This window comes from Tepidibacillus fermentans, assembly GCF_004342885.1.
GTDB lineage: Bacteria > Bacillota > Bacilli > Tepidibacillales > Tepidibacillaceae > Tepidibacillus > Tepidibacillus fermentans.
The window spans coordinates 1-57,671 of the sequence record NZ_SMAB01000003.1; the positions used below are offsets into that span (position 1 = coordinate 1).

General features: G+C 36.0%; 59 protein-coding genes, 1 other RNA gene and 3 pseudogenes (1 of these 63 running past the window's edge). 13 read left to right on the forward strand and 50 right to left on the reverse strand.

Annotation, left to right across the window (positions count from 1 at the left end):
• Window positions 1–125: 125 nt before the first annotated feature.
• Window positions 126–491, reverse strand: coding sequence for a DUF4190 domain-containing protein (locus tag EDD72_RS02640; protein ID WP_132767088.1), 366 nt, complete (start codon window positions 489–491; stop codon window positions 126–128).
• 160 nt (window positions 492–651) lie between these two features.
• Between EDD72_RS02640 and EDD72_RS02645 the strand changes: the two genes are divergently transcribed.
• Window positions 652–1,245 carry a 5' nucleotidase, NT5C type gene (locus EDD72_RS02645; protein WP_132767089.1) on the forward strand — a complete coding sequence of 198 codons (594 nt, stop codon included), beginning with the start codon at window positions 652–654 and terminating at the stop codon, window positions 1,243–1,245.
• A 6-nt stretch (window positions 1,246–1,251) separates the two neighbouring features.
• On the opposite strand, the gene sspK is transcribed toward EDD72_RS02645, so the two are convergent.
• Entirely contained in the window at window positions 1,252–1,380 is a 129-nt protein-coding gene (sspK, locus tag EDD72_RS02650) for a small acid-soluble spore protein K (RefSeq protein WP_132767090.1), read from the reverse strand.
• Window positions 1,381–1,625: 245 nt separating this feature from the next.
• On the opposite strand from sspK, the gene mnmH reads away from it, so the two are divergent.
• Both mnmH and EDD72_RS02660 read left to right on the forward strand, forming a co-directional pair.
• Window positions 1,626–2,678, forward strand: a complete 1,053-nt coding sequence (mnmH, locus tag EDD72_RS02655) for a tRNA 2-selenouridine(34) synthase MnmH (RefSeq protein WP_243643757.1) — start codon at window positions 1,626–1,628, stop codon at window positions 2,676–2,678.
• 128 nt (window positions 2,679–2,806) lie between these two features.
• Entirely contained in the window at window positions 2,807–4,648 is a 1,842-nt protein-coding gene (locus EDD72_RS02660; protein ID WP_132767091.1) for a S8 family peptidase, read from the forward strand.
• A 222-nt stretch (window positions 4,649–4,870) separates the two neighbouring features.
• On the opposite strand, the pseudogene EDD72_RS13145 reads toward EDD72_RS02660, so the two are convergent.
• From EDD72_RS13145 to EDD72_RS02700, 9 genes and pseudogenes are all read right to left on the reverse strand, one after another.
• Window positions 4,871–5,077, reverse strand: a pseudogene (locus tag EDD72_RS13145) (thioredoxin family protein); the annotation flags it as partial.
• A gap of 12 nt (window positions 5,078–5,089) precedes the next feature.
• Window positions 5,090–5,524, reverse strand: coding sequence for a thioredoxin domain-containing protein (locus tag EDD72_RS13150; RefSeq protein ID WP_207893627.1), 435 nt, complete (start codon window positions 5,522–5,524; stop codon window positions 5,090–5,092).
• 111 nt (window positions 5,525–5,635) lie between these two features.
• Window positions 5,636–6,013: a NifB/NifX family molybdenum-iron cluster-binding protein gene (locus EDD72_RS02670; RefSeq protein ID WP_165894946.1), complete on the reverse strand. Its 378-nt coding sequence runs from the start codon at window positions 6,011–6,013 to the stop codon at window positions 5,636–5,638.
• A gap of 160 nt (window positions 6,014–6,173) precedes the next feature.
• Window positions 6,174–6,488 carry a ferredoxin family protein gene (locus EDD72_RS02675; RefSeq protein ID WP_132767094.1) on the reverse strand — a complete coding sequence of 105 codons (315 nt, stop codon included), beginning with the start codon at window positions 6,486–6,488 and terminating at the stop codon, window positions 6,174–6,176.
• Window positions 6,470–7,765 (reverse strand): FAD-dependent oxidoreductase, encoded by a 1,296-nt coding sequence (locus EDD72_RS02680; RefSeq protein WP_132767095.1) that lies wholly within the window; start codon window positions 7,763–7,765, stop codon window positions 6,470–6,472. Before EDD72_RS02680 ends, EDD72_RS02675 begins: the two co-directional genes overlap by 19 nt.
• The gene (locus EDD72_RS02685; protein WP_132767096.1) at window positions 7,758–9,080 is read right to left on the reverse strand and encodes an electron transfer flavoprotein subunit alpha; all 1,323 of its coding nucleotides are present in this window, start codon (window positions 9,078–9,080) and stop codon (window positions 7,758–7,760) included. The genes EDD72_RS02680 and EDD72_RS02685 overlap by 8 nt, the downstream gene beginning before the upstream one ends.
• A 3-nt stretch (window positions 9,081–9,083) precedes the next feature.
• Window positions 9,084–9,902, reverse strand: coding sequence for an electron transfer flavoprotein subunit beta/FixA family protein (locus EDD72_RS02690; RefSeq protein ID WP_132767097.1), 819 nt, complete (start codon window positions 9,900–9,902; stop codon window positions 9,084–9,086).
• A gap of 142 nt (window positions 9,903–10,044) precedes the next feature.
• Window positions 10,045–10,506, reverse strand: a complete 462-nt coding sequence (locus tag EDD72_RS02695; RefSeq protein WP_132767098.1) for a hypothetical protein — start codon at window positions 10,504–10,506, stop codon at window positions 10,045–10,047.
• Between the two features lie 90 nt (window positions 10,507–10,596).
• Window positions 10,597–11,430: a LysM peptidoglycan-binding domain-containing protein gene (locus tag EDD72_RS02700; RefSeq protein WP_132767099.1), complete on the reverse strand. Its 834-nt coding sequence runs from the start codon at window positions 11,428–11,430 to the stop codon at window positions 10,597–10,599.
• Window positions 11,431–11,569: 139 nt separating this feature from the next.
• Here EDD72_RS02700 and EDD72_RS02705 point away from each other — a divergent pair, with 139 nt between their 5' ends.
• The 5 genes and pseudogenes from EDD72_RS02705 to EDD72_RS02725 all read left to right on the forward strand — a co-directional run bounded on the left by EDD72_RS02705 (window position 11,570) and on the right by EDD72_RS02725 (window position 14,801).
• Window positions 11,570–11,806 (forward strand): DUF3905 domain-containing protein, encoded by a 237-nt coding sequence (locus EDD72_RS02705; RefSeq protein ID WP_132767100.1) that lies wholly within the window; start codon window positions 11,570–11,572, stop codon window positions 11,804–11,806.
• A 166-nt stretch (window positions 11,807–11,972) separates the two neighbouring features.
• Window positions 11,973–12,221 carry a spore coat protein CotJB gene (locus tag EDD72_RS02710; RefSeq protein ID WP_207893628.1) on the forward strand — a complete coding sequence of 83 codons (249 nt, stop codon included), beginning with the start codon at window positions 11,973–11,975 and terminating at the stop codon, window positions 12,219–12,221.
• A 19-nt stretch (window positions 12,222–12,240) separates the two neighbouring features.
• A pseudogene (locus EDD72_RS02715) lies at window positions 12,241–12,807 on the forward strand (manganese catalase family protein); the annotation flags it as partial.
• 102 nt (window positions 12,808–12,909) lie between these two features.
• The gene (locus EDD72_RS13060; protein ID WP_132767102.1) at window positions 12,910–13,071 is read left to right on the forward strand and encodes a spore coat associated protein CotJA; all 162 of its coding nucleotides are present in this window, start codon (window positions 12,910–12,912) and stop codon (window positions 13,069–13,071) included.
• Window positions 13,072–13,235: 164 nt separating this feature from the next.
• Window positions 13,236–14,801, forward strand: coding sequence for an acetyl-CoA hydrolase/transferase C-terminal domain-containing protein (locus EDD72_RS02725; protein ID WP_132767103.1), 1,566 nt, complete (start codon window positions 13,236–13,238; stop codon window positions 14,799–14,801).
• A 96-nt stretch (window positions 14,802–14,897) separates the two neighbouring features.
• On the opposite strand, the gene EDD72_RS02730 is transcribed toward EDD72_RS02725, so the two are convergent.
• On the reverse strand, window positions 14,898–16,136 hold the full coding sequence (locus tag EDD72_RS02730) for an MDR family MFS transporter (protein WP_132767104.1): 1,239 nt from the start codon (window positions 16,134–16,136) through the stop codon (window positions 14,898–14,900).
• 242 nt (window positions 16,137–16,378) lie between these two features.
• Between EDD72_RS02730 and EDD72_RS02735 the strand changes: the two genes are divergently transcribed.
• Window positions 16,379–16,570: a hypothetical protein gene (locus EDD72_RS02735; protein WP_132767105.1), complete on the forward strand. Its 192-nt coding sequence runs from the start codon at window positions 16,379–16,381 to the stop codon at window positions 16,568–16,570.
• Between the two features lie 23 nt (window positions 16,571–16,593).
• On the opposite strand, the gene cydB is transcribed toward EDD72_RS02735, so the two are convergent.
• Window positions 16,594–17,616 carry a cytochrome d ubiquinol oxidase subunit II gene (gene cydB / locus EDD72_RS02740; RefSeq protein ID WP_132767106.1) on the reverse strand — a complete coding sequence of 341 codons (1,023 nt, stop codon included), beginning with the start codon at window positions 17,614–17,616 and terminating at the stop codon, window positions 16,594–16,596.
• Between the two features lie 18 nt (window positions 17,617–17,634).
• Entirely contained in the window at window positions 17,635–18,993 is a 1,359-nt protein-coding gene (locus EDD72_RS02745; RefSeq protein WP_132767107.1) for a cytochrome ubiquinol oxidase subunit I, read from the reverse strand.
• Window positions 18,994–19,405: 412 nt separating this feature from the next.
• Between EDD72_RS02745 and EDD72_RS02750 the strand changes: the two genes are divergently transcribed.
• Both EDD72_RS02750 and EDD72_RS02755 read left to right on the forward strand, forming a co-directional pair.
• Window positions 19,406–20,068, forward strand: coding sequence for a TMEM165/GDT1 family protein (locus EDD72_RS02750; RefSeq protein ID WP_132767108.1), 663 nt, complete (start codon window positions 19,406–19,408; stop codon window positions 20,066–20,068).
• Window positions 20,058–20,544 (forward strand): annotated as a pseudogene (locus EDD72_RS02755) (EamA family transporter). The gene EDD72_RS02750 and the pseudogene EDD72_RS02755 overlap by 11 nt, the downstream one beginning before the upstream one ends.
• A gap of 63 nt (window positions 20,545–20,607) precedes the next feature.
• On the opposite strand, the gene asnB reads toward EDD72_RS02755, so the two are convergent.
• The 33 genes from asnB to EDD72_RS02920 all read right to left on the reverse strand — a co-directional run bounded on the left by asnB (window position 20,608) and on the right by EDD72_RS02920 (window position 53,086).
• A complete protein-coding gene (gene asnB, locus EDD72_RS02760) occupies window positions 20,608–22,452 on the reverse strand; it encodes an asparagine synthase (glutamine-hydrolyzing) (protein WP_132767275.1) in 1,845 nt (614 codons plus the stop codon).
• A gap of 109 nt (window positions 22,453–22,561) precedes the next feature.
• Window positions 22,562–23,311 carry an exonuclease domain-containing protein gene (locus tag EDD72_RS02765; RefSeq protein WP_132767109.1) on the reverse strand — a complete coding sequence of 250 codons (750 nt, stop codon included), beginning with the start codon at window positions 23,309–23,311 and terminating at the stop codon, window positions 22,562–22,564.
• Window positions 23,301–24,344, reverse strand: coding sequence for a DUF294 nucleotidyltransferase-like domain-containing protein (locus tag EDD72_RS02770; protein WP_132767110.1), 1,044 nt, complete (start codon window positions 24,342–24,344; stop codon window positions 23,301–23,303). Before EDD72_RS02770 ends, EDD72_RS02765 begins: the two co-directional genes overlap by 11 nt.
• A 23-nt stretch (window positions 24,345–24,367) precedes the next feature.
• Complete coding sequence (locus tag EDD72_RS02775) at window positions 24,368–25,669, reverse strand: ammonium transporter (protein ID WP_424565519.1); 1,302 nt, start codon at window positions 25,667–25,669, stop codon at window positions 24,368–24,370.
• 334 nt (window positions 25,670–26,003) lie between these two features.
• Window positions 26,004–27,302, reverse strand: coding sequence for a M18 family aminopeptidase (locus tag EDD72_RS02780; protein ID WP_132767112.1), 1,299 nt, complete (start codon window positions 27,300–27,302; stop codon window positions 26,004–26,006).
• The gene (locus tag EDD72_RS02785) at window positions 27,299–28,030 is read right to left on the reverse strand and encodes an MBL fold metallo-hydrolase (RefSeq protein WP_132767113.1); all 732 of its coding nucleotides are present in this window, start codon (window positions 28,028–28,030) and stop codon (window positions 27,299–27,301) included. Before EDD72_RS02785 ends, EDD72_RS02780 begins: the two co-directional genes overlap by 4 nt.
• Window positions 28,031–28,254: 224 nt before the next feature.
• On the reverse strand, window positions 28,255–28,731 hold the full coding sequence (locus EDD72_RS02790; protein WP_132767114.1) for a divergent PAP2 family protein: 477 nt from the start codon (window positions 28,729–28,731) through the stop codon (window positions 28,255–28,257).
• A 22-nt stretch (window positions 28,732–28,753) separates the two neighbouring features.
• Window positions 28,754–30,214: a nicotinate phosphoribosyltransferase gene (locus EDD72_RS02795; RefSeq protein ID WP_132767115.1), complete on the reverse strand. Its 1,461-nt coding sequence runs from the start codon at window positions 30,212–30,214 to the stop codon at window positions 28,754–28,756.
• 137 nt (window positions 30,215–30,351) lie between these two features.
• An RNA gene (gene rnpB, locus EDD72_RS02800) (RNase P RNA component class A) lies at window positions 30,352–30,744 on the reverse strand.
• 73 nt (window positions 30,745–30,817) lie between these two features.
• Complete coding sequence (locus EDD72_RS02805) at window positions 30,818–31,933, reverse strand: Nif3-like dinuclear metal center hexameric protein (protein WP_132767116.1); 1,116 nt, start codon at window positions 31,931–31,933, stop codon at window positions 30,818–30,820.
• Window positions 31,900–32,652, reverse strand: coding sequence for a tRNA (adenine(22)-N(1))-methyltransferase (locus EDD72_RS02810; protein ID WP_132767117.1), 753 nt, complete (start codon window positions 32,650–32,652; stop codon window positions 31,900–31,902). The genes EDD72_RS02805 and EDD72_RS02810 overlap by 34 nt, the downstream gene beginning before the upstream one ends.
• A 126-nt stretch (window positions 32,653–32,778) precedes the next feature.
• Window positions 32,779–33,906, reverse strand: coding sequence for an RNA polymerase sigma factor RpoD (rpoD, locus tag EDD72_RS02815; RefSeq protein WP_132767118.1), 1,128 nt, complete (start codon window positions 33,904–33,906; stop codon window positions 32,779–32,781).
• A 32-nt stretch (window positions 33,907–33,938) separates the two neighbouring features.
• Window positions 33,939–35,759 (reverse strand): DNA primase, encoded by a 1,821-nt coding sequence (gene dnaG / locus EDD72_RS02820; RefSeq protein WP_132767119.1) that lies wholly within the window; start codon window positions 35,757–35,759, stop codon window positions 33,939–33,941.
• Between the two features lie 336 nt (window positions 35,760–36,095).
• Window positions 36,096–36,920 carry a pyruvate, water dikinase regulatory protein gene (locus EDD72_RS02825; RefSeq protein ID WP_132767120.1) on the reverse strand — a complete coding sequence of 275 codons (825 nt, stop codon included), beginning with the start codon at window positions 36,918–36,920 and terminating at the stop codon, window positions 36,096–36,098.
• Window positions 36,921–36,931: 11 nt separating this feature from the next.
• Window positions 36,932–37,573, reverse strand: a complete 642-nt coding sequence (gene ccpN / locus EDD72_RS02830; RefSeq protein WP_132767277.1) for a transcriptional regulator CcpN — start codon at window positions 37,571–37,573, stop codon at window positions 36,932–36,934.
• Between the two features lie 145 nt (window positions 37,574–37,718).
• On the reverse strand, window positions 37,719–39,788 hold the full coding sequence (gene glyS, locus EDD72_RS02835) for a glycine--tRNA ligase subunit beta (protein WP_132767121.1): 2,070 nt from the start codon (window positions 39,786–39,788) through the stop codon (window positions 37,719–37,721).
• Entirely contained in the window at window positions 39,781–40,671 is an 891-nt protein-coding gene (glyQ, locus tag EDD72_RS02840) for a glycine--tRNA ligase subunit alpha (protein ID WP_207893629.1), read from the reverse strand. The genes glyS and glyQ overlap by 8 nt, the downstream gene beginning before the upstream one ends.
• Before the next feature lie 293 nt (window positions 40,672–40,964).
• Complete coding sequence (locus EDD72_RS02845) at window positions 40,965–41,165, reverse strand: DUF4342 domain-containing protein (protein WP_132767122.1); 201 nt, start codon at window positions 41,163–41,165, stop codon at window positions 40,965–40,967.
• Between the two features lie 14 nt (window positions 41,166–41,179).
• The gene (gene recO / locus EDD72_RS02850) at window positions 41,180–41,911 is read right to left on the reverse strand and encodes a DNA repair protein RecO (RefSeq protein WP_243643765.1); all 732 of its coding nucleotides are present in this window, start codon (window positions 41,909–41,911) and stop codon (window positions 41,180–41,182) included.
• A gap of 84 nt (window positions 41,912–41,995) precedes the next feature.
• Window positions 41,996–42,130: a YqzL family protein gene (locus EDD72_RS02855; protein ID WP_132767124.1), complete on the reverse strand. Its 135-nt coding sequence runs from the start codon at window positions 42,128–42,130 to the stop codon at window positions 41,996–41,998.
• Window positions 42,131–42,391: 261 nt separating this feature from the next.
• On the reverse strand, window positions 42,392–43,309 hold the full coding sequence (era, locus tag EDD72_RS02860) for a GTPase Era (protein WP_132767125.1): 918 nt from the start codon (window positions 43,307–43,309) through the stop codon (window positions 42,392–42,394).
• The gene (locus tag EDD72_RS02865) at window positions 43,290–43,700 is read right to left on the reverse strand and encodes a cytidine deaminase (RefSeq protein ID WP_132767126.1); all 411 of its coding nucleotides are present in this window, start codon (window positions 43,698–43,700) and stop codon (window positions 43,290–43,292) included. The genes era and EDD72_RS02865 overlap by 20 nt, the downstream gene beginning before the upstream one ends.
• Window positions 43,701–43,727: 27 nt before the next feature.
• The gene (locus EDD72_RS02870; RefSeq protein ID WP_243643759.1) at window positions 43,728–44,411 is read right to left on the reverse strand and encodes a diacylglycerol kinase family protein; all 684 of its coding nucleotides are present in this window, start codon (window positions 44,409–44,411) and stop codon (window positions 43,728–43,730) included.
• Between the two features lie 8 nt (window positions 44,412–44,419).
• Complete coding sequence (ybeY, locus tag EDD72_RS02875) at window positions 44,420–44,899, reverse strand: rRNA maturation RNase YbeY (protein WP_132767128.1); 480 nt, start codon at window positions 44,897–44,899, stop codon at window positions 44,420–44,422.
• On the reverse strand, window positions 44,896–47,058 hold the full coding sequence (locus tag EDD72_RS02880; RefSeq protein ID WP_165894947.1) for an HD family phosphohydrolase: 2,163 nt from the start codon (window positions 47,056–47,058) through the stop codon (window positions 44,896–44,898). Before EDD72_RS02880 ends, ybeY begins: the two co-directional genes overlap by 4 nt.
• A 23-nt stretch (window positions 47,059–47,081) precedes the next feature.
• Complete coding sequence (locus EDD72_RS02885; RefSeq protein WP_132767130.1) at window positions 47,082–48,035, reverse strand: PhoH family protein; 954 nt, start codon at window positions 48,033–48,035, stop codon at window positions 47,082–47,084.
• A gap of 6 nt (window positions 48,036–48,041) precedes the next feature.
• The gene (gene yqfD, locus EDD72_RS02890; RefSeq protein WP_132767131.1) at window positions 48,042–49,229 is read right to left on the reverse strand and encodes a sporulation protein YqfD; all 1,188 of its coding nucleotides are present in this window, start codon (window positions 49,227–49,229) and stop codon (window positions 48,042–48,044) included.
• Window positions 49,230–49,241: 12 nt separating this feature from the next.
• Window positions 49,242–49,520, reverse strand: coding sequence for a sporulation protein YqfC (yqfC, locus tag EDD72_RS02895; protein ID WP_132767132.1), 279 nt, complete (start codon window positions 49,518–49,520; stop codon window positions 49,242–49,244).
• Between the two features lie 214 nt (window positions 49,521–49,734).
• Window positions 49,735–50,181 carry a GatB/YqeY domain-containing protein gene (locus tag EDD72_RS02900; RefSeq protein WP_132767133.1) on the reverse strand — a complete coding sequence of 149 codons (447 nt, stop codon included), beginning with the start codon at window positions 50,179–50,181 and terminating at the stop codon, window positions 49,735–49,737.
• Window positions 50,182–50,197: 16 nt separating this feature from the next.
• Complete coding sequence (gene rpsU / locus EDD72_RS02905) at window positions 50,198–50,371, reverse strand: 30S ribosomal protein S21 (protein WP_132767134.1); 174 nt, start codon at window positions 50,369–50,371, stop codon at window positions 50,198–50,200.
• Window positions 50,372–50,514: 143 nt separating this feature from the next.
• A complete protein-coding gene (locus EDD72_RS02910) occupies window positions 50,515–50,850 on the reverse strand; it encodes a histidine triad nucleotide-binding protein (RefSeq protein WP_132767135.1) in 336 nt (111 codons plus the stop codon).
• A 98-nt stretch (window positions 50,851–50,948) separates the two neighbouring features.
• The gene (locus EDD72_RS02915) at window positions 50,949–51,794 is read right to left on the reverse strand and encodes an HD-GYP domain-containing protein (RefSeq protein WP_165894948.1); all 846 of its coding nucleotides are present in this window, start codon (window positions 51,792–51,794) and stop codon (window positions 50,949–50,951) included.
• A 653-nt stretch (window positions 51,795–52,447) separates the two neighbouring features.
• Window positions 52,448–53,086: a hypothetical protein gene (locus EDD72_RS02920; RefSeq protein ID WP_132767137.1), complete on the reverse strand. Its 639-nt coding sequence runs from the start codon at window positions 53,084–53,086 to the stop codon at window positions 52,448–52,450.
• A gap of 173 nt (window positions 53,087–53,259) precedes the next feature.
• Here EDD72_RS02920 and EDD72_RS02925 point away from each other — a divergent pair, with 173 nt between their 5' ends.
• Both EDD72_RS02925 and EDD72_RS02930 read left to right on the forward strand, forming a co-directional pair.
• On the forward strand, window positions 53,260–54,495 hold the full coding sequence (locus EDD72_RS02925) for an MFS transporter (RefSeq protein ID WP_132767138.1): 1,236 nt from the start codon (window positions 53,260–53,262) through the stop codon (window positions 54,493–54,495).
• 58 nt (window positions 54,496–54,553) lie between these two features.
• Entirely contained in the window at window positions 54,554–55,501 is a 948-nt protein-coding gene (locus tag EDD72_RS02930) for a Na/Pi cotransporter family protein (protein ID WP_132767139.1), read from the forward strand.
• A gap of 72 nt (window positions 55,502–55,573) precedes the next feature.
• Here the strand turns inward: EDD72_RS02930 and deoC are convergent, their stop codons facing one another.
• The 3 genes from deoC to mtaB form a co-directional block, all read right to left on the reverse strand.
• Window positions 55,574–56,248 (reverse strand): deoxyribose-phosphate aldolase, encoded by a 675-nt coding sequence (gene deoC, locus EDD72_RS02935; protein WP_132767140.1) that lies wholly within the window; start codon window positions 56,246–56,248, stop codon window positions 55,574–55,576.
• Window positions 56,249–56,261: 13 nt separating this feature from the next.
• Entirely contained in the window at window positions 56,262–56,690 is a 429-nt protein-coding gene (locus tag EDD72_RS02940) for an NUDIX hydrolase (protein WP_132767141.1), read from the reverse strand.
• 248 nt (window positions 56,691–56,938) lie between these two features.
• Window positions 56,939–57,671, reverse strand: the 3' portion of a protein-coding gene (mtaB, locus tag EDD72_RS02945) for a tRNA (N(6)-L-threonylcarbamoyladenosine(37)-C(2))-methylthiotransferase MtaB (RefSeq protein ID WP_132767142.1). The gene runs 602 nt beyond the window's last position; 733 of the gene's 1,335 nt are visible here — the last part of the coding sequence; its start codon lies beyond the right edge, outside the window; the stop codon is at window positions 56,939–56,941.

Below are 57,671 nucleotides of genomic sequence, written 5' to 3' on the forward strand. Positions count from 1 at the left end.
CCTAAATAAGATAAGAATCTTAGAAAATGATGAGCAAAAAAAGACAAATCCCAACTCAAATGAAGCATTTGAGTTGGGGTTTGTCGACAGTCTGAAGGCACCTCATCGAGGTGCCTTAATAAAGTTTAGTACACTATGGCCGTCATGATGAGAGTGCCTATTAATCCAACTCCTCCAAGCCCCATCGCCCACATACCAACTGTTTGATCCCCGTTCCGATATCCAAGATATCCTAAAACAATTCCAATCGGGGCTAACAGATAAGGTAAAATAAACAAGGATAGGATAGATAGGATAACCCCTACTAAGGCAATACCAGATCTGTTTGTTACTCCATCACGTTCATTGATCTTTTCAATCTGATTTCGGTCATCTCTTTTGGCAGTTGGTATTACCTTCTGATTAAAAGTTGGAGTTAATTCTGCAGCTAATTCCTCGTCAGTTAATGGCCTATAGTTCTTTAGAACTGTAATTTTCTTTTTATCAGACATGGAACTCCTCCATTCGATAGTTGATCAAATACAGTTCTATCTTTAGTATTCATTTATCTTGGGTAAATATTAGAATTAATTATTGACATTTTTTTTCATACTAGGTACTATCATTACATTTATATGGTGCTTTTTTAATTTCTACCTATGAGGTGTCTTTATGGAGAGAGAATTTACCCTTGGGATCGATATAGATGGAACAGTTACAGATCCATTTACTTTCATCCCCCATTTAAATCAGTATTTTAAGCAAAATTTTAAAATGGAAGATATAACGACCTACGATATTTTAAAGATTTATCATATCACAGAGGAAGAATACGAAAAATGGCATTCAAAATATGGTGCAAGTGTATATCAAAACGCACCATTAGCAAAAGATGCAAAAGAAGTTCTTCTTGACTTACAAAAGAATTATCGTTTGATCTATATTACAGCACGTTCAGAAGAGTATCGTGAACCAACGATGAAATGGTTCGAGAGCAATCAAATCCCTTTTGATCGTGTAGTTATGACAGGAAATGCATTTAAATGCGACCAAGCCATTAAATACCAAGTTGACCTTTTTCTCGAAGATCATTATGATGCGGCTCGAACAATGGGGCAAAAACTTCAAATTCCGATCCTTTTGTTTGATACACCATATAATCAAGGACAATTACCCAATAATGTAATTCGTATTCATTCTTGGAAAGAAGCAAAAAGAATCATTGATCAATATGCCCAAAATAAAAGGTTACGGAAGAACCCGTAACCTTTTTTAACGATTATCTTTTAATTTCCCTTTAGGATCCGTATTAATAGTGCCGTTTGGACGTAATGCAGTCGTTTTTGCTCTTGGATTTTCTAACTTTCTGGGTCCAGGAAAGTCGTGCGCTTTATTTCTCATTAAGATCCTCCTTCACCTCTAAATCCTTTTTTCAAGGTATGAGATAATGGGTCTCTTATGTGTTAGCTTGATCTATGCCTATGACCAAATTGCAACTGGCATATTATCTCCTCATGATTAGCATCTTCTTTTTACGATGAAATTATGATGAATCTTTTTCGCAAAAAAGGGTTCTTTTGGTTTTTATTGATGAATCATGATATAATATAGAGTACTGTTTGAACGAATTTTCGAGGTGACGATTCGTGTTTACTGATGTTAAATATAAAGAGATTGAAAATGATCCTAAATATCTTCTTATTGATGTTCGATCAGAAGGAGAATTTGTGGAAGCATCTATACCAGGGGCCATTAATATTCCATTATTTAACAATGAAGAAAGAGCAAAGGTTGGAACAGTATATAAACAAAAAGGCCCAAACTACGCTAGGGAATTGGGATTAGAAATTGTATCACCAAAAATCCCCTCTCTCATGAAACAAGTCAGAGAATCTTTAAAGGAAAGGCAATATCCGTTATTTTTTTGTTGGCGTGGTGGAATGAGAAGTAAATCCATGGCAACTTTTTATGGTTTAGTTTATGAGGGTAGCTACCGCTTAGAAGGTGGATATCGTTCATATCGTGAGTATATTCTTGGAAGAATTCCATTTATGACAATTGATGTTCCTACATTTGTTTTACATGGAATGACAGGAGTAGGAAAAACGCAACTTTTATATCGATTAAAAGAGAGAGGTTTTACCATTTTAGATTTAGAAGGGCTTGCCGGACATCGTGGTTCCGCTTTTGGTGCGATTGGAATCAATCCCGTGAATCAAAAAATGTTCGACTCTAAATTATATGAAGCTTTAAAAGAAATCCAAAAAGCGGATGCTGTTATCCTTGAGGCTGAAAGTAAACGAATTGGGAAAATTATCATACCTGATCATATCATGGATGCAAAAGAAAAAGGGCAACATATTCTTGTTCATGCATCGATTGATACAAGAATAAGCAGGATTTTAGAAGATTATCAACCTGAACAATATAAAGAATCATTCGTGGCAGCGATTGACCGAATTGAACGAAAATTGCCTACTGATGTTCGACCCCTTATTCGTCAATCACTTGAGATGAATGATTTTTATACGGTCGCAAAATTGCTTTTACAACACTATTATGACCCACGATACCAATACGCAACTGATCAGTATAATGGACCATTTTTTGAAGTCTATAGTGATGATTTAAATAATGCTGTAGACTCAATCAGCCAATTTATTCTAGAACGAATTAACCAACTTCAAACGATCTCATAAAGCCTTAAAAACATTTTAGAAGCATAGCAGCTTGGCTATGCTTTTTCTATTTTTCACCATTATAAAAGTAAGTTGCCTTTCAGAAACTAATATACGAATAGAAAGCATAACGAAAGGCAGTGATCTTCATGCGCTTAATATTAAGAATTACAGCGATTACTTACCTTCTTTTTATCTTAACCATTCACTATACAACTCCAAATCAAAGAATCATAAAACAGCAAAATCAAAAGGTATCTGATCGTGTTGAGAAAAAGGCAGAAAATCAATATATCGCTCAAGATACACACTTAACAAGGCAGATCATGTTTCAGCAATTGGTTACCGATTTGAAAATGCAGTTAAAAACTAATCAAAATCAGGCAATTGAAAACATTCAAAAACAATATCCTAATGTTCACTTTCTACACACTTATAAAGAGCAGATGCTTTCTTTTCAGTCTTTCATGGATCGAAACTTGATAAAGGTGAAGCAATCACCAATTTATTTTCAAAATGGAAAACCTTTTACGAATTTAGATATCCCCATCCGTCAAGGTGCTAGAATCAGCCATTATGTCTTTAAGATTGATGAAGAACTTCCTTCTCATATTCATGTGAAACAACAATCGAGGATGTATACTGTAACCCATCTTCAAAATCATAAATGGGAAACGATACCGACACAGTATCAACCAAGAAAAAAATTAAGTTTAGATATCGAACAAAATCTCCCCGATCTTAAACCAAATGCCGAAACCAAAGGAATCAGTCATTATATTCAAAATGAAGTCCTGATTAAATTTAAAAAAATACCGAATCAGAAAGAACTACAGCTCTTCTTAAATCAATACCAATTGCAACTAAAGAAAAAGCAGGATCACACAATGATTGTCTATTGTCCAACAAGAAGTACGAAAAAATTAATCACCATCCTCGAAAAAGATTCAAGAATAGAATATGTGGAACCGCATTTTATTTATCTGACGAATGAATTAGATAAAAAACCTTCACAAAATCGTCAATCTTTTATTCCAAATGATCGATTATATTTGGATTATCAATGGAACTTACCAAACATCGATACAGAACAAGGTTGGAATTTTACCAAAGGTAACAAGGACATCATCGTTGCTGTTGTTGATACAGGGGTTGATCTTAATCATCCTGAATTTCAAGGCAAATTAGTGAAAGGCTATAATGTAATAAATCCCAACCGTTTACCAATGGATGACGATGGTCATGGTACACATGTGGCAGGAATTATTTCAGCCAATACCAATAATGGACAAGGAATTGCTGGAATTACTTGGTATAATAAAATCATGCCGATTAAGGTATTAGATCAATCAGGCGCAGGAACTTTATTTGATGTTGCTCAAGGAATTATTTGGGCTACCGATCATGGTGCTGATGTAATTAATCTTAGTCTTGGTAATTATGCGGAGTCCAAATACTTACACGATGCGATTCGTTATGCCTTTTCGAAAAACGTTGTGTTAATTGCAGCTACAGGCAATGACAATACGGATCAATTGGGTTATCCTGCTGCTTATCCAGAAGTAATCGGTGTCTCAGCAGTTGATCCAAATCAACAACGAGCAGAGTTTTCAAATTATGGTGATGATGTCGATGTCGTTGCCCCTGGGGTCAATATAGCAAGTACTTATCCAAACAATCGATATGCAGCTTTATCGGGTACATCAATGGCTAGTCCACATGTTGCCGCCCTAGCTGCTTTAATTAAATCTGATAATCCAATGCTTACGAATCGAGAAATTATCAGTATCATTACAAAAACGGCAACGGATTTAGGAATGCGGGGAAAAGATCCATATTTTGGGTATGGAGAAATCAACATTGGGAAAGCTGTTAATTTATCTAACCAATTGAAACAAAAACAAGAAAAAGCATATGACACTCATAGAAAAAGAACATTACCAAAAAAGGAAAATTTCTTTCAGAGATTATTACATTTTTTTAGAAGTTAGCTTGGATAAAAGCTTGTTGAAGTTTATTTTATGAATATGCTTATATGTTTCATAAGCTACGACTTTAGCGAACGAGCTTTCCTACCGACCGTTTATTCAAGGAAAGCCGATAGGTTAGAAGCAACGTTGAAACATATAAGCCACATCAGAACTATTGCTACCAAATTCTTGTACTTTTTTATTAAGTTAAAAAAGCATCCATAAATCGGATGCTTTTCTTCATTATTTAATTGAAGCAAGAATTTTTTGCAGAATGACTTCTTCTGGAACAGCTCCTTCTTGTTCAGCTGCACCATCATTAATCACAGTCTTTGGAACACCCATTACGTTATGTCTACTCGATAATTCTGGGAATTCCATAGCTTCAATCATTTCACCACGTATATGTGGGTTGACCATAGCCATATGATGAGCCACGCGAACTGCGCGAGGGCAGTATGGTCAGGTAGGGGTTACGAAAACAGAAATGGTAACGTCCTGAGTAATATTCTTTAATTGGTCAATCGTAGACTGAGATAAACCTGTTTTATTATTGGCAATATCAATGATATCCTCAATAAGTGTACTAAACTCGTAACCTGAAGGAATTCCATAGAAGCGTACCCCAGTATCCGTACCGTCTTCTTTAACAAAAACAATAGCAGGAAACTTGTCAACTTGATAACGACTTACTTCTTCAGTGTTTTGGTCTTTGTCGAGAATTTGTAAGTCAATTTTATCAGTAAGTGCAGCAAGTTCCTCTAAGATTTCTTGTGTGTCTTCGCAATAATCACAGCCACTTTTTGAGCTAAAGAAACGGATATGGGTCTTACCCTTCATTTGTTCGCTAAACATATTGCGAATTGTTTCTTTATCTCTTTCGTCAATCTTAGCCACTTTCTCATCTCCTTTACTAAATTTGTCAAAGAAAGCCTAACCCTAGCTTTCCAATTTGATGGATATTTAATCTAAATATGTATAATAAAACATTATACATCCATCATTTATTTACTTGGCAAATCCTTGATCAATTAGAGCTTGAACAGCTTCCTTTGCATTCCCTTTTGCACCAACAACAATCTTAATATCTGTCTCACTCATTACCTTTTGCATTCCTGGGCCAGCATGATCTAAAAGGACCATATCTACTTCATGATCCACTAACCAATTCTTAATACCTTCATGATGACCTGGTGCATGGTGATGATGTTCATGATCGTGATCGTGATGGTGATCATGGTTACCATGTGTTTCCGCAAATGGAACAGCAACCTCTTCCCATTTGGTAATTTGCCCATTTTCAATGGTTGCTAGTGCTAATTTGTTAGCTCTTCCAAAATGCGTATTGACCTTTCCATTCGGTAATACCGCAACAGCTACTTTCACTCTAACACCTCCAATTATCGGAAACAAATACCCCATTAGGTATTATTATACTAAAAAAAAGTAATATTGCAAACTGTTTCCTAAACTTTAGTATAACATTTTTAGAAAAAAGAAAGGAAACGAAATACTACAATGTATATCGTTTCCTTTCTTAAGATATTTATGCAAGTCGAAATACGACCCCTAAACCGCCTTTAGGATATTTCCATTCAATATTATCATATGGACAGCCGATTCGGCAGCTACCACATTCATGGCATCCTTCAAAACCGACAAACATTCTTTCTCCTTCCCATTTATATACTTGCGCTGGGCAGAAGAATGTGCAGTATTTTTCTTTACATTTCGTTTTACAGATATTGTGATCTTTAATCACAAGATGAGATTCTTTATCTGATACAAATCGAGTCAGGTACTGAAGATCATCGACATTTACTTTCTTTAGCGGTTGAGCCATTATTTCATCACCTTCCATACTCGGTATAGGTCACGAATGGTATTCACAGTCCCTCTTTCTTGAACCATACCTAAGATTCTCTTTTGTTTCTCCCACTTAGAAGCACCATCTACAGTGAAAATTTCACTAGCAGCACGATTGATCATAGGTATGAATTCTTTGAAGTACTGTGGATGACGATCAAGTGTATGAGCAGCATCTTTGTATTTCTTCAAGTCTTGACCAATGAAGCTTTTCATTAACTTCATTCGGTACGTATCTAACATATTTTCAGAATAGTCTCCCACTTGTTTCGCTAAGATTGCTGTTTCTGCAGCCAATCGACCAGAAGCCATCGCTAAGTTGGAACCTTCTCTATGGATACCATTCACAAGTTGTGCCGCATCGCCAACAACCATCACACCATGACCTACTAATTTTGGAATCGAATGATAACCACCTTCAGGAATTAAGTGTGCTAGGTATTCTTTTGGCTCTCCGCCTTCAATCAATTTGCGCACCATTGGATGTTGTTTCAATGTTTCGAGTAATTCGTAAGGACGCAATTGATGTTTCATGAGTCCAGATAACAATGTTCCAACACCGATACTGATGCTTTCCTTATTCGTATAAATAAAGGAAGTACCAAGAAGCCCCTTTGTTGAATCACCGAAAATTTCGATCGTTGCACCTTGGTTCGGTTCTAAGTTAAAGCGTTCTTCAATTTTCTCAGAAGGAAGATTAATAACCTGCATGACAGCAAGTGCCACTTCATCCGGTCTTAATTCTTTATGAAACCCTAGTTGCTTCGCTAATAAGGAGTTGACACCGTCAGCCAAAATAACGATATCTGCATACACATCTCCATCTGGTCGATCTGTCCGAACACCAATCACTTTACCATCTTCGACAATTGCTTCCGTCACAACCGTTTCATTGATGAGTAGTGCACCTTGTTCTACTGCTTTTCCTGCAAACCATTGATCAAATTTAGCCCGTAGTACGGTAAAGTTATTGTAAGGGGCTTCTGCCCACTCCAATCCCTTATAACCAGCCTGGAATACGGATTGCTCATCAAGCATCCAAAACCGTTGTTCAACGATTGGTCGTTCAAATGGTGCTCCCTGCTCGATGAAGTCTGGAATAATTTCTTGTAATTGATGGCGATACATCACACCACCCATGACGTTCTTAGCACCTGGGTATTCCCCACGTTCAAACATAATGACATTAAGTCCCGCTTTTGCCAAAGTATAAGCAGCTGAAGAGCCAGCAGGACCGGCACCGACAACAATCACATCAAATTTCTCAGCCATGTTTTCTCTCCCCACCCTGCTTTAATTTCTTAAACTCTTCAATGAACTTAGGAACAATCTCGAATGCATCCCCTACAATCGCATATGTACACTTTTCAAAGATCTGTGCATTTGGATCTTTATTAATGGCTACTACGATTTCAGAGTTTTCCATACCAACCGTATGTTGCACAGCTCCTGAAATACCAATTGCAAAATATAACTTTGGAGCTACTGTTGTTCCCGTCTGTCCAACTTGTTGTGAGTGACTAGCCCAACCAGCTTCTACAGCGTCGCGACTAGCTCCAACAGCTGCACCTAATACCTCAGCTAGTTCATGAACAAGTCTGAAGCCTTTCTCATCTTGTAACCCTTTACCACCAGCAACGATGATATCAGCATCAGAAAGGCGAATTTTATCACTAACGTCAAGAGCAACACTAATCACTTTTGTTCTTAAATCTGCTTCTTTTACATTAATTTTTTCCTCGATCAGGTTACCTGTACGTCCTGCTATTGGTTGAATTGCTTTAAACACCTTAGGACGAACAGATGCCATTTGTGGTCTCTGAACTTTACATAGAATGGTTGCCATGATGTTACCACCCATTGCTGGACGGGAAGCTTCAAGTAAACGATTTTGCATATCAATATCAAGACGTGTTGTATCTGCTGTTAACCCTGTCCCTAATTCAGTTGCAACTGTACTTGCTAGGTCACGACCGATTGCAGTTGCACCAAATAAGAGAATTTCTGGTTTATATTTTCGAACGAAATCTACAACACCGACTTGGTAAGCTTCTGAACGATACTGATCTAATACTGGATCATCCATTAGATATACTGTATCGGCTCCATGCTCATATAATGTTTTGGTAAGGTGTCGAACATTATTTCCTAGTAATACACCTGCTAATTCTACACCTAATTTATCTGCTAGTTTTCTACCTTCTCCTAGCAATTCAAGAGATACAGGAGCAATTTTCCCATTTCGTTGTTCGATATAAATCCAAACACCCTGATACTCAGATTCTGGTAGTTTCACAGCTGGTTTCTCAATCACCTGAGCTACTTGAGCTGGTTTTTCATCCACTTCTGCTTTTGTTTCTATTTTTTGTTCCTTAGGTTCAACGACTGGTTCTGATGCAGCAGCTGGTTTTACTCCCTCAGGTAAGGTAATGGCATTTGTAGGACAAACTTCAATGCACTCTCCGCATTCTACACATTTATCAGGAATGACTTCTGCTTTCGTATCCCCTAAGAAAAGAGCCTCATGCGGGCAAGTATCAACACAAGCACCACAAGAAATACAAAGAGTTGAGATAGATACAGCCATTTCCTACACTCCTTCCTTAGCAAACAAACCATGAACGTTTAATAGTTTATCTATGACTTTTGCTACTTTTTCATCCGCAGTTCCTTCGATTCTCTCTCCTCCCGATTGCTTAGGTGGAGCGAAAATCTTACCAACAACTGTTGGGGAGCCTTTTAATCCTAATTGATTTCGATCAACTTCAATATCGTTTGTTGTCCAAACGATCGGCTGATATTTTGCAGCTCGAATCATATTCGGCAAAGGAGAATAGGTTAACTCATTGATCTCTTTTTCAACCGTTAATAAACAAGGTAATTTTGATTCAACAATTTCGTGCCCATCTTCAATTTTACGCTGAACACGAATGGTACGGTCATTGACTGAAAAACTCTCAATCTGATCCACTTGGGTTAACACAGGAATCCCTAATCTTCTTGCCACTCCAGGCCCTACCTGTGCAGTATCCCCGTCAATAGCTTGCTTACCAGCAAAAATTAGGTCAACTGGTTCTTTTTCCATTACTTTTTTTAGAGCTTGAGTTAATGCATAACTAGTCGCTAATGTATCTGATCCTGCAAATGCACGGTCCGAAATAAGGTAACCTTCATCTGCACCTAATTCGATACATTTCTTAATGGTACTGACGGCCATAGGAGGTCCCATGGAAATGACTGTCACTTTACCACCGTATTTTTGTTTCAATCGTACTGCTTCTTCAACTGCATGTGCATCGTAAGGGTTAATAATTGATGGAGCACTACTGCGATCAAGTGTATTTGTCACAGGATCCAATTTAACGACACTGGTGTCAGGAACTTGCTTAACAAATACGACATAATGCATGTTGTTTCACATCCTCTCCCTGAATAATTAACGAAATAGTTTGGTTGTTTTTTGTACATTTCTTTTACATAAAAATCTTTGCGGATTTTTTCACAAAGCATCTTAATTTAAGGATAGACAATAATCCAAAGATATGCAATTATTATTTTTGACTTCTCAAAAGATTTTTGATTGTAGATAACGCCATGACGAAAACATCGAGCAATTGAGGTTTATAAACTTTTTCACAAGGTCCATCAATACCCCTAATATATTTTTTTAACTGATCTTGCATTTGAACTCTCCATAACTCTCGTTCTTTTTGAATTTGTTGTAAACTATTGACAAATCCTAAGTTCAAATAGCATTCATCGGGATTTTGCTCTATTACCTCTCGACTTAAATGATATATTGATTTTAATTGTAATGATGGTTTAATCACAATGACATTGATCACATTTGCCTTCAGTTGCTGAATGAGTTCATCTTCATTTCGCAATGGTAATCTCGAAAAATGAAATTCAGATTGAAAATAGATCGAGCCATTTTCATCGATGGATAATGTAAGGAATTCATATTTAGAAAACGGGGTTTCGTTCGGTACAATCGCAGCGATTTTGTCCATTTTTTAATTCTCTTTTCTTCTTACTTGTCTTTTTTTAGAATAACACCAATAAAAAAGCTTTGACAACAAATGCCAAAGCTTAAATTCATTTTATTCAAAAATCTCGACTCGAACATTTCTTTTGACCCCAAATTCTAATGCGTCATCTACATTTTCAAAATAGACGTCAATTTTATTTCCCTTAATTGCCCCACCTGTATCTTGTGCAATTCGATAGCCCATTCCCTCAATATAGATCCTTGAACCAATCGGAATCACTCGTGGGTCAACTGCAACCGTTACTCCCTCTTTTGCCCTTGCTCCAGAAGCAGTGATACCGTAACCTGGATCACCTGGTCGTTTCCCTGTAGATTCTGGTCCAGCAGTATAGGCGGTTAGAGTATAGAATCCTAATATTTTTCTTTGAGATCGACTTACTGAACTCATTGTTGCAACGTCATTTTTCGGTAATTTTATTGTTGATCCAATAGCAAGAGCGTTTGCTTTTACATTAGGATTCATACGAAGAATAGCGTCTACGGTTATACGGTATTTTTGGGCAATCTCCCATAAGGTATCACCCCTTTTAATTTCATAAACACTGGTTTGTGACTCTTGTTCAAGGTTTTGCGTTTCATTTAAAGCTGTGGCATTTAACACTTCTTGCTGGTTAGGAATTTTGATCGTACTACCTATTACAAGAGCTAAAGGATCAATACCTGGGTTTAACTCTACAATTTTTTTCCAATCGATATTGTATTTTTTACCAATTGAATATAAGGTATCTCCATTACTTACTTGGTAATCAATCATTGTTGGTTCGAAAGGTTGCATGATTTCTGTCTCCAGCTCAATATTATCAAATACTAGCATTCTAGCAAAAACAGTAGAACTAAAAAAGATAGAGAAAATAAGTAACAAAAATCCTGTCTTTCGAAATTTCATTCACAAACCCCTTTCAATCATGAAACATGATATTTCTGTTATATTCCATCATTGACAAAGTTTGTGAATCCTATACATTTTAATTATTCTGTTACATAGAGTTAGTAGATTTTCTTCATACTATTCTTGAGGTGATTTTATGAACAAAAAGGAAAAAAAAGAATTTGCTAAAAAAGCTATGGAGGCCAAAGATACTCCTCTTGATCATTGGAGCAAGGATGTAGATCCTGCAATTATGGCTGGAGATGAATGGGTAGACAAAAAAAATGATTTTGGTCATGCAACAACTGAGAATAAGGAATTGCATAAAGGAATTAATGCACAAAGCGGAACATTTATGCACCCCGTTCATGACGTTTCTTATGGCAAGGATTAAATAAAAAACGATTCACAAATTGGGCTGTTGACTTTTTATGACTACAGCCCTTTTTCTATTTCATGATCGGATTCCCTCCCACTTCCAAATAGGCAAATATCCCCGTTACAGTTATTTGCCTACCTGAATATCGTGATATGGAGATCAATTAGAGGAGGAATTGTTGGTGAATAGACCAATGGACTTATTACTCAAATATCAAGAGATAGAGTTCGCTGCAGCTGAAGTAAGGCTCTATCTAGATACCCATCCATTTGATCAAAGAGCTCAATGTGATTTCAAACGGTACACTTACCAAATGATGATGATGCGACCTCAACTTGAGCGTATATTTGGTCCATTGACCCATGAATATTCACAAGAAAATCCAGCCCGCTGGGTCGAAGAACCATGGCCATGGGAATTAATCTATTAGAAAGGAGCGGAAAAGCACAATGTGGATTTATGAGAAAAAATTACAACGGCCAATTCGGATTGAAAGGCCGGATTTAGGCATTGCAAAGTTCTTAATTACCCAATATGGTGGACCAGACGGCGAACTTTCTGCAGCACTACGTTATCTTAATCAAAGATATAGTATGCCAAACAAACGGGCAAAAGCCCTTTTAACCGATATAGGCACAGAAGAATTAGGTCATTTGGAAATGATTGCTACGATGGTTCATAAGCTAACCAAAGGCGCAACACCAGAAGAGATGAGGATGGCAGGATTAGGTTCCCACTATGCCGATCACGAGAAAGCATTATTTTATGTGGATGCAAATGGTAATCCTTGGACTGCTTCTTACATTCAAGCAAAAGGAGACCCGATTGCCGACATTATGGAGGATATTGCTGCTGAGGAAAAGGCTCGTGCTACGTATCAACACTTAATCAATCTAACAGATGATCCTGGATTAATTGATGCTCTTAAGTTCTTAAGAGAACGGGAAGTCGTCCACTCCCAACGTTTTAGAGAGATTCTTTATATCTTAAGGGAAGAGAAAAGTCACAAACTATTTCCAGGTCAGATCTTAGAGACAAAAGATATTTTTACCAATAACAAAGTAACACCAGACGATATTCTTGATTAATCTTCATCCTAAACCGAAAGGAGGTTTTTTATGTTGAGAAGAAGACCCTACCCTCCTATTCCCATACCACCAGTGAAAAGAATACCCCTGCCTCCTCAAGATTACACAAAACAATTCCCACTAGATAAAGCTCTTATGAAAGGGACATTATTTAAATGGTTGTATGATCCATACGTAAAACGATTTTTTTAAAGTTTAGGCCCCGTTGAAACGGGGTTTTTTATTCTAATGAAAAAATGAAAACGTTTTATATTTTTTTTAAAAAAAGTATTCTAAATTTCTATATACATGTTATAATTTAACTTAAAATTATGAATATTTAGTATAAAAATATTAATTTAATGGGGTGAGTAAAAATGTCAGAACTAGAAAATCGTATTAGGGACAAAAGTTTACTTAGTAAGATTATGAAACCAGAAGACACTATTAAATTTTTTGAGGAAGCTGGAGCTGGAAAGAGAAGTGTGAATCTCGGATGGTCTGGGTTTACCCCAGTTGGATATCCAAAAGTTGTGCCTATCGCTTTGGCTGATCACGTTGAAAAAAATAATCTTCAGGGGAAATGGAAATTCAACCTGTTTACAGGTGCATCAGTTGGTGCTGAAACTGAAGACAGATGGGCAACTCTTGATATGATCGATAGAAGATGGCCATACCAAACAGGTAAAAATATTGCTAAGGGGATCAATTCAGGTAAAATTAAATTTGGCGATAAACACCTTTCAATGTTTCCACAAGATTTGAAATATGGGTTTTATACCAAAGATGAAGGTGGGAAACTTGATATTGCAATAATCGAGGCTTCTGCCATTACCGAAGATGGTAACATTGTTCTGACAGGTGCTGTTGGTTCAGCTCCTGAGATCATTGACATAGCGGACAAAATTATCGTTGAAATAAATACCGGACTCCCCTCATTTGAAGGTATGCATGATATTGTTGTTTCAGACTTGCCACCGTATAGAAAAATTATACCAATAACTGATCTAAGACAAAGAATAGGTACCCCCTGGTGTCCAACTGACAAGAGTAAAATTATTGCTATCGTTGAATCAACATTACCCGATAACGGTAGGGCACTAAGAGGTACAGATGAAGTAGCACAGGCAATTGCCGATAATATTATCGACTTTTTTACCACTGAAGTAAAAGCTGGTAGATTACCTAAAAACCTTCTACCACTTCAATCTGGAGTTGGTTCAATTGCAAATGCAGTAGTAGGCGGGCTCGTAAATTCACCATTTGAAAACTTAACTGTATATACAGAGGTATTACAGGACACATTTTTACCTTTCCTTGATTCTGGCAAATGTAAATATATCAACTGTACATCTCTCTCGCTATCAAACGAAGGTTTTTCAGAATGGTGGGAAAAGTTTGACAAATATAAAGAGATGGTTCTAATGAGACCACAACAAATATCAAATAATCCAGAAGTGATTAGAAGACTTGGAGTTATAGCTATGAACACCCCTGTTGAATTTGATATCTATGCACATGCAAACTCTACCAATGTTGGTGGAAGCAGAATGATAAATGGCATTGGCGGTTCTGGTGATTTTGAAAGAAACGCATTTATTTCAATTATGCATGCTCCATCTGTCAGACCGACAAAAACGGATGAATTTGGTATTTCTGGTGTTGTTCCAAAAGTCCCTCACGTTGACCATACGGAACATGATATTGATGTGCTTGTTACTGAACAAGGACTTGCTGATTTAAGAGGGCTTGCACCAAAAGATCGAGCACGTGAGATTATCAAAAAATGTGCTCATCCTGCATACAAAGATTATTTATTTGATTATCTGGAAAGAGCTGAAAAAGCTACAGGTTATGCACACGAACCACATATATTAAGTGAAGCATACAAACTTCATATAAGTCTTGAAGAAAATGGTACAATGAGATTTTGGAACAAATAGGTTAGAGGTTAGAAATTGGAAACTTAGTTGTTTGAAACTTGAACCCCCCGTCGGTCGACACGGGGGGTTTTATTTCATATATTCTTCTTGCTTCTTCTATTCACCTTGTTCTAATTGCCTTTTTCGATAAATGATAAACATCCATTTATATAAAAGGGCACTAATGATACTTAGTATAAAGATTCCACTTAAAATGATTCTCGGTTGAAAAAATCCAGCTAACGTAACTGCTAGAGGTGCTATCGCTCTTCCAATAGTAAACTGAAGAGATGATGCACCTAAATATTGACCTCTTTGATCTTCTGGGGCCATTTCTGTAATAAAATTCTGGATGACTGGAGTTCGAATCAGTTCTGCTAATGTAAAGAGCGCCATTAATCCAATCAATATCCAAACATTGGTAGTAAATGCAATCAACCAATAACTTAAACCAAATAACAACGAAGAGATAATCAATGCTTTTTCATCCGACCAAGCTTTAATTTTCTGGCTCACCCAGACTGTGAATAATACAACGAGAAGACCATTTTCAGAGATCATCCAGCCAAAAAGCTTCTCGCCAGTTACTTGAATTTCCCAAAATCCCAGATTCATAACTTGGCTCGGTACGTACTTCTTCAGATATACCCCCAAGTATAAGTCCATCTGCATAAAGACTTGCGAGATCAATATACCTGCAACCATGTAAAGAAAAAATACCCTATCTGTAAAAATAACCATATAATTTTTCAATTGAGCGGTTAAATTCCTTCCCTTTGTTGAATCCTTCGCCGTTAAAGGCAGCGTTTCCCGCAAAACCTTCACCATTACGATGAATATCATAAAGGTGATCATCGAAGAAATGAGAATCATGTATTGCCGATAATTAAAAAAGAAAAAAGATCCAATAATCGGTCCGATCACAACTCCCAAATTAACAGCCGTATAGAAAGCTGCAAAGATTGGCCTGCGTTCCTCTAAAGGAACTAGGTCAGCAACCATTGCCATACTCGCAGGATGATAGATGCTTCCCATCATCGATATTCCTATGAATATCAAATAATCGACCCATGGTGAAAAAGAAAAGGCAAAAATGAAAAGCGCGATCGCTTGTACCCCTAACGAAAAAACCATCATTCGTTTTCGCCCAAAACGATCTGCAGCAGATCCCCCGAAAAGATTTGCGATTACTCCTAGAATCGGAGGAATTATCATTAATGTGCCTGTTAATTGTTCACCAAACTGATCAATAAAATATAATGTCATGAAAGGAAAGAACATCCAAAATAAAATACTATTAATTGTTTCAGCAATAATTCTAACCCTTAGATTCAGATCCCAATGTTTGAGATTCATATTGTAATTCCTCCAAAGTTCTTTCGACTCTCATAATATTACCATGATTCTCATAATCTAGAAATAAGAATTAAAAAAAGTGAAGTCCTTAAAATATTCCCATAAAATCTATATTCAATGATTCTACATTGAAGTATAATAGGATTATCACAAGGCATTCTGGCAAATCAAGTTCTTCGTGTTTTGTATTTTTTATTTTTTATTAATCAAAGCAACTACAAAACATCAAGGAGTGAGCCAGTATGGAAACAGTAAAATTATCAACATTAGTTCGCTTTGTATTACCTGAACTACAAGAGCTATTGACTGTTCAAGAATTAGAAATGCCTGTGGTTTTAAAAAATGGGATTGATTCTATTAGTTATGAAGACATTCTAGAAATTATTGAAGCTACAATATCTCACATGAATGAAAAAGGTGTCCTACTCCATTAAGTAGGACACCTTTTTCATTGATTCTAATAATGAGCATCTTTTTCTGTTATTTTCCCAGAAAAAATTTTATACATCATGATTTGGTAAAAGATTACGATAGGGACAAAAATAATTGCAACGATGAACATAATTTTAAGGGTATATTCACTCGAAGCGGAATTGAAAACTGTAAGACTATGCTTCGAATCAATACTTGATGGAAGCATATTTGGATAGAGTCCAATAATTCCAAAAAATGTTGTCGATACAATAAGTAGTGAATGAGTAATAAAGGCTTTGATCGCATCTTTCTTATTGATAAATACTTTCGTCAACAACAGAGAAATCACAGCAATCGCTAAATCAATCAACCAAATTGGATTTTCGATATAGATGTCATAAAGAGAAGTTTCAAAGTAAGTCTGAACAAGAAAGATAACCGCTAAAACCAATACCCCATACCACATTTTTGACGAAAAATTCATCACCCGTTCAGACAGTTCATTATCAGTTTTTATCCCAATCCAAATGGAACCTGAAAGAATAAATAGTCCTGTAAATAGCAACCCACCAAGAATTCCATATGAATTAAGTAATGAGATTAAAGTACCATGATACCCTTGTTCATCAATCGGTAACCCATGAAAAATATTGGCAAATGCAACTCCAAATAAAAAGGCAACAAGAAAACTTCCAGCTGCTAAAGCCCACTTCCATAGGTCTTTCCACGTTTGTCCTTCACTTTTATTCATAAATTCAATCGCTGTTCCGCGAAAAATTAATCCTAATAGAATTAACATGAACGGTAGATAAAAGAAACTGAACATCACGGCATAAGTAGTTGGAAAAGCAGCAAAAGTAGCACCACCCGCTGTGATTAACCAAACTTCATTACCATCCCAGAAAGGACCAATTGAATTAAGCAACAACTTCCGTTCATTCTCATCTTTAGCTAGAAAAGGATAAAGCATCCCCACGCCTAAGTCAAATCCATCTAACATAAAATAAACTGCCCATAATAATCCCCATAAAGCAAACCAAATGATTATTAATGTTGTATAGGTCATCCTTTTACCTCCCTTTCCCTAAGCTTGAATTGATGGTGATGTACTGATGTTAATTTGAACAGGCTGATCAAAATCCGGCCCTTTCTTTGCATATTTAACTAAAAGATAAATGTCCGCGATAATTAATATCGAATAGAAAATAATTACACCGATTAATGTCATCCATACTTGAGAAATTGGGATGGGGGATACTCCATCAACCGTTTTCATCAATCCATAAACAATCCAAGGCTGCCTACCTACTTCTGCAACCATCCAACCTAGGTTAATCGCGAGATAGGGAAGTGGAATTGAATAAAGCAACATTTTTAAATATAGAGGTGAATCTAATAATTTTCCTTTTCGATTCAAATACCAACCTAGTAATGACATCACAATAAAATAAACACCTAATCCCACCATAATGCGAAATGCATAAAAAACAAGCGCTACAGGTGGCCGCTCCTCTTTTGGAATGTCATTTAATCCTATTACTTTTGCATTCGGATCTTTAAAAGCCAAAAAGCTAGTTAATTTAGGAATCCCAATCGCTTCGATTATATTCCCATCATTATTCCAACTAGGTATTTGGAGTAAATACATTGGTGCACCTTCTTGCGTTTCCCAAATCGATTCCATCGCAGCAAATTTAGAAGGCTGTACCTCTGCCACATTGGAACCATTGGAATCACCTACAACAGCAACCATAATCGATGAAAAAATCGCAAATACTAAAGCAATTTGAAAAGATTTTTTGAAGAAATCCAACTGATTTTTTCTTAACAGATGATAAGCACTTATACCTAAAACAAAGAATGAGGATAAAACATATCCAGATAAAACTGTATGGAAAAATGTTAACCATGCATATTTATTGAGTACAACCGCCATGAAATCAACCAATTCTGCTCTTCCATTACGAATCACATAACCAACAGGATGTTGCATCCAACCATTGGCAATAATGATCCAGACCGCAGACAGATTGGTTCCTAGTGCAACCATCCAGATGGAAAATGCATGAAGTTTCTTGGAGACCTTATCCCAACCATAAATCCATAATCCTAAGAAAGTTGATTCTAAGAAGAAAGCAACCGTTGCCTCAATCGCAAGGGGTGCTCCAAAAATATCACCCACGTATTTCGAATAGTTGGCCCAGTTCGTACCGAATTGAAATTCCATCGTAATACCTGTCACGACACCTAATGCAAAATTAATAATAAAAAGTTTCCCCCAGAACTTAGCCATATTCTTATAAACCGGGTTGTCTGTCTTGACATAGAGGGTTTCCATGATGGCTACCAAAATAACGAGCCCTAATGTTAAAGGAACGAAAAGAAAATGGAAGCCAACCGTAAGAGCAAATTGAATCCGACTCAACGTCACAAGATCCATCAATTTCTCCTCCTTTATAATTTTTCAATAAAAAATTCCATGTGGAATTCATTTTAATTTTACTATAATCTATGATAAATATCAGCACTTTTTTTATAAAACAGTTTAGAAAATATAATAATATAAAATACTATAAATAGGTTAAAAAACCGTTAAAAATCAATCCTTTCTCCGTTTTTTACCCCTTTTTCTCTTGTTTTTATTATGTTACAATGAAATTGTTAAAAGGGAGTAGCTAACGAATGATCGTTTATTGGGGTCAACATACTGGTGATCTTTGTCACCTGGCTCCAATGTTTGGTTTCTACCAAAAGCGAGACTTTTAACACATCTATTGTGTTGGTAGATATCTTGCCAACTAGATGTGTTAAAAGTCTCTTTTTCATGTTATATCTTTAAGGGGGAGTTAAAGAAAATGTCATCTCTATTTTTTGCATTAGCATTTGTTACGTTAGCTGAAATGGGGGATAAAACTCAGCTCTTAGCAATGGCATTTGCATCTAAATATTCGGCTAAGCAGGTGATGATCGGTGTCTTCATTGCAACGATTTTTAATCATGGGTTAGCCGTTGCGCTTGGGGAGTGGTTAACAACATTCATTCCACTAAATACGATTCAAATCATTGCTGCTGCTTCCTTTATATTATTTGGGCTTTGGACAATTCGTGGGGACAAATTAAACGGAGAGGAAAAACGCTTTTCAAAGTATGTACCTATTTTATCTGTAACTCTTGCCTTTTTCCTAGCAGAGATTGGAGATAAAACACAATTAGCCACTATTTCCTTAGCAGCAAAATTTCAATCTCCTTACTTTGTTCTTATCGGTACCACATTAGGAATGCTCGTTGCCGACGGGATTGGCATTTGGGCTGGAGCATGGCTAAACCAAAAATTCTCTACCAACACAATAAAGTGGTTTGCTGCAATTATTTTTATCTTATTTGGAATAATCGGATTATACCATTATATACCTGAAAGCTACTCACTTTATCTTAACCTATTTACTTTTCTCTTCATTGTAGGACTAGCCTATCTGATGAAGATGAGTTCTCGCAAGGAAAAAACATATGAAGTATGATTGCATTTTCAAGAATACAGTTGATATAGTTGATATGGTTGTCATTGTAACTATTGTTACATACTTATGGGGAAGTGCGTTTCCCTTTATTAAACTCAGCTATCCCTTATTAGACATTCAACTGAATGAGACTTTTGAACAACTTCTTTTTGCAGGCTATCGATTTTTTCTTGCTTCACTAATAACTTTTCTTTTTATGTTCATTAAAGAAAGAAGGGTTTTCTTTTCAATATAATGTTACTCTATTTGTCTTTTTTATCTGCTGTAGATTCGCTCTTTGGAATACTTTGTTAAAATTTCACAAGCTAAGTATTATCTCGATGTATATGTTTCTCATCCTTGTATTTGGTGTGATACTTTCCGCATTATTATTAGGTGAAAAGATCCATTCTCTCATCTTTCTTGCTTTACTCTTCGTGATAGCTGGAATTATTATTGTGAATCGAGAAAAGAAACGAAGCCTTGTCTCTAACTAGTGAGAATTAATGATACACAGATTGAAGAAGGTCCTTTTAGATAGGAGGACCTTCTTTGCATTTTTACAGTTCGATAGATACTTTATATTCTTTTAACCAAATATCAACTTGAATTAAATAGGCTAATAGTTGCGGTCCAGTCATTAATTGACCAAACCAAGGAATTTCATTTCCTTCACTCTTATTTAGAGCTAAGGATTTAACTACCTGTAGATCAATGAATGATAAAATTGGGGATTGTGAATCGTGTAGAATCTCAAGCATCTTTTTACTTACTAGTGACGTATAGGTAGGATTGTGTGTTTTAGGATAAGGACTCTTTTTCCTAAACAACACATCGTCAGGCAATATACCTTTTAATGCTTTTCTAAGAAGTCCCTTCTCCCTATGCCCTAAGTTTTTTATTTCCCAAGGAATATTCCAAACATACTCTACTAATCGGTGATCAGCAAAAGGAACACGAACTTCTAATCCTGTTCTCATCGTCATTCGATCTTTACGTTCTAATAAAGTTGCCATAAACCAAGTCATATTTAGATAAAACAATTCTCTCATTTTTTGTTGTTCATTAGATTCATTTTCAAGACGTGGTACTTCCTGTAATGTTTGTCGATATCTGAAATCTACATAATCTTTAATTTTTAATTGTTGGAGTAATTCAGAGGTTAAAATCCTTTCCCTCTGCTCAATAGATCGTAACCAAGGAAACGTATTGGACCCTAAATCAGCTTGACGATAAAACCAAGGATATCCGCCAAAGATTTCATCTGCACACTCCCCTGACAGTGCAACGGTCGCATTTTTCTTTATTTCTTGGCTAAATAAAAACAAGGATGAATCAACGTCGGCCATTCCCGGTAAGTCTCTTGCTCTTACCGCCTCTACAAGTGAATCAAATAATTTGTTATTATCTAAGAACACATAATGATGGTTCGATTGAATAAAATCAACCATTCTTTCTATCCATTTCAAGTCGGAATTCGGTTGAAACTCACTTTCTTTAAAATATTTTTCGTTTCCAATATAGTCAACAGAATAAGTATTCAACTTTTTGCCGTTTTGTCGATAAACCTCTGCTGCAATTGCAGATATAAAACTTGAATCTAATCCTCCAGATAAAAACGTACAAACAGGCACATCGGAGACTAATTGTCTTTTTACAGCATCAATGACAAGTTCTCGAACTTTTTCTATGGTTGTTTGTAAATCATCTGTATGTTTCTTACTCTCTAATTTCCAATATTGTTGTATTCTCATTCCCTGTCTGCTAAATAATAAAGAATGCCCAGGGCGTAATTCTTCAATTCCTTTAAATACTCCGTGCCCTGGTGTTCTGGATGGACCTAACCCAAAAACTTCTGAAAGTCCTTCGGAATCGACAATAGGGTGAACATCAGGATGAGCGAGTAGAGCTTTTATCTCTGAGCCATAAATTAATCGTTGATCTTGTTTTGTATAGAAAAGGGGTTTCACCCCTAAACGATCACGGGCTAGAAAAAGTTGTTGTTTTTGTTCATCCCATACTCCAAAAGCAAAAATACCATTTAAATGTTCAACACATTCTTCTCCCCACTCAATATAGGAAACTAATAATACCTCGGTATCTGAATGAGAATGAAAATGATGTCCGAGGGATTCCAATTCTTTCCTCAGTTCGTTCGTATTATATAACTCACCATTATAGGTAATTACATATTGATTTTCACCGTATTGGCGAATCATTGGCTGTTTTCCACCTTCAGGGTCGATGACAATTAATCTTGTGTGCGCTAAGGCTGCACGTTTACTCACCCATACTCCACTTGCATCCGGACCACGATGTTTCATCGTCTCCCCCATTTGGATAATCGTTTCTCGATGATTCGAAAGATCAAGCTCCCAATCGATCCAACCTGTAATTCCACACATCCACATCAATCCTTTCTAGAGGAGAAAATAGTATTTCTAAATTGATATTACTATCCAATATCACGGTATATCATATGCACTTTAGCGATAAAGGTGAAACGATAATAATTCACTTAGAAATACTATAGATTCTGGAATACAAATCAAACAGAGTAATGATTCCTTTCTTCTTACATTCTTCTAAAATTTTAAGCCATAAATTTGCTATCATGATCGAATCATCTAGTGCATGGTGTCGTTGGTAGATGGGAATCGAATAATAATCAAGAGCTTCATCTAGACTTTTCAACATATGGTTAGGTATTACAACTTGCAATACTTGTTGAATCTCAAATACAGAACGATCGATTTTTGACTGATAATTTTTCAGTAAAAAATCATTAAGAAATGTAAGATCATGGTTGATATGAAATCCAACAATCCATGATTGACCGATAAATGTTAAAAACTCTTGAATCACCTCTTCAATTTTGGGTGCATGTGCAATAACCTTTTCATCAATTCCTGTTAATTCTCTAATCTTTGTAGGGATTGGGTGAGTAGGAGAAAGATAAGTAAAGAATACAGTTGGACTTATTTTACCATTTGTAATTTTTACAGCGGATAAAGAGATGATTTCGTCACCTTTATCTGGGAAAAAACCTGTCGTTTCCGAATCAATTACAACATAATCAATACTTGATAAATCTCTTCTTAACGAATCTTCATTTTTTTGTCGTATTTCTTTCAATAGAGAGCGGATTATATGTTCTTGTTGTAAAGAAAATGGTAGATCTGTCTGGCCAATGATTTGAATTTGTTCTCGATTTAAACCAAGAGAGAGCATACGAGAGATGAAATGTTTCCAATTAGGTTCCATATGATAAGATCCTTATCCTTCGTCTTAATTTTTTTATTCCTCTTAGCGTTTTTTTTAATTCTACACGTTCAGAGCTAGTTAGCTGCTTTGGATCGATATGATGAAAAGGGGAATTAAAACGTAAACGTAATAAAACAGTAAATGAATGAATAGCGATTTGGAATTCTTTTCTTGATATGATTCCTTTATCTCTCAAAATAATTAACCGATCAATGATGGTGGTTTCTTTTATCCCCGCAAAAAAGGAAAACCAATGAATGATATTCAACCACGGAATATATGCACCATATTTTAAGTCAAACTGTCCAGCATAAGGACCCCATCGTTCTGTATAGAATTGACTAAAAAGGCCAAGTGGAATCTCATAGCTTAGAACATGGTTCGCAATTCGTTTTAAGAGACGAGAATTGTTTTGAATAAAAGTTAACATCCATTCACGTAACTGATCCCCTAATTCTTGATCTCCATAAACCACTCTAAAATCAGCAGCAATAAAAATATAGCGAATATCATTCATTGAATCTTGATCTAAAAAAGAGGTGATCGTTTCTTTCCATCCATTGAATGTTTTTTGCCAACGAGGGTTGGTTGCCATTACATTACCTTGACATAAGGGATAACCAAGTTCCATTAAATTATTAACTGCAAGTTCTGCAAACCGTTGAACAAAACGTTCAACTTGCTCTTGATTTTGGTTTTTCCCAATACAATAGATTAACCCATTATCCTGATCGGCTCTATTTGTTTGTTCCTTCCTTCCACCACTTCCCATGGTGAGCCAAGCATATCGTTCAGGAGGCAAGCCAATTTTTTCTTCTTTCGTTTGTTTTTCTGCAAAAGAAACGGCTTTCTTCGTTAATTGGTCATGAATCTGACTTAAGATATGATATAGATGAAAAACATCCATTTCTTCTTTTAAAGGAAAATCATCAGAAATTTTAGAAAACAATTCTTGTTTAATCTGAGCTAATTCTGTAAGAGTACTCGTCTGATTCATTCGTACGATCCAATCGTCAAAAAATAATGGTTCCATTCCATTTTCTCCTCAGACTAGCTTTAGCTAATCTTTATTTTATTCACATGATGATTCAAAAGCTCCAAATGCTCTGGGTAACCATAAGCCCCATGCTCACTAATATCTAATCCCGAAATTTCTTGTTCAGGTGTAACCCTTAAACCAACAGTTAGTTTTAAAACCCCTAGAATCAAAAAAGAAACGATCGTTACATATACCGCTGCTCCAAGAACTCCGATGATTTGTACCCATAATTGATGAAACCCTCCGCCATAAAACAATCCTGCTTTACCAATTTTAGTAATTTCAACTAACCGCGGAGATGCAAAGAAACCTGTAGAAATCGTTCCAATTACTCCTGAAATCCCGTGAACGGAAAAAGCGTAAATCGGATCATCAATTCCTTTTCTTTCAAAATAAATTGACGTCCAAAATGTAAAGGAACCTGCCACTGCCCCAATGACAATTGCTGCCCAAGGTTCAACAAAAGCAGAGGCAGCTGTGATGGCAACTAATGCTGCAAGAACACCATTTACCATCGCTGATACATCTGCTTTTCCTGTCATTATTTTTGCGGTAATTAATGCTGCTAAAGCTCCTGCTGCTGCTGCAAGATGAGTCGTTAACGCGACATATCCAAAAAATCCATCTGTTGTACTCATTGTACTGCCTGCATTAAACCCGAACCAACCAACCCATAAAATAATTCCTCCTAAAACAGTGTAGACCTGGTTGTGACCGGGAATAAGATTCGGTGTTCGATCTTGATTAAATTTACCAATCCGTGGACCGAGAAGTAATGTCGCAATGAAACCAGCAATCGCACCTTGAAGATGAACTACGGTTGAGCCAGCAAAATCTTGCATTCCAATCTGTGCCAACCAACCTCCACCCCAAACCCAATGTCCAACAACTGGATAAATAAATATCGTAAATAATGTACCAAAGATAAAATAAACCGATAATTTCGCTCGTTCAGCGAATCCCCCCCATGCAATTGCCAAAGAAACAGCAGCAAATGCTAATTGGAATAAAAACTTGATAGATAGTGGAACATGAGCCCATGATAAAGAGTCAAAAGTTGTCTCTGATCCTTCTTTTAAAAACCAACCACTAGTACCAAACCATTGATTTCCTTCGCCAAAGGTAATTGCAAATCCAAACGCCCAAAAGACTAATGTTGAAATGGCAAAACTTAAGATTTGTTTTCCTGCAATATGCCCAGCATTTTTCATTCTTGTTGATCCTGCTTCTAATAACGCAAATCCCGCCTGCATGAAAATCACCAACACTGAAGCAATAATCACCCATACAGAGTCTAACATAAAACTGATTTTTTCCATCACACTCTTCCTCCCTTTATTATAATAAAGTATTATAATGTTAGATATTATAACATATAAAGAAAGCAAATGTTACAAAACGCTTTAAAAAATTTTATTTTTTTAAATTTAGTCACAAAAATACTAGAGTTTAAGATGAGAATATCTTTGTTTCATTTTTTAATGTAAGAAAATATAACACAAAAGGGGCTGTCCGAAAAGTAGTAATTAACCCCGAAATCTAAAAAAAGCAACCCCAAAGAATGTTGATTTTATAGCATTCTTTGGGGTTTAATTTTGGCGGATTTTCAACTTAAATGGACTTTTTAGACAGCTCCTTTAAAATGATTATGCTTTATAATCTATAAAATGCATCAAAGGATTGAACGACATAAAGATGGTCCTTAATTCCTGCTAATTCTCGAATGGAATGCATGGCTAACATCGGGGTTCCTATATCGATTGAACGAATATCGACTTGAGTTGAGGAGATTGGCCCAATGGTAGATCCGCCCCGTTCATCGGATCGATTTACAAACTTCTGGACAGGAATTCCATTTTCTTTGCAAAGCTGCTCATACACAGCATTGGAATCGGCGTCTGTCGTGTAATTTTGATTGGCATTGATCTTAATAACGGGGCCACCGTTCATTTTCGGCTTATTCACAGGGTCGTATTTTTCTGGATGGTTAGGATGAACAGCGTGAGCCATATCTGCAGAAATCATAAAGGATTTGGCTAATGCCCGGAAATAATCCTCTCGTTCCTTTCCTAAAGAAAGAACGATTCGTTCGAGAACATTGGCAAGCATCGGCGCATTGGCCCCTTGTTTCGTCCGACTGCCAATCTCCTCATTATCAAAACAGACCATTACATTTGTCGCTTTTGTTACTTTTGCATCTGCGATAGCCGTTATTTCTGCATGAACCATCGCTAGGTTATCTAATCGACCAATGGAGATCAATTCCTCATTCAGTCCTACTAACGTACCTTTTGTTGTATCGTATAGAAACAAGTCAAAGTCGATAATTTCATCCTCTGAAATATTTAATTCTTTCCCTAGAAGTTTATGTAAAAATCGATCTTTTTCAAAGGTCTCATTAATTAAACCAATAATAGGAAGGAGATCAATTTGCGGATTTAATTGAATCCCCTCATTTACCTTTCGATTCATATGAATAGCCACATTTGGAATTACTAAAAGAGGACGCTCAATATTAACGAACATCGTTTTAGGATTTAAAGGATGATCCCCCTTCACCATTACCCTACCTGCTAAAGATAATGGTCGGTCCAACCAAGTGTTTAGGATCGGTCCCCCATAGATTTCCGTATTCAATTTCAGATAATTTTCAGCTGTCATTTCTGGATTTGGCTTAATTCGAAAAGTAGGGCTATCTGTATGTGCAGCAACGATTTTAAATCCTTCTTCTTCAACTTCACCTGTTCCAACAATAAAGGCAATAATAGCTGAGTCATTTTTCGTCACATAGTATTTTTCACCTTTTTGTAAATTCCATCGTTGACCAAAATCAAGCTCCTTGAAACCCTTTTGATTAAGCTGTTGCTTGATATTCGCTACAACATGAAAGGCAGTTGGACTATGATCGATAAAATGAATAAGATCTAGTGCTAATTCACGTTCGTTTCTCATAATTTCCTCCATATTTTCATATTTTCTTGGTGACGTTGCATTATATCCTCGTTCCAGTCTGACTGATCGATTTCCTGATCGGAAACGAGTTGCTTTAAATACTTTAAATTATCTTTTACTAAGTCTAATGACCAACGATTCCCATGCCCAGTAATGATTATTTTTGGAGCTAACTCAATATAGGATTTTAATGTTTGAATATAAGTATTCACATCTGGATGTGAAACATAGGGTATCGGGTACTCCACATTGTCCCCAACATAAAGTGTTCCATCAACCAAATCAAAACAACTAGCTGAGTCGTTAGTATGACCAGGAGTATGGTAGAACTTCACTTGATCTTCAGCAAACATAATTTCTTCTGTAAATACTAGATTAGGGAAAAGCGGTTTTACATCCCCCCGGATATAAGACTTATTTCGCTCTAGCTCACTCCAAAATCCTTTTTCAAGGTTCTCTCTACAGTATTGATGGGAAAGAATGATGGAATCAGAAAATGCACAATTCCCCCATACATGATCCCAGTCCCAATGCGAATTAAATACGATAATAGGTTGATTTCTGTTTTCCTTAATGAAAAATTTCTTGATCTCTTCCATTGGTTCTGAGCCGATAAAGGTATCACACAAATAGGTGAATTGTTTACCATAAATTGCAACTAAATTCACCTGATCTAATTCTGGAAAACTAAAAACAATTCCTCTAGAACCAATCCGTTGTATTTTCATCTATTTTCATCCTTCAAACCAATTCATCCATTTCACCATTGTACCATATTTTTCAGAAAATAAAAAAATAGAGTTCCCCTATTTGATTGGGGAAACCTCTGTGAATCACATAAAAATAAGTTTATATTCCAACGTGCTCCATTATCCTTGTATAAATACACTCCCAAAAGCTACAACTTATAGAATAAATTTTTTAAAAAAAGCCTAGTTTATGCAATTAGACTTTACCGATAGAACCAGTATTCCATATAAAATCCGATTACAATTCCTAGTATCGCACCAACAAATACTTCTAATGGCTTATGGCCGATTAGTTCCTTCAAAGGTTTGTGTTCTTGTTTCTTTTTTTGTTTTAAATCCATAATAAGAGTTTGTACATCTTGAACTAAGACATTCAGTAATTGAGCATGCTTTGAAGCCTGATAACGAATACCCGCTGCATCCCACATTGTAATTAGAGAAAAAACAATCGCAATAGAAAATTCTGTAGATTGAATTCCATGTTTTAATCCAATTGCTGTAGACAATGAACTCACAAATGCAGAATGAGAGCTCGGCATTCCTCCATTACTAAAGATGATCATTGGCTCCCATTCCTTTTCAAATAATAAATGGGTAAATAATTTTAAGAATTGCGCGAAGACCATCGCAACCAAAGCGCTCATTAAAGGAAAATTGGATAGAAGAATTTGCAATATCATCGGAATCTCCTTTTTAGTTAGTCTATCTTTTCCTTTCTTGATTTAATAATCCATATTTTAGATCCCATAATTTTTTGGATAAATCCACATGGTAAATATGAGGGTTATGTAGTCGTTTCATCTCTTCGGAAATGGTTTGTAATTCCTGTTTTGCATAATCACGGATTTCTTTCAAAGTTGGTAAAGAATAAACGAGTTGACCAGATTGAAAAATAGGAATCAATATTTCTTTTGAGACAAAATTGCGAATCATTTTCTTTTTCCAAATATTAATAGGGTCAAAAGCGATAAAATCTTGTTGAGGGATCGGCTCATCCTCTAACATAATTAAATCAAGAATTGCTTTCTTCGTCGAACGATCATAAAAACGAACAACCTTCTTGCATCCTGGTGTTGTAATCTTTTCTGGATTCTCACTGATCTTTATTTTTGGAACGAGTTGATCGCCTTCCTTTTCTGCTACTAACTTATAAACGCCTCCTAATGATGGACAATCTCTTGAGGTGATTAAATTTGTTCCTACACCCCAAATATCAATTTTCGCTCCTTGAAGCTTTAGATCTCGTATTAATAATTCGTCCAAATCATTCGAAGCAACAATTTTGGCATCAGGAAAACCAGCTTCATCTAGCATTTTTCTCGCTTGTTTTGACAAATAAGCCATGTCTCCAGAGTCTAAACGGATCCCAAAGTTTTGAAATTGGTCTCCCAATCTCTCTTTCATCATTTTAAACGTTTTAATCGCATTAGGAACACCACTATTTAGGGTGTCATAGGTATCTACCAACAAACTTGCATTATCAGGAAAGGCCTGGGCAAATGCGATGAATGCTTCCAATTCTGATGGATAACTTTGAACATAAGCATGAGCATGCGTTCCTCTAATCGGAATCGAAAACATTTTCCCAGCTAGGACATTAGAGGTAGCAGATACTCCTCCAATATAAGCAGCACGAGCCCCATAGATTCCAGCATCAGGTCCTTGAGCTCGACGTAAACCAAACTCTAAAACTGGATCACCATCTGCAGCATAGACAACCCGAGAAGCTTTTGTAGCAATTAAGGTTTGGTGATTAATAATGTTAAGTATGGTCGTTTCGATCAATTGTGCTTCTAACACATTGGTTCGAACTTTTAAAATCGGTTCATTTGGAAAAACAATTGTCCCTTCAGGAGCAGCCCAAATTTCTCCAGTAAAGCGAAAATCCAATAAATATTGTAAAAAATCAGGGTCGTAATCGTGTACGGTAGCCAAATAATCTACATCTTCTTTAGTAAATCGAATATTTTGGATGTATTCAACCACTTGTTCTAATCCAGCAAAGATTGCATACCCTCCGCCACAGGGATTCTTTCGATAAAAAACATCAAAAACGACTTCTTTATCTAAGAGATCGTTTTTAAAGTGGGCATACATCATATTAATTTGATAGTAGTCCGTAAGCATAGTAAGATTTCTAGGGTTCTGCTTATTCTGTACCATTAGTTTTCCCCTTTTTCGATTTTATATCTATATTACATGATGTAATTTTCTATTTATTGTAACATTTAAATGAACAATTTATAATATTTTTTGCACAAAAAAAAGCCCTAAATTTTTAGGGTTTTTATATGTATTAATTGGAAAGTAAGCCTATAAGCCGAGTTTTGTACTTCTAGTGGTAAACGCATCTTAGCTCCCACTGTTGAAGCGGTAATCATCTATCTAGACCATATATTACTATATGGCTCAAGCGACAAACCCGAACGCGGAGCGGGCCACTCCTATATGCGCTCCTATCTTGTCTTGCTCCAGGTGGGGTTTACCAGGGAATAAGTCGCCATATTCCCTCGTGGTCTCTTACACCACGGTTGCACCCTTGCCTGTACCATCATATGATGGCCATTGGCGGTCCATTTCTGTGGCACTATCCTTCAGATCGCTCTGACTGGACGTTATCCAGCACCCTGCCCTTTGGAGCTCGGACTTTCCTCTCGTGGATGAAATCCACCAGCGATTACCCAGCTTACTTCCCTTTATAAACTTTTCGATTTGACAGCAATGAATATTATAACAAAGATATATATAGCTTGCAATATGTAATTCCTAGATAAACTGGAAAGGATTTGTATCGGTTTTTGATTCATATACTTCAGTCATAATGTTTCTTTCTTTAAATGCTTGTTCTAGGTATGCTTTTAACTCAGGTAAAACCCACTTTTCTACGTTATGACCCACATCAATGATTGCTAATCCTTCTGCCATTGCTTCATGTGCAACATGATAATAGATATCTCCCGTAATTAAAACGTCGACTCCTTTAAAAGCAGCTGTCGGCACAAAGCTGTTACCATCGCCACCGACAATCGCTACTTTACGTATTTTCTGCGTGAAGTCACCAATCACCCTCGCACCATCCAATTCTAATTGCCTTTTTACTTGAAGGGCAAATTCCTTCAAGGTTAATTCTTGTTCTAATACACCTACTCGGCCAATTCCATATGCTTTACCTTCAATATCTAAAGGATAAATATCATAGGCTACTTCTTCATAAGGGTGAGCTTTGATCATCGCTTTAATCGCTTGGTTCTGTTTTTCTTCAGGAATGATGGTTTCAATGCGCACTTCATTCACTCGTTCCAGTTTTCCCTGTTGACCGATATAAGGATTTGTACCTTCCCTAGGCATGAATGTTCCGATTCCTGAGGATGTAAAACTACAATGACTATAGTTTCCAATCCATCCTGCTCCATTTGCGTATAATGCATCAAGTACAACCTGCTGGTGGGACTCAGGAACATAAACCACAATCTTTTTTAATTTTTGTTGATAGACCTCTTGCAAAAATTCAGTAGCCTGGATTCCAATTCTTTTTGCTAATGCATCGTTTACTCCACCTAATGCCACATCTAAATTGGTATGGGCGGTATAAACAGCAATATCGTGTTTCAATAATTTTTGATAAATGCGACCTTGCGGTAAATCTGTTCGTAGATGTTTTAATGGACGATATATCGATGCATGGTGTGAGATAATGAAGTCAATTTGTTGTTCGATGGCTTCATCAACCACATTTTCTAAGACATCTAAAGTTAACATCACCTTTTTTATTTCTTTTTGTAATGTACCGACTTGTAAACCAATTCGGTCGCCTTCGACCGCTAAATATTTGGGTGCAAGTTGTTCAATCAGTTGAATAATGGTTTGTCCTTTTGCAAACACTCTAATACCCCCAAAATCCAATTTCTTTCTACCATTAATTCTTCTATTTTTTTTGTTTTTTCATTTTCATTCATTGCACGTTCTAACTGCTTGATAACGTAGTCCACCTTTTGCAATTCTCGTTGCCATTTTTTTAACAGGATCGGTGATCGTTTTTGCCATAAAATTGGTCCTAAACGATATAACTCTTCTTTCGTAATATCCAATCCTTGATAAGGATTTTGCCGTTGGTTATTCTTTGGTTCAGCAATGATAATTTCATAAATTTTTTCATTCTCTTCTAGAATCGTTTCATTGACGATAAACCACTGATTTTTATCTAGCCACTTTCTTACTAGTTCTTCTCCTACATTTGGTTGAAGAATTAGCCGCTCAATGGAGGATAGCTTTTCTTTTCCATCTTCTAAAATTTGCCCAATTAAAGCCCCACCCATTCCAGCAATCGTGATGACATCGACTTCTTTTGGGTGAATGACTTCTAGCCCGTTTCCTTTTCTAACAGAGATTTGATCCTCTAATTGATAAAGTTGAACTTGCCTTTTTGCTGCTTGAAGAGGACCATCATTGACCTCCCCAGCTATTGCAAAAGGAACGATATGGTTATAAACCAAATAACTAGGTAAAAGAGCATGGTCTGAGCCAATATCTGCGATTTTTTTCCCTTTGGGTACAAAAGAGGCAATCGTTTTTAAACGATTGGATAAAACAATCGAATCCATATTTCACCTTTTCCTATCTTTAAAATTGTTACCATTTATAACGGATGGATTTGCTTTCCATTTTAGAAAGATGTAAAATTGAGAAAAAAAGCCTGCAAAACAAGTTTTGCAGACATATCATACTGATTATTCTAAGAAATCTTTTAATCGTTTGCTTCGGCTTGGATGACGAAGTTTGCGCAATGCTTTCGCCTCAATTTGGCGAATACGTTCTCTCGTAACTCCGAATACTTTTCCTACTTCTTCAAGAGTTCGAGTTCTTCCATCATCTAATCCGAAGCGTAAACGCAATACATTTTCTTCTCTTTCCGTTAATGTATCTAAAACGTCTTCTAATTGTTCTTTTAAGAGTTCGTAAGCGGCTGCATCTGATGGGGCTAATGCATCCTGATCTTCGATAAAGTCCCCTAGGTGAGAGTCATCTTCTTCACCAATCGGTGTTTCTAAAGAAACAGGTTCCTGGGCGATCTTCATGATCTCCCTTACTTTCTCAACGCTTAAATCCATCTCCTCAGCAATTTCTTCTGGGGTGGGCTCTCTTCCTAAATCTTGAAGCAACTGCCTAGAAACACGAATGAGTTTGTTGATGGTTTCAACCATGTGTACAGGAATACGGATTGTTCTTGCTTGGTCAGCAATTGCCCTTGTTATTGCTTGGCGAATCCACCATGTAGCATAAGTACTAAATTTGTACCCCTTGCGATAATCAAACTTTTCTACCGCTTTAATCAATCCCATATTCCCTTCTTGGATTAAATCAAGGAATAACATTCCTCTTCCCACATAACGCTTAGCAATACTAACCACTAGTCGTAAGTTGGCTTCGGCAAGACGCCTTTTTGCCTCTTCATCACCTTCTTCAATACGTTTTGCTAATTCAATTTCTTCTTCAGCAGATAATAATGGAACACGGCCAATTTCTTTTAGATACATTCGAACAGGGTCATTAATCTTGACTCCTGGAGGAATGGATAAATCATCAAAGTCAAATTCTTCATCGGTATCAGAGATTTTTTCTACATCATCATCGAGTAACGGAAGCTCTTGATCTTCATTAACTACCTCAATCCCCTGATCCGTTAAATACTCAAAAAATTCATCAATTTGATCGGAATCTTGATCGTATATCGCTAATTTATCCATAATTTGTTTATATGAAATTGAACCACGTTTTTTCGCTTGTTCGATAATTTGCTCTTTCATTTGCTCAAGCGTTAGTTCTGGTTCAATATTTTTATTTTTTTCTTTGGCCATAAAGTTCCCTCCTTCCCTCAATCACTTACTTACTATCCTTTTGGGTTACGCAATTGTATAATTTCTTGACCAATCTTTGCTGCTGTGGCAAAATCTTTTAATCGTTCTGCCTTTTTCTGTTCTTCTTTCTTTTGTTTGATCAACAAATCAACATGGTGTTTTTTAACTTGTGTTATATAATCATGAAACTCTTGTTCAGAAACTTCTTCATTCATCTCTAACATCGCCAAATGGCTTGCCAATTGAATAAGACGTTCATCTTCAAGAGTAGAAATAAAATGACGGATGTCGGCTTCATTCCCATCACTATAATATGAATAAATATACGCTGCTAAAACCGAAAAATCCTCCACATGAAAATCACTACCGATTTCCTCTTTAACTTGTTCAGCAATTTTCCGATCTTTTAGCATCAACGCAATTAAATATTTCTCAGCTTGATAAAAAGCTGGATATAGTGTATTTGGCTTAAACACATGATTGCCATTATTTATATTATTATTCCATTTTAAGGTCAGATTAACCCTCGTTTTCTCCTTTTTTTTCCTCTTTTCGTATATAAATTGATTTAAATCATTTTTTAAAGAGTCAATGGATAATTTAAATTCGTCAGCAAGTCCCCGTAAATAGTGTTCTCTTTCAATTGCTCGGGGTAGATCAGCAATTACTTCTAATGCTTTCGCAATATACTTTAATCGACCACTTTCTTCATTCAATTGATATTCTTTACGAATAAAGTTCAATTTAAAAGCAGTAGGGGTGATAGTTGTTGTTAAAATATCCTCTTTAAATGAATTAGGCCCATAGGTTCGAATATAATCATCCGGGTCAAATCCTTGAGGCATTTGCACGATTTTTAACTGAAAACCTAATGGTTGTAATAATTCAATCGCTTTATAGGTGGCTTGTTGTCCAGCAGTATCTGAATCATAACTAATAATGATCTCATCCGCGTACCGACGCAAAATATTCGCATGTTGTTCGGTTAATGCAGTTCCTAATGTAGCAATACCGTTATGAATTCCAGCTTTCCATGTTGAAATGGTATCGATATATCCTTCGAAGAGAATAGCTTGTCTTTTTTTACGGATCTCTTTTGCAGCAAGATGTAGATTATAGATCGTTTTGCTTTTATTAAAAATGATTGTTTCTGGGCTATTCAGATACTTAGGTAAACTATCATCCATCACCCTTCCTCCAAATGCAATCACACGACCTTTTGCATCAAAAATGGGGAACATGATCCGATTACGAAAGCGATCAAAAGACCCATTTTCATTCCGGATTAAAAGTCCTGCTTCTTCCAGCAATTCCTCGGAATATCCTCTTTTTATCAGGAATTTTTTTAGGAAGTCCCATGAAGGAGGAGAAAAACCAATCTGAAATGTTTCAATAACTTCCTTGGAAACTCCCCTATCTAATAAATAACGATATGGTTCCTTCCCATGTTCTGTCTCAAGAAGTAAATAATGAAATAATTTTGCTGCCAAATCATGGGCCTGTATAAGTTGAAGTCTTTTTTCATCTTCTTCATATTGTATATGTTGTTCGAGTTTAGGGATCGTAATCCCTGCCTCAGTTGCTAAAAAGTTTACGGCTTCGATAAACGAATAGTTTTCAATGTCCATTACAAACTTAATGACATCACCACCTGCACCACATCCAAAACAATGAAAGATCTCTTTTTCTGGTGATACAGTAAATGATGGTGTTTTTTCCGAGTGAAATGGACATAATCCTATATAATTTCGCCCACTTTTTTTTAATGAGACATATTGTCCAATTACATCCACGATATGATAATGATGTCGAATCTGTTGCAATAATTCATTTGGGATTCTAGTTGTCGGCATAGAACAACACCCTCAATTTTCTTTTCTTTACATTCTCCAAGATATATGTATTCTCCTGCAAAAGCTTCAAACTTTTTCTAACTGATTCGACAATATTTTTATAAGTTTTTAGCCATGGCTTTTTCCTTTAAATCATATTATTCTACATCAAAAATGAAAATCCTTCTCGACATAGAATGTAAAATTTTTGTGAAATTTGTCGAAAACCGTTCTATATTATACCCTAAAAAGTTGGAAAGTCAATGAAGAAGAATATAATTTTACTTCGAAAAAAGAAAAAATTCACAGTTCTCCTGTGAATTTTCAACTTTTTCAATATGATTCATTAACGATCTTTTATCTTCCCCCATCTTTGCCGATCATTCCTAGAATAATATTGGCTGTCTCTTCTACCGCTTTATTAGAGACATCAATAACTCGACAACCAATTTTTTTCATGACTCGATCCGCGTATTCCAGTTCTTCAATAATTCTTTCATGATTTGCATAATTGGCTTCAGCGGTTAAACCTAAAGATCTTAAGCGTTCGGTTCGAATGGTATTCAGCTGGTTTGGAGAAATTTTCAAACCGATAACTTTTTTATTCGAGATTTCAAATAATTCTTCAGGCGGTTTTACTTCTGGAACAAGAGGAACATTCGCAACTTTTAAACGTTTATGAGCTAAATACATCGAAAGAGGAGTTTTAGAAGTTCGTGAAACACCAATTAAAATGACATCTGCTTTCAAAATACCTCTTGGATCACGACCGTCGTCATATTTTACGGCAAATTCAATCGCTTCAACACGTCGAAAATATTCTTCATCTAATTGTCTTACTAATCCTGGCTTCATTTTTGGTGGTTGTTGAAAAAGTGTTTGTAGCGATTCCATCATTGGTCCTAAAATATCGACAACCATGACGTTTTTTTCTTTCGCTTTTAAAATCAGATGCTCCTTTAATTCAGCAATTACAATCGTAAATGCGATAATACCATTTACTTCTTTCGCCGATTGAATGATTTCATCAATCGATTCTTTGTCTTCGATATAGGAAAGCCGACGTATTTCTGTAGTTTCCCCATTAAATTGACTTACTGCGGCCCTAACGACATATTCTGCTGTTTCCCCAACGGAGTCAGAAACAACATATATGATCGGTTTTTCATTTAAACTCTGAATAGTGATCCCTCCTACACTTCCTTTTCTTTTCCAAGTTCGACAAAGGCCTTTGCAATTGTTGTTTTCGTGATCCGTCCGATTACTTCTAATCCTTCTCCATTATCTAACGGCTTTACAACAGGTATGGAATCGATCTGGTATTGAATTAATTTATTCGCTGCTTCGATTAGCAAGTCGTCTATCTGACATGTAATAATATTCGGCATTCTCGTCATGATCACGGAAATCGGCAAATCTTGAAGGCTTTGTTTACCAATTGCTGCTTTTAGTAAATCTTTTCGTGATACAATACCTGCCAATGTTCCACGTTCTTTGACTACATATAAGGTTCCGACATCCTCCAAAAACATCGTAACAATCGCATCGTAAACAGAGGTATCTTCTTTAATCACGACAGGGACAGCTTTATAGTCTTTCACTGTCATTTTATTTAACATTTCCTTTAATAACTGGTTTCCTTTTTTACCTGAGTAATAATAGCCGACTCTTGGTCTTGCCTCTAGATACCCTGCCATCGTTAAAATAGATAAATCTGGCCTTAAAGTAGCTCGCGTGAGATTTAACTTTTCCGCTATCTGTTCCCCTGTGATTGGTCCTTCTTCTTGAACAATTTTTAAAATTAATTCTTGACGATTGGTTAGTTCTATGGTTATCACCACCTTTTATCTCACGAATGTGTTATACTACTTATTATATTCATCCTATATAGTATATACTATATTCTTATGCCAGCGAGCGCAATAATCTTTTATGAAAAAGCCCCCTATCTATCCATAGAGGGCTTCCTTCTTATGTTTTTTAAGCAAATACTAATTGACGAAAATCAGCATAGGAGAGAATTAATTGCGTAATGGAATAAAGTAATCCTAAACGATCCTGTCTAACTTGTTCATCGTCAACCATAACCATTACCTGATCAAAATATTGAATAATCGGTTCTTTGAGGGTTTTTAGTTGTCCTAGTTGTTCTTTTAGAGTGATGCCTTTATTTATATTTTCTTTTACTACAAGATATTGGTTATATAAATCTTTCTCCACCTGTTGTTGGTAACGTTCAGGATCAGTTTTGGCAGAATTCGTTTTTGTCGCTAAATTCATCACTCGGTTAAAGGAATCGACGACAAGCTTAAACGAAGGATCTTCTACTTCCTCCATTAGGATTAATGCTCGATCTACAACTCGTTTTACATCATTCTTCTCTACTTCTAATACAGCATCAATGACGTCGTAGCGAACCCCTTTTTCTTGTAGTAAACTTCTTAAACGTAACGTAAAGAATTCATAGAGGTCAACAACCATCTCTTCTTTACTTCGTTTTAATAAGCCTTTTCGCTCATAGGACTCAATGACAAGATCAAAAATGGTCTGTAATGTTAACGAATGAAGCTTTTCTAAAAGAATTTGGACAATCCCAGCCGCTTGCCTCCTTAATCCTAAAGGGTCTTGCGAGCCACTGGGGATTTTGCCTAAAGAAAAGGCTCCTACGATATTGTCCATTTTATCGGCAATACTTAAAATTTGGCCAATGATTGATTCTGGTAAACGATCACCAGAAAAACGAGGTAAATAATGTTCAAAAATTCCTTTGGAAACCTCTTCTGTTTCCCCATGTATGAGGGCATATTTTTGCCCCATTAACCCTTGTAATTCTGGAAATTCATAGACCATATTCGTTACAAGATCAAACTTGCAAATCTCTGCTGTACGATCAATTTGCTTCATTATTTCATCATCAAGCGTAAGGTGCTTCGCTAGATCATTAGCTACTTCCCGAATTCTCCGAACCTTATCGCCAATCGTTCCCAATCCCTCATGGAAAACAATGTTCTCCAGTTTGGATACTGCATCAGCAATCTTTAACTTCTGATCTTCTAAGTAGAAGAATCTAGCATCTGATAATCGAGCAGTTAATACCTTTTCATTCCCTTTAGCTACCAAATCTAAGGAACGCGTATCCCCATTCCTTACCGTGATAAAATACGGAAGAAGCTCTCCTTGCTTGTTCTCTACTGGAAAATATCGTTGATGTTCACGCATGGTTGTGACTAAGACTTCAGCGGGTATTTCCAGAAATTCTTCCTTGAAATGGCCAAATAGAACCGTTGGATATTCAACTAGATGAATCACTTCCTCCAATAATCCCTTATCAATCGGAACATTCCATCCTTTTTCCTTTTCTAATTGATGAATCTGTGCAAGAATTCGCTCTTCTCTCTCTTTTGGATCAAGAATGACAAATTGTTCCGTTAATTGTGGAACATAATCTTCTACAAAAGAGATCGTCACTTCTCTACCTAAGAAACGATGACCGTAGCTTTTATTGTTTGATTTCACACCTGCGATTTCGACGGGAACGACTTCCTGACCAAATAAGATGAGTAACCAGCGAATCGGTCGAACGAATCTTAAATCTTCATCTCCCCAGCGCATATTTTTGGGGAAATTCATCGATTCAATGATTTCTTTGAGCGCTTGAGGTAATAACTCAAATACTTCTTTCCCTTTATACTCTTTTTTTACAAATACATATTCAACTCCATTGACCTCTTCGATAAAAAGATCATCAACAGTTGCACCTTGTCCTCTAGCAAAACCTTGGGCCGCTTTTGTCCAGTTTCCCTCTGTATCCTTTGCAATTTTAAGTGATGGTCCACGCAGCGTTTCGATTCGGTCTTGTTGGATTTCTGCGATATCCTTAATCATAACCGCTAATCTTCTAGGTGTTGAATATGTATTGATCTTATCAAATGTGATATAAGACTCTTTTAACCAATCCATCATCTTTTTTGCCAATTGTTCCACTGCATCTGTAATAAATCGAGCTGGAATCTCTTCTGTTCCGATTTCAATTAATAAATCTTTACTCATGATGAGTCCCCTCCTTTTGCTGCAACATTGGAAACCCTAATTTTTGCCGTTCCTCGTAATATACCTGGGCACACAATTTGGCTAAATTACGAACTCTCGCAATATAACCCGTTCGCTCGGTAACGCTGATCGCTCCTCGTGCATCCAATTGATTAAATATATGAGAACATTTTAAAACATAGTCATAAGCAGGGAAAACAAGGTTTTCTTTCAATACGCGAACTGCCTCTTGTTCATAGGTATTGAACAAGTTAAACAACATTTTACTATCTGAGATTTCAAACGTATATTTGGAATGTTCATATTCCGCTTGGTGAAAGACATCACCGTATGTAACCCCATTTACCCATTCAAGTTCAAAAACATTATCTTTATTTTGAATATAAGAAGCTAATCGTTCAAGCCCATAAGTGATTTCAACAGAAACGGGTTTGACATCAAGTCCACCAACCTGTTGGAAATAGGTAAACTGAGTGATTTCCATTCCATCAAGCCAAACTTCCCAACCAAGTCCCCAAGCACCTAGTGTAGGAGCTTCCCAGTTATCTTCGACAAAACGAATATCGTGGTCTAAGGGATTAATCCCCAATTCTTTCAAACTTTCTAGATAGATTTCTTGGACATTGGCCGGTGATGGTTTCAAAATGACTTGAAATTGATGATGTTGATAAAGCCGATTAGGATTTTCTCCGTAACGACCATCAACTGGCCTTCTTGATGGTTCAACATAAGCGACATTCCATGGTTCTGGACCAATACTTCGCAAAAATGTCATCGGATTCATCGTTCCGGCACCTTTTTCCACATCATAAGGTTGAACAATGATACAATTTTGTTTCGCCCAAAAATTTTGTAAAGTTAAAATCATGTCTTGAAAGTTCATATTTATCCACCTCACGATTTTAATCTAAAATTAAAAAAGCTCCTCCCATCACCTATACTTTTATGTATAGGGACGAGAGAAGCTCCCGCGGTTCCACCCTATTTGGCTATTGATAAACTTTAGCCCACTTTGTGAAAATAGCTCGAGAACGCCAATTCATTTAACATCCGTTGAGCTTCCACCATCCTCAACTCGCTTTAGAATGTCCGCAAATGAACCCTTTCTCTCATTGCTGACCGATATTACTTTTGAATATGAATATACCAAAACTAATTATAATTTGCAATGTTTTCTCAATCAACGATTAAGCTTTTTTCAATTTTAATCGTAAAATGATGACGTAACAGATATGCTGTTGTAAGTAATGAGAGGAAAGGGTATAAACGAAACAATATGGCACTAATAGTGATCGGGATTGATAAGATAATTTGGTTTCCTTTTGAAATCGTAAGATGCACTAAATTTGTTTGTTTTAGTAGTTGTAAGTACACCATGGTATCCCTCCTATTTACTCAAATTGCTTCAATTGATCTAAAAAATTTTGTGATTTAAGTTGGATTCCGACATGATGTTCAATAAAAGATCGAAGCACATATTGTAACTGTGATTTGGTTGAAGCTTTTACATTCGTATTCCCTATTCTTCTGATATCAATCTTTTCAAATAAACGGAGCATTTTCATCGTTCCTTCTTGTAAGACAATAGACGAATCATCTGAATGATGATCACAAATTACTCCTCCATGCACAATACTAAATCGTGTAAGGTTATCCACTGAATGACACAATACACATTGATTTAATACTGGACGATAACCTGAGATTTTAAGGATTTTCAATTCATAAATTCGGATGATAATTTCTGGATCTTTGCCTTCATCAATTTGTTTCAAAGAAGATAACAATTGCTGGTATAAATATGAGATAGGGTCAAGGTTTTCCGTCATTTTATCCGTTAATTCAACTAAATAAGCTGCATATGCCGTTTTAATGATGTCTTGTTGAATTTTTGTGAAGCTTTGAATGATTTCACCATGATTCAGTGTTCCCATACTTTTGGTAAGGAAAAAAGTATAGTCACCATAACTAAATAATTGACTTACACTACTTAATCGACTTTTCGTTTTTTTTGCTCCTCTAGCCATTAATGGCACTTTCCCATGTGTTTCTGTAAAGAGTGTAATGATTTTATTTCCTTCACCATAATCTACAGTTTTAATCACAATGCCTTCTGTTCTCACCAACAATTCGTTTCACTCCACATTCAGGGTTTACCTTATTCATTTTACCCTATCGTTTGTGAAAAGGAAGGCATTTTTGTTTTTTTACTGTTGATCTTGCTCCTCTTCCACTTCTGCCACAGTTTGTATGACATCTTGTTGAATTTGACATTCTTTGTATAAAAGATAAGCATCAATCTGTCCGGTCTTGCAGAAATAATTCCATGAAAAATCTTTCACGGTTCTTCACTCCTTTGTCACAGATTGAAAGGGCTTATAACTTAGGATAAACGGGTACGGGTTTTTCTATCCTAGGAAAAAAATTCTAGAACGGTAGATATAAAAATAGGTTTGTATATTCCATAAGCAGCGACATAGTACGACTAGCAGCTTTAGCTGCGTAGCGTGACTTGTACACTTTGTGTGCTTATGCGTAAAAAAAGGACTTGTGATAATCCAAGTCCACACTTTACATATATAGCTAATCATTAATACTCTAGATTAAATATCCTCTTCCTCGAAAAAGCCAAAATCCTTCAATAGATGTTCTCTATTTCGCCAATCTTCCTTTACTTTTACCCACAATTCAATAAATACTTTTGATCCTAACAAACGTTCAATATCTAACCTTGCTTGACGGCCAATTTCTTTTAGCATTCGCCCATTCTTGCCAATAATAATTCCTTTTTGTGATGCCCTTTCGACATAAATCACTGCCTGAATCACAACAGTATTTGGGTTTTCTTCACCTGGTTTCATCGATTCCACAACGACAGCGATCGAATGTGGAACTTCCTCTCTGGTTAGATTCAGAATCTTTTCCCGAATGAGTTCAGCAACCACAAATTGTTCAGGGTGTTCAGTAACCTGATCAGATGGATAGTATAAAGGACCTTCTGGTAAGATCTTGTATATTTGTTCTAACAAAGTAGATACATTATTTCCTTTTAGAGCAGAGATCGGAATAATCTCTGTAAAATCATAATATTTCCGATATTGATCAATGATTGGTAATAATTCCTCTGGTGTAACTAAATCGATTTTGTTGAGTATTAGGTATACTGGAGTTTTTGTCACTGATTTTAATTGATCAATGATGAATTGTTCTCCTGGTCCGAATTTTTCTGTTACGTCAGTTAAATATAAAATCAAATCAACCTCTTGTAGGGTAGTTAGCGTGAGATTCATCATGTATTTCCCTAACTTTGATTTTGGTTTATGTATACCAGGCGTATCGATAAATATGATTTGTCCTTGTTCATTGGTATAAATCGCACGGATTTTATTTCTTGTCGTTTGTGGCTTATCAGACATAATCGCTATTTTTTGTCCTAACACTTGATTTAACAAGGTAGATTTACCAACATTCGGTCGTCCAATAATTGCTACAAAGCCTGACTTAGTTTTTCTTTGATTCATCGAGATCCTCCTGTTTAAATGCCCCTGGCAGTAATTCCTTTACTGTTGTTTCTAAAACTTCTCCTTTAAGGTTAGCCAAATATACTTTGGCATCTGGAGCGAAAAATTCAACCATAACCTGCCTGCAAGCCCCACATGGAGAAACAGGTCCTTCTGTATCGGCAATGACCGCAATCTCTTCTAAATCACGATCTCCTTCTGATACAGCCTTAAAGATGGCTGTACGCTCGGCACAATTGGTTAATCCATATGAAGCGTTTTCGATATTGGCTCCTTTATAGATTTTGTTATTCTTCGTGCGAATCGCAGCACCTACTTGAAACTTCGAGTAGGGAACATAAGCCTTTTCTCTAGCTTCTTTTGCAAACTGAATCAATTCTTGAACATTCATTGATATTAACCTCCCTCTATAAATTCTTTAGAAAAATAAATAATACAATACGTAAAATCCTCCGATCGAAATCAAAAAATTTTGTAAGAATGCCAGAAAAGTATATCCGTTTTTAAAACGATAAAACAACAGTATCAGGATTGAAAGTAACAGAACCCAACTTAAAATTTTAAAATACAGGAAGAGATATGACCAGACGTAAAAAAGGATTCCAACTAATACATCAGGCTGAAATTGTACTTTTTTGTTTAGCCAATATGCTTTCATTGTATAGGTTATAAATAAAAGAAAAACACCTACAAATGCAAAAAAAGTAGAATTCGGTGAGTGAATCCCCTTACCTCCTTGCAAATAAAAAGTGTATAGATATGGGAAAATAATCAAAAAACCAACCATCATCACGATAAATGTAAGAAGTAATACACTTCCTGCTGCAACATCCTTTGCTACTTTTGCCAAAGGATGAACTTTTGGCATCGCTAAATCAACAACCGTTTCAATCGCCGTATTCATCAATTCCATTCCCATGATGATCCCAATCGAAAACAAAATAAAAAGGGCATCAAGAAAAGTAAAATGAAGCCACATCCCTAATAATAGCACGATTAGGGATATGGCAATATGGATTTTCATATTCCGTTGAGTATAAATGGTATAGATGATTCCTTCACTCGCATAATAAAAACTTTTTTTTAATTTTTCCCAAAACAAAAACATCATCACCTTGTAATATTTAGACGCTGAAGTACCTCTTCCTGCTTAGAAAACATCACTTTCTCATCATCAGAAGTTCCATGGTCATAACCTAATAAATGTAAAAAACCATGAACAGTCAGAAAACTTAATTCTCTTTCAAAAGAATGTCCATAATCATTCGCCTGTTCTATTACCCGGGGAATCGATATCACAATATCTCCGAACATATTTGGGAGTTCTAGATTTTCAGTAAAAATGATATCAGGCTCATCCTCTCCTTTTTCGTGAATCGCAAAGGATAATACATCTGTAGGACGATCAATACCCCGATAGGATTTATTTAATTCATGTATCTTCCGATCATCCACAAGCGAAATGACCACTTCTCCATTGGTGATGTTTTCCAATCTAGCTGCTTCTTGGATCACTTTTTCAATTAATTGAAGTTGTGATTCAGTTAGTTCTTTTTCTTCTTGTTCATTTAAAATTTCTACCTCAATCATGAGCTTAGTTTCGCTCCTTTTTTATTCTCTTCAATCTCTTTATCATCAGGATACTCAATTCGAGAATGAAATATCCCCTTTAATGTCTCTAAAATCGTAATCGAGACAATTTCGAGTTCTTTTAATGTTAAATCACATTCATTTAGTTGTCCATCATCCAACTTTGATTTGATAATTTTTCGTACGGTCTCCTCAATTAATTCATTCGTTGGGTTTTGAATAGAACGGACAGCTGCTTCAACACTATCAGCGATTCCGACAATGGCAGCTTCTTTCGTTTGAGGTTTTGGACCGGGATAACGATATTCACTTTCGGGAATTGGTTTATCTGAGTTTTGTAATGCTTTATGATAAAAATACTTCAGCAAGGATGTACCATGATGTTGCATTGCAATATCTTGAATCGGTTTTGGAATTTTATATTCCTTTAACATTTCTACCCCATCTCTCGTATGGGCAACAATAATGTTCTTACTAATGTGTGGTGCGACTCGATCATGTGGGTTGGCTATATTTAACTGGTTTTCAATGAAAAATGTGGGTCTTTTTGTTTTTCCTACATCATGGTAATAAGACCCTACTCTCGCTAATAACCCATCCGCACCGATTGCCTCAGCTGCTGCTTCAGCTAAGTTTCCGACAATAACACTATGATGATACGTCCCTGGTGTCTCGATCAATAATTTTCGTAATAAAGGATGATTTGGATTGGACAACTCAATCAATTTCATCGGGGAAAGTATTCCAAAAAATGTTTCAAAAAACGGTAATAATCCAATCGTCAAAACAGCTGAGAACAAACCACTTAATACCCCATATATAAGGGTGAAAACAACTTCACGAAGTGTGTAGCTTTGACTTGTTAACATAATAACTACAGCTATTGATAGAAAATTAAAGAGAGCAACAATAAATCCAGTCTTCAATATTCCTGAACGTTGTCGTATTCTTCCTAAAGCAAATGCTCCGGCTGTACTTCCAATTAAAGCAACAAATCCATATCGAAAATCAAAAATCATCGTTTGATCCTGATTAAAGATCAACCCTACAAATACACTAAAAATGGCGCCACTTAGAATCGCCAATTTCATATTGATTAATAAAGCAATTAACATCACACCAAAAGCAACTGGTGCCAAATAGCCTTTTGCTGAGGTAATACTATCTCCACTAATAAAATCAACAAAGCGAATACTAATAAAGGTGAGTAAGAAGATAATAAATAGCATCAGTAACGAAGAATTGTTCTGATGTAATATCGGCTTCATTCGCTCAATACTGAAATAGAGCAATAAAACCAATAGTGAAACAAGTAAAAATAAGCCTAAATGGGGCCATATCGTAGATGTATCTTTTAATAAACCAGCTGCTTTTAATCGTTCATATGTTGGTTTATCAATAAATTGGCCTTCTTTGACAATCATTTCATCTTTTTTTATATATATGGGTTCAACTTTACTTCTCGCTTCTTCTCGTAGCAAAGCTGTTTGATCTGGGTTATAAAAAAGATTCGGTTTTACAAATGGTTTGGTTAATTCTTTCGCTAAATTTTTAATCTTTGGATCATTATCATATGGGTTTGATTGTACATAACGATCTAATTTTGTATATGCTTCATTTAAACCTTTTATATTGATTCCGTCCCCATCCGTCATCACAAACTCTAAGGTAGAACGAGATAAATTTCGTAAATTTTTTATTCTTGATTCGGATAAAGTTGAGATTGCCTGAATCGATTCCTCTTTTATTGGAATCGTAATCGCCGTTTTTAATTGTTCTTTCTTCTGTTCACTTGTCAAATTCGTATTTTTCACAATGGTTAAAATCGAATCAAACATTGTTTCTAATTGGTTAATTTGATCTTTTAAAATCGAATCTTCTTTTGTATATACTTCAGGTACAGATTTTTCTGCTTCTTTTTTCTTTAAATCTGTCGCCCATTGATCAAGAGCACGAATAGGAGAGTTTAATGTTACAGGGCTTATTTGTCCTTCTTTTAATTCATAAGTTTTAGGAATAACTTGTCCCATTAAAAGGAGATACATGATCAAACCTAAAAATACATACATAATGTAACGAATGGAAGGATGATATTCCCAACCTTCCATTTGTTTTAACCAATTCGAGGCAAATAATGCTTTTTTCTTCCCCTTCTCCATTTCCACCGCCCCTTTGGAAGGCATTACGCGTGTTTCTCGTATGCTAGGATAATTTTCTGAACAAGATGATGCCTTACAACATCATGTTCTGATAAATAAATAAACCCAATTTCCTCTATTTCTTTTAATATTTTTTCTGCTTCAATCAGTCCTGATTTACTTTTGCTTGGTAAGTCAATTTGGGTAATATCCCCCGTAATGACCATTTTCGAGCCAAAACCAAGACGAGTTAAAAACATTTTAATCTGTTCTGGGGTCGTATTTTGGGCTTCATCTAAAATGATAAATGAATCGTCCAAGGTTCTTCCCCGCATATAAGCAAGAGGCGCAATTTCAATCATTCCACGCTCTAAAAGCTTGTTCACTTGTTCTACGCCTAATAAGTCATATAGAGCGTCATAGATCGGTCGAAGATAAGGATCTACTTTTTCTTGCAAATCCCCTGGTAAAAACCCGAGGTTTTCCCCGGCTTCAACGGCTGGACGAGTCAACACAATTCGTTTCACAGTTCCTTGTTTTAATGCAGATACAGCCATAACAACGGCTAGATAAGTTTTACCCGTACCAGCAGGACCAATCCCAAAAACAATATCTTTTTTTAGTATGGTTGAGATGTAATGACGTTGGCCTAAAGATTTCACACGAATTTCTTTTCCTTTATAAGTAGTGAAGATTTTTTGGTCGTATAGATCCAGTAACTGCTGAGTCAAACCCTCTTTAGCCAAATCTAACGCATAATAAATATCTCGTTCAGAAAGATGATAACCTTTACTTACTAATTGAATCAAGACTTGAAAAAGATCGGTTAATCTTTCAACTTCAAGTTGTTCACCTTGTAAGATTAAATTCTCATTGCGAGTAAAAATCTGAACATTTGTCTGTTTCTCAATGATATTTAAAAATTGATCATTAGGACCAAAAAGTTGTAAACGTTCTTCTGATGTTCCTAATTTGATTTCACTTGAATAGACATGCAAATGGCCTCATTCTCCTTGAACAATTGGTATTGTAGTTGTAATATCTTCGTCTACTTCAAAAAGTATTTGTAAGATAACTTTACCATGGTCTGTCGTTTGGTGCAAAACTTTTTCACTCTTGATTTCACTACCAGCTGCAATTTTACGAAATAAATCCTTTTTTGCTTGTTCAATCCCTAATTTTACGGCGTCATTTTCGGAAATGTTCCTATCTTTTTCATTATATTCTAAAACCCTTTCCCTTACCAAGGTAACAGGGAGTTTATAGTTTTTAAACTGAACCATCTTTTGTTCATAAATCGATTGATAAGTTGGATAAGGAATCTCTTTTTGTCCTTTTATTTTTATCATCCGTTTTCCCAAAGTCAAATATTCTCTTTCAATATATTGTCCTGTATATTCTCGCCATTGTTGTTTTAAGGGAATGGTCACGTACGAGTGATACCAAACGATTCCCCTTACTTCACCATTCGCTGCAACTGGTTGTTGATTTTCATCTTTCCCCAGTAATCCTGAAATTAAAATATCTCCTTTTTTCACACGATCATTTACTTCAACGAGGGGAACTCCTTTTTTTGCGAGGATTTTTGTAATAACTGCGTTCTTACTAGAAACAATATGTTGTGGACCAATTGGAGTTGTTTTTGGTGGTATTACCTTCTCAGCAATCGTAATCTGAAGTTGTGTTCCTTTTACTTTCACCCCGACCCATGAAGCTTGTTCTAATTTCGCTTCTAATTGTTCCTGAAGAAGTTCATATTTTGGTAATTGATATTTAAACATTCCTCGATGGATTCCCAGTTCGTAAAGGGCTTGATATACCTCTTCTTCTTTCATCATTTTATTTCCTTCAATATGGATCGACCAGATCATCGAAGAAAGTAAATATAATAATAAGAAAAAGAAGATGAGTCCTGTTGCAACTCCTTTTCTTTTTCCTAATTTAGCAAGAATAAAAGGTAGTCCAATTTTTTGCTGCACATGTACCTTTGTATATGTTTTCTTTAAAATAGGTCTTAATTTAAAAAAATCAGCTAAAGAAATGGAAAAGGAGGCGTAACCGTTCTCAAGTAAACGAAAATCCCAAAACTCTAGTTTTTCCTTTACAGCTACATTAATAAATCGTTCTATATATTTCCCGCGAATTGTACATGTAACGTACCCTTTTATCCATTTTACTCCCCGAACATTCAAAAATAATTCCTCCTAATCTATATATTCAATTGATCGGATTAGCCCTTCCACAAAGACATCCTCTGGCAAAATGGCACGTATGACTAATTGATTCCCGTAAATTTTGAGTTCTCCTTTACTCAATCGTAAATGTAAGTATTGATCTGTGAATTGAACCACTCCCCGATGATTCTCAATATACATTTGATAGGAAGCAATCATCGTAATCCTTGGTAAATCAAAGATTACATCCTTTGGCAATTCAAGTTGTTTTACGGTTAGTTGTCTCAATCTTCTATGAAGCTTTTTCACGTGCCAAGCCTCCTCTCTTTCTCTTAAACCATTATGCGTTTTATGAGGAATTTATGATTAAAAAAAGTGGTTGGTATATTCCATAAGCAGCGACTTTTGGGAGTGTATACACGGACAAAGGAGCGCGTTGGAATATACCAACCTATATACAAGCATTTCATGTTTTGTAAGGCATTAAAAAACGCCTAGGTTCAAAAACCTAGACGTATCTTCGTTAAGATAATTGTTGTTGTACAAGTTGATTTACAAGTTTTCCATCTGCACGCCCTTTAACTTTTGGCATTAAAACTCCCATAACTTTTCCCATATCAGCCTTTGTCTTTGCTCCAACTTGATCAATAACTTCCTGTACGATTGCTTTTAACTCATCCTCGGATAACTGTTTGGGGAGATATTCCTGTAGGATTTTAAGCTCAGCTTTCACATTTTCAACCAGATCTTCACGACCTGCTTTCTCAAACTCTTGGAGGGAATCGCGTCTTTGTTTCACTTCACGAGTCAGAACGTCAATGATTTGCTCATCAGAAAGTGCCGTCGTTTTCTGTTCGATTTCTGCATACTTAATAGCAGAACGAATCATACGGATGACAGAGAGTCTTAACTTGTCTTTGTTCTTCATCGCTTGTTTCATATCTTCATTAATACGTTCCATCAACGACATAGTCAGTTCCCCCTCCTTAATACTTCCGTTTGCGCGCAGCCTCAGATTTCTTCTTCCGCTTTACGCTTGGTTTTTCATAGTGTCTGCGCTTTTTGACCTCAGCGAGTACGCCATCCTTTGAGATTGTACGCTTAAAACGACGAAGAGCACTATCGATTGATTCGTTTTTTCTTACGCGAATTTCTGACATTCTTTTCCCTCCCTCCACGATTACCATGCAGAATACCTTGTTTCACTTTGGGGAACCTAGACAATCTTACTGTCTGATTATCACCAAAAACAAAGTATAACAAAATAAATTATATTATACTAATTTTAACAGTGTCAACTTCCTCAGATCGGTAATTTTTCTCCTCCTAGTACATGGTAATGGAGATGGTATACTTCTTGACCGCCATGTTCTTTGCAGTTATTAATCACACGAAAACCTGTTTCATCGATTTCTAATTTTTTTGCGACAGTTTGAATCACTTGATGAAGCTTTCCGATCAGAGTTAAATCTTCTTCCTGAATGTCCATAAACGTAGGTATGTGTTTTTTAGGGATGACTAACACATGAATCTTAGCCTTTGGACGAATATCATGAAAGGCAAGAAAATGCTCATCTTCGTATACTTTGTTTGCTGGAATCTCCCCATCAACAATTTTACAAAAGATACAATCGCTCATCTTTATCCCCCTTAATCTTCAGATTAGATATACAATAATTAACATTTTATCATAAAACAAGACAAAACAAAAAAACATAAATAAAAGAACGTCATTTATTAAGAGACGTTCATCATGATGGTTTTATCAAATTTCTCATAATTAGCTCCATACTCTTCTTTTAGTGCCTCAACAAACACTTGGACAATTTCTGGGTCAAATTGCGTTCCTGAGTAACGAATTAATTCATCAACAGCATCTTTCATCGGCATCCCCACTCGGTAGGAACGATCTGCTGTCATTGCATCAAAAGCATCGGTCACCGCCATAATTCTGGCATGAAGGGGTATCTTTTCTCCTTTTAATCCTAAAGGATAGCCTGTCCCATCATATTTTTCATGGTGATGACGAATTACAGGTAAGAATTTCTTAAAAAAGTGCATGTCTTTCACTAATTGATACCCTTTTTCTGGATGACTTTTGATAATCTCATATTCCATTTGGGTCAATTTATTAGGTTTATTCAGTATTTCATAGGGAATTTCAATTTTACCAATGTCATGCCACGACGCAGCCTGAGATAGTTGCCGTATTTCCGCTTGCGGTAAACCCATTTTATTAGCCAATAATACGGTCCAAAACTTTACCCGTTCTGAATGGCTATGAGTGATCGGATCCATTTGCTTTAGAATATGTAGAACAAAATTGGTATACGTTGAAAGTTCATTGTCGAATATTTCTCGATACTGTAAGGCTGGCTTAATAAAATAGATTAAAAAGGTAAAGATCGCCACACCTACAATATTGAAATAGTAAAATAAAACGACATTGATTAAACCTAGAAAAACAGTGATTAAAGCGGATTTTGTTGAAGATATAAAAGCAATCAGAACATTTATATCAAACTTTCCTTTTTCTAATGCAACAGCAATAAACACAAATATATTAGTCATGATTGTAGTCATTAGGCTAATTAAAATAATAAGTATAAAAAACGACGCTGAGAAGATAGATATACTGTTATCAAAAATTGGGAAGAAATGATGAAATAATAATGATGAAATAAGGATTATTAGACCATACATTGACGAGTTAAATAAGATTTTATACCATACGAGTTTGCGAAATATTAACATAGTTGAAATTGAGATAAATACCATGGCATAAAATGGTTCCAAAAAGACTAAAGAGGGTGCTACAAAGGGTAAAACAGTTATATATATAGCATTACTTTGTAAATCTCTTATTATATCTAGATTAAATAAGAATATTAAAATAATAAAACCGATTGTTTCAATTACCTGTTTAAAATCATACCCATTCCAAAAATAATATAATGAAATAAAAAAAAGTAAGTAAATAGTTCCTACGTATATTTTTAGACTGTATCTCATAGAACACCTCTATTTTAAATACATAGCATAACGAGTTACTTTATTAAATTAACCCCAGGCTAAAATATCCCCATAAGAAACGTTAGCGTTCTTATTGGATTTCATGATCTTCTTGATCATTTTTAACATATCGATGACCTCCCTTAAAATAGATTTTTCCATTTCAAGTTCGGCTCATCTCGTTGTTCTGCTCTGCTCTCGTTATGCTATGCAAACTGGATACCTTACATCAATTGATCCATCCTGCGGTTTAACGCATCTAATGTCGCTTTAGCAATGGATGATAGTAAATCTTTGGTTTTAATCACTGATCCTACAAACATACTCCCCGCACTAGAGGGACGATGAATCACTGTTAACGTTACTACAATGACATCTACTTGTCCCATCTGAACCTCTTTAACCTGATCGATACGAATACTATACTGGTTCAAAATTCGCATGATAGCTGCTGCAGCAGCGTTTGCAATCATGTATTCTAAATCCATTTCGAATGGATGGGCTTCAATACTCTCAATAATCAATTGACCATTGTATTCTAATTGGACGAATCCTTCAACTACTTCATTTGCTTTCTGCACTTGATAGGCGGTGATAAAACGAATTCTTCGTTCCTCTATATTCGATTTATCCTCGAGGTTTTGTTCCACAATACTAATCTTATTATGATTCACACGGTAACCTGCCACATTACGAAAGATTTCTTCTACATCTCGTTTAATTTCTTTTGGATGACGGTTCCCGTCGCTAAAAATCCCAATCGCAATAACTTCCCCTTGTTCGTCAAAATCAACATGAGCGTTATGTACATTTTTTAATGAACGAAATTGTTTTTCTAATTCTAATGATAGGGTTTTGCTCATTTCTCCATCCCCTTATCCTATCTCTCTAATAAAAAAAAAAGATTCTTTTATTAATAAGTTGTCATATTTTAGTTAAAATTGTCAACTGATTTTTTCAATATTAAAGGAATTAGGAGATTCATTATGGAATATAAACTTATCAAGTATTTATCATTTTCAAAGAGAGGGAAAGTATGCAAACCGAACAACAAATGAAACTAGAATATTCATCTAAAAGAAAATTAATCAATCCTCCTTTTCGTTTATTATGGATAGGCCGATTCATTTCCCAATTAGGGGATAAACTTTATTTATTAGCTTTACCTTGGCTCGTACTTGAAATCAGTCATTCAGCCTTATATACGGCGATTACTTTATCATTGGAAATTTTACCAGAAATACTCTTTGGCCCTTTCATTGGGGTATACGTCGACCAGAAATCGAGAAAGAAGCTGATGATTCTTGCGGATTGGTTCAGAGGGATTCTGATCCTTGCCATTACAGTCTTAGCTTATCATGAGAAAATTGAAATCTTTCATATCTATGTGGTTACATTTTTACTTTCAGGATTGACACTACTATTTGACTCTTCTTCTCAAGGTTATTTGTCTCAGATCGTTCCTAAAGATCTTTTAGTTGAAGCCAATGCAAATCTAACATTTGTTGCTACCTTAATGAGATTAGTAGGTCCCTTTTTGTCAGGAGTCTTTATTGGTTGGATCGGAGCAAAAGGAACCATTGGTTTAAATGGTTTATCTTTTATCATATCTGGAATTATTCTTAGCTTCTTACCGAATGATTCGGGCTATGCTAGTGAAAAGATGAATGTTGATAAGATTATAGACGATATGAAAGAGGGATTTCATTATCTTTTTCACCATCAGATTCTGTTCCCTATTGCTTTATTTAGTACCTTTATGAATATCGGTATCTATATGGTCTCGACACTGTTTATTTTTCAGAGTAAAGAAGTATTGGGATATGGTCCAGAACAAACCTCAACGATTTTCTGGGTAAGTGGGATCGTAGCAACATTAACGACATTAAATCTTAAACATTTAAAAAACGTCCTGACGAAAGGAAAGATGATTCGATTGGGGAGTATAGGGGTTTTCCTTGCCATTTTGCTTTTAGTGTTGAATCAATCATTAGTTACCTTTACGCTCTCCTATTCTTTGTTACTGATGATTGGTATTATCGTAAATGTCAATATGATGGCTTATCGTCAGGAAATTATTCCACCCCATTTATTTGGAAGGGTGATGACATCAAGCCGTGTTTTGGTGAATCTATTTTCTCCGGTTGCAATGATAGTCGCTGGTTGGATCGCTACCACATTTTCAGCACAATGGGTTTTTCATATTGCTGCTTTCATCATTTTTATCAATATTTTATATTCCTGGTTTGGCCGCCTTCGTATGATTAAATAATAACGTCTCGCCCTGTTCTAATTGTCCAAATGATTCATAAAAATAGAATGATTGGACAATGAATAGGGGCGAAATACTAATGATGAGAGAAATCATGATTCCTTTGGCCACCGGTCTTGCATTTTTCATGTTCGGAATGAAGATCATGAGAATCGGTTTGGATAAATTATCTGGTGAACATTTACAACAGTTTATCTATCAATTTACGAAAACGCCTTATCATGGTTTTTTTACTGGTACAATCGCTACTCTCTTATTACAAAGCAGTAGTGCTGTTACCGTACTTACCATTGGCCTTATCAATGCGGGAATGATGGACTTTTTCCAAACGATTGGAATCATTTTAGGAACGAATCTGGGCACTGTAGCAACTGTAGAGTTACTTGCATTGGAAATCAGTCGAATTTCAGTTCCCCTTCTATTAATTGGGGCAATCTTCTTTTTATTCCCTTATCCAAAAATTCGAGCGATTGGTCTATTTCTTGGAGGATTTGCTATCATCTTCCTAGGAATGGATGCATTGCAAATGATTTCCGAACCCATAAAGCATACAGGTTGGCTACAAACACTTCTTTCTTACCCGGAACATCAGGATTTGATTGGATTGCTGATTGGAATCATGATGACATCGATTGTCCAATCGAGCAGTGCAACGATCGCAATGACGATGGGAATGTTTTATGGTTCTGCGATTCCCTTAAATTTTGGCTTAGCCATCGTATTAGGAGCTAATATTGGAACCTGTATTACTGCAATTTTGGCAAGTATAGGTGGAAATAAAGAAGGAAAACAAGTAGCAACTGCACATTTACTGCTTAACGTTCTTGGTGTTGCAATCTTTTATCCTCTCATCCCAGAATTTGTGTTTGTAGTTACTCACTTAACTACTTATCCACCAGCGCAAATTGCCCATTTCCAGCTGATTTTCAATCTCCTTAGCTCTTTAGTTGTTCTTCCTTTTGCTAAACCTTTTGCTAGGCTCACACTCTTTTTAGCTCCGAAATAAGAAAGAGTGGGGTATCCATCAAAAAAAGCCGAGTGTTCGATCCTCGGCTTTTTCTATAAAATCGCTAAAATCTTAATAATCGCTTTCCCCTCTTAACCCATTCACAATCGCTACACCTGAACTTGTCCCAATTCGGTTAGCACCTGCTTCGATCATCTTTAACGCTCCTTCAATATCTCGAACACCACCCGAAGCTTTGACGCCCATATCAGGACCAACAGTTTTCCTCATCAGTTTAATATCTTCGTATGTAGCTCCACCATGGCCAAAACCGGTAGAAGTTTTTACAAAATCGGCACCAACCTTTTTACTAATTTCACAGGCTTTTACTTTTTCTTCATCAGTTAAGATCCCCGTTTCAATAATCACCTTAACTAGTGCTTTTCCCTTTGCCGCTTCAACCACAGCACGAATATCTTCTTCTACTACGTCATACTGTTTTGATTTTAAGGCACCAATATTTAAAACCATATCTACTTCTGTAGCACCTTCTTCAATACATTTTTTGGTTTCAAAAGCCTTAACTTCTTTCGTGGTTGCACCTAAAGGAAAACCAATTACAGTACAAACTTTCACATCTGTATCTTTTAATTGTTGATAAGCTCGCGTTACCCAATATGGGTTGATACAAACAGAAGCAAATTCATATATCTTTGCTTCCTTACATAGCTGATCAATCATCTCTGCAGTAGCATCCGGTTTTAATAACGTGTGATCAATCATTCTCGCTAGTTCTTTTGAATTCATTTTTCAATTCCCCCTACTGTAAATTTTCGTATCCTAGTTCCCTTAAAGCTTGTTTCATGATCGAAAGATTATTATCATAGCCTGAGTTTTTTTGTTTTTCCCAAGCTTCTTCTAAGCTCAACCACTTTGCTTGATTAATTTCACTTTCTTGAACTTTTAATAAATAATTTTTTGCCTCGACCAAATAATAATAAACCTCTTTCTCCACTTTGCCATGAACTGGATGATAGTATTCATAATATACTTTTTCGAGTGGCTTGACAATTTCCCCTTCAATTCCAGTTTCTTCCTGTATTTCTCGTATTGCTGTTTCCGAATAAGATTCACCTTTTTCAACTTTTCCTTTGGGCAAAGTCCATTTATGACATCGATCAACAATCATTAACAGCTGTGTAGTTTCTCCTCGAAAGAAAACAACTCCCCCAGCAGATACTTCCTTCATAAATTTTTTCCCTCCTTACCATCAAATTGTATATTTTCTTACCACATCGGAAAGTTTAACTTCTTTAAAGTAATAAATCTGAGTTAAACTTGAATGATCGGCATAAAAAACTACCTTTAAAGAAGAACTCGACTACATCTTCGAAAAGACTTCGATAGAAGTTTTTTTATATCTTAAGATGATCTAGACAAAGCGATTTCATAATTAAAAAGTACAAAAAAGGTGATCCGTTGAGATCACCTTCGATGTTAGCTCACTGCTGTTTCTTCTTCAACTTGGACAAGTGTTCCATGGCAATATTCTAGACCAACACGGTCGATTCTCACTTTACATATCTTACCAACTATATCTTGCGTTCCTTTAAAAGCGACATGGAGATAATTATCAGAGTAACCTGTATAAAGTCCGCTATTTGGATCTTCTTTATATGGTGTTTCTGGAATAACCTCCAAAATTTGTCTTAAGAACTTGTTCGCATATTTCATCTTTAGCCAGTTGGATAATTCAATGAGTTTTTGCACTCGTTCATGTTTTACCTCTTCGGGAACCTGATCTGGCATTTTCGCTGCTGGAGTTCCAGATCGTTTGGAATAAGGGAAAACATGCATTTCTGCAAATTCCAGCTCTTCCATAAAACGATAACCATTTAGGAATTGCTCTTCTGTTTCACCTGGAAAACCGACAATGACATCTGTAGTAATCGCAACATCGGGTAAAACCTTGCGAATTTCCATGATCTTATTCCGATATTCTTCCGTTGTATAGTTGCGTTTCATTCGTTGTAATACTTCATCATCTCCGGCTTGCAATGGAATGTGAAGATGACGAACAATACTTGTAGAATTTTTTAATACTTCTAGTATTTCATCCGTAATCTGGCTAGCCTCAATCGAGCTAATTCGAATGCGTTTTAATCCTTCTACTTGATCAAGCTCTTTTAGCAATTTCGCCAGACTATAATCTTCTAAATCCTCTCCATAT

Bases quoted from the DNA above. Each gene is read 5' to 3' on its own strand.
- EDD72_RS02640 (WP_132767088.1), bottom strand. From the start codon at position 491: ATGTCTGATAAAAAGAAAATTACAGTTCTAAAGAACTATAGGCCATTA.
- EDD72_RS02645 (WP_132767089.1), top strand. From the start codon at position 652: ATGGAGAGAGAATTTACCCTTGGGATCGATATAGATGGAACAGTTACA.
- sspK (WP_132767090.1), bottom strand. From the start codon at position 1,380: ATGAGAAATAAAGCGCACGACTTTCCTGGACCCAGAAAGTTAGAAAAT.
- EDD72_RS02660 (WP_132767091.1), top strand. From the start codon at position 2,807: ATGCGCTTAATATTAAGAATTACAGCGATTACTTACCTTCTTTTTATC.
- EDD72_RS02675 (WP_132767094.1), bottom strand. From the start codon at position 6,488: ATGGAAGGTGATGAAATAATGGCTCAACCGCTAAAGAAAGTAAATGTC.
- EDD72_RS02680 (WP_132767095.1), bottom strand. From the start codon at position 7,765: ATGGCTGAGAAATTTGATGTGATTGTTGTCGGTGCCGGTCCTGCTGGC.
- EDD72_RS02685 (WP_132767096.1), bottom strand. From the start codon at position 9,080: ATGGCTGTATCTATCTCAACTCTTTGTATTTCTTGTGGTGCTTGTGTT.
- EDD72_RS02690 (WP_132767097.1), bottom strand. From the start codon at position 9,902: ATGCATTATGTCGTATTTGTTAAGCAAGTTCCTGACACCAGTGTCGTT.
- EDD72_RS02695 (WP_132767098.1), bottom strand. From the start codon at position 10,506: ATGGACAAAATCGCTGCGATTGTACCGAACGAAACCCCGTTTTCTAAA.
- EDD72_RS02700 (WP_132767099.1), bottom strand. From the start codon at position 11,430: ATGAAATTTCGAAAGACAGGATTTTTGTTACTTATTTTCTCTATCTTT.
- EDD72_RS02705 (WP_132767100.1), top strand. From the start codon at position 11,570: ATGAACAAAAAGGAAAAAAAAGAATTTGCTAAAAAAGCTATGGAGGCC.
- EDD72_RS13060 (WP_132767102.1), top strand. From the start codon at position 12,910: ATGTTGAGAAGAAGACCCTACCCTCCTATTCCCATACCACCAGTGAAA.
- EDD72_RS02725 (WP_132767103.1), top strand. From the start codon at position 13,236: ATGTCAGAACTAGAAAATCGTATTAGGGACAAAAGTTTACTTAGTAAG.
- EDD72_RS02730 (WP_132767104.1), bottom strand. From the start codon at position 16,136: ATGAATCTCAAACATTGGGATCTGAATCTAAGGGTTAGAATTATTGCT.
- EDD72_RS02735 (WP_132767105.1), top strand. From the start codon at position 16,379: ATGGAAACAGTAAAATTATCAACATTAGTTCGCTTTGTATTACCTGAA.
- cydB (WP_132767106.1), bottom strand. From the start codon at position 17,616: ATGACCTATACAACATTAATAATCATTTGGTTTGCTTTATGGGGATTA.
- EDD72_RS02750 (WP_132767108.1), top strand. From the start codon at position 19,406: ATGTCATCTCTATTTTTTGCATTAGCATTTGTTACGTTAGCTGAAATG.
- asnB (WP_132767275.1), bottom strand. From the start codon at position 22,452: ATGTGTGGAATTACAGGTTGGATCGATTGGGAGCTTGATCTTTCGAAT.
- EDD72_RS02765 (WP_132767109.1), bottom strand. From the start codon at position 23,311: ATGGAACCTAATTGGAAACATTTCATCTCTCGTATGCTCTCTCTTGGT.
- EDD72_RS02770 (WP_132767110.1), bottom strand. From the start codon at position 24,344: ATGGAACCATTATTTTTTGACGATTGGATCGTACGAATGAATCAGACG.
- EDD72_RS02775 (WP_424565519.1), bottom strand. From the start codon at position 25,669: ATGGAAAAAATCAGTTTTATGTTAGACTCTGTATGGGTGATTATTGCT.
- EDD72_RS02780 (WP_132767112.1), bottom strand. From the start codon at position 27,302: ATGAGAAACGAACGTGAATTAGCACTAGATCTTATTCATTTTATCGAT.
- EDD72_RS02785 (WP_132767113.1), bottom strand. From the start codon at position 28,030: ATGAAAATACAACGGATTGGTTCTAGAGGAATTGTTTTTAGTTTTCCA.
- EDD72_RS02790 (WP_132767114.1), bottom strand. From the start codon at position 28,731: ATGATATTGCAAATTCTTCTATCCAATTTTCCTTTAATGAGCGCTTTG.
- EDD72_RS02795 (WP_132767115.1), bottom strand. From the start codon at position 30,214: ATGGTACAGAATAAGCAGAACCCTAGAAATCTTACTATGCTTACGGAC.
- EDD72_RS02810 (WP_132767117.1), bottom strand. From the start codon at position 32,652: ATGGATTCGATTGTTTTATCCAATCGTTTAAAAACGATTGCCTCTTTT.
- rpoD (WP_132767118.1), bottom strand. From the start codon at position 33,906: ATGGCCAAAGAAAAAAATAAAAATATTGAACCAGAACTAACGCTTGAG.
- dnaG (WP_132767119.1), bottom strand. From the start codon at position 35,759: ATGCCGACAACTAGAATCCCAAATGAATTATTGCAACAGATTCGACAT.
- glyS (WP_132767121.1), bottom strand. From the start codon at position 39,788: ATGAGTAAAGATTTATTAATTGAAATCGGAACAGAAGAGATTCCAGCT.
- glyQ (WP_207893629.1), bottom strand. From the start codon at position 40,671: ATGAACTTTCAAGACATGATTTTAACTTTACAAAATTTTTGGGCGAAA.
- EDD72_RS02845 (WP_132767122.1), bottom strand. From the start codon at position 41,165: ATGGTGTACTTACAACTACTAAAACAAACAAATTTAGTGCATCTTACG.
- era (WP_132767125.1), bottom strand. From the start codon at position 43,309: ATGAATCAAAGAAAAACTAAGTCAGGCTTTGTAGCAATTATTGGACGA.
- EDD72_RS02865 (WP_132767126.1), bottom strand. From the start codon at position 43,700: ATGAATGTTCAAGAATTGATTCAGTTTGCAAAAGAAGCTAGAGAAAAG.
- ybeY (WP_132767128.1), bottom strand. From the start codon at position 44,899: ATGATTGAGGTAGAAATTTTAAATGAACAAGAAGAAAAAGAACTAACT.
- EDD72_RS02880 (WP_165894947.1), bottom strand. From the start codon at position 47,058: ATGGAGAAGGGGAAGAAAAAAGCATTATTTGCCTCGAATTGGTTAAAA.
- EDD72_RS02900 (WP_132767133.1), bottom strand. From the start codon at position 50,181: ATGTCGTTGATGGAACGTATTAATGAAGATATGAAACAAGCGATGAAG.
- rpsU (WP_132767134.1), bottom strand. From the start codon at position 50,371: ATGTCAGAAATTCGCGTAAGAAAAAACGAATCAATCGATAGTGCTCTT.
- EDD72_RS02910 (WP_132767135.1), bottom strand. From the start codon at position 50,850: ATGAGCGATTGTATCTTTTGTAAAATTGTTGATGGGGAGATTCCAGCA.
- EDD72_RS02915 (WP_165894948.1), bottom strand. From the start codon at position 51,794: ATGACTACAATCATGACTAATATATTTGTGTTTATTGCTGTTGCATTA.
- EDD72_RS02920 (WP_132767137.1), bottom strand. From the start codon at position 53,086: ATGAGCAAAACCCTATCATTAGAATTAGAAAAACAATTTCGTTCATTA.
- EDD72_RS02925 (WP_132767138.1), top strand. From the start codon at position 53,260: ATGCAAACCGAACAACAAATGAAACTAGAATATTCATCTAAAAGAAAA.
- EDD72_RS02930 (WP_132767139.1), top strand. From the start codon at position 54,554: ATGAATAGGGGCGAAATACTAATGATGAGAGAAATCATGATTCCTTTG.
- deoC (WP_132767140.1), bottom strand. From the start codon at position 56,248: ATGAATTCAAAAGAACTAGCGAGAATGATTGATCACACGTTATTAAAA.
- EDD72_RS02940 (WP_132767141.1), bottom strand. From the start codon at position 56,690: ATGAAGGAAGTATCTGCTGGGGGAGTTGTTTTCTTTCGAGGAGAAACT.